We start from the raw sequence: 51,436 nt of genomic DNA on the forward strand, positions 1-51,436 counted from the left end.
AGGCCGTCATCCGAACCGCCCTTTACCGTCATGCTGCCGGTGTAGAGCAGGTTGCCCGCACCGGTGCTGGCCATTTCCACGCCGACGGTGCCGCCGGTAATGCTGCCCGAACCGGTCACCGTGGCATTGCCATCGACCACCTTCGACACCAGACCCTGGAGCGCCTTGCCCGTGATCGTGCCGTTGTTCAGCGTATAGTTGGTGCCTGTGGTCGTCGCCACCTGGCGAACACCGATGTTGTCGCCCTCGATCAAGCCGAAGTTATTGACCGTGTTGGAACCCGATGCCGTCAACTGGTCGACGCCGATCAGCGGATCGATCGACCCGGTCGCACTGACATTGAGGACGTTCGCGCCGCTAATCGAGGTCTGCTTGACGCCTGTGCCGCCCGCCGCGACTAGAACTGCGCCATTGACGTTCACCGTTGCCGTGCCGGTCGATGACGCCAGGTTGGTCAGGATGCCCGTATTGACAGCGTTGATCGTAGTGCCAGCGCGCTGTGTGACATCGATATTAGCTGCACTTGCGCCAACATGGCTCGTGGATGCTTCGATGCCGACGTTGGCGGTGCCGGTCACGTTGGACGCGACGACGGTCGTATTTCCGGTGCCGCTGTTCAGCGCACGGATGCCTGACGCGCCCTTGACGTCCTGCGTGACATCGACGGAGATGTTGCTGGTTGCCGCATTCGAGAGGACACGTGCCCCAACAGCGCTTGCGCTGGTGCTATCGATGGTTCCCGCACCGGTGCCGGTTACAGTTACTGTGCCTGTCTGGGAATCAGCCAGAATCGCGTTCGAAACTGAGAACGAACTGCCGGTCAGGTTGACCGTTGCATTGCCACCGACGGCTTGAGTCTGGATGCCGAAGAAGCGGGCGCGATCGGTTGATGATCCCACATTTCCGTTCACCGTGACGGAGACATTACCGTCATTGCCGAAAGCAAGGGCACCGACACCGTTCGGCATGGTGTTTGGTCCACCCGTCGAACTGGTAACGTTTCCATTCACAGTGACGTTGATATCGCCGCCAAATGCGCCTTGCGTGTTGCCCACGACGCCCCATTGACCGACGTTTGCGCTCGACGCACTGACATCATTTGCCGTGACCGTTACCGTGTTCTGCGCAGACGTGCCCGTGTTGGCGAAAACGCGAGCGAAAATGCCGTTCAATCCGCCATTTACGGTTCCTTGCGCATCAACATTTATTCCGGCTCCACCCTGGAGAACCTGCGCAACCACACCTCCTGTCGAACCGTTGATCGTCGATCCCGAAGTCTGGGTGAAGTCGATCCCGCCGCTTTTCGACTGCATCAGCACGCCATCGCCTGCAGCAGTGATGTTGCCACCAACGTTGACCGTCGTCAGCCCGGTCGAATTCGTCATGTTGGTAACGATACCACTGCCGCCGCTGCCGATTGCGTTGCCCGCAAGGAAGGAAACGTCGATCGTTCCGGCGTTGGCCGTTGCATTGGTGTTGGTGGCACTGATGCCATTGCCGGTTGTATTGGTGATGTTGCCATCAGCCTTGACCGTAATGTCGCCACTACCGGCAGTAGCCGCGCTGATGCCGGTAGTGCCGGACTTGATATCCTGCTGGACATCGATACCTATATTGCCAGTGTTCGACCCAGCCGTGATGGCTGCAAGAACGCCCTCGGTGCCCGAGGTGATGGTGCCTGCGCCGGTGCCGGTGATGTCCACGCCGCCATTCGCGCCGTTAACCGTGCCGGAAATGCCGCGACCGGCCGTGCCGGTTACGTTGCCAGCAGCATCAATGTCGATCGCGCCGCCCGACGTAGCGGCGAGAATGCCGTTGGTTCCGCCGGAAACCCCGCCCTTGCTGTTGACCGTCAGGTTGCCGAACACAGTCGTGGCATTAATGCCATTGGCGCCGCCCGATACTGTGCCGACGTTCGCTATCGAAATCGTGCCAGTGCTGTTGGTGTTTGCAACAATGCCATCGCCGGTTCCGCCCGAAACTGTCGAGGCTGGATTGATCGTGATATTGCCGGTGCCCGACGTGGCGCTGATGCCGTCGATTCCGCCCTTGACCGCGCCAACACCGAGGATGTCAATGTTGCTCGTGCCCGAGTTGGCAATTATACCGGTGCCAGCGGTGCCTTCAAACGTGCCCGCGCCGGTGACGGTCACCGTTGCCGTATTTGACTGCGCATAAACGCCATGCACGGCACCGGTGATGCTGCCGTTGCTGGTTACAGTCACCGCTCCGTCAATTGCCTGAGCGTCGACGCCGATGCCGCCGCCATAAATCTTGCCGCTGGCCGTCACATCGACCGTGCCGGCGCCCTTGTTGTGAGCATAGACGCCATAGCTGGCCGTGCCCGAGGCGTCTGCGGCTGTAACGTTGATCGCGCCGCCGCTGGAAGTGGCGTTGATGCCGGTAGTTCCGCCGCTGACACTGCCCTTGGCATCAACAGTCAGGTCGCCAAAGACAGTGCTGGCGTTGATACCATTGGTGCCGCCCGAAATGGCCGTAGTGGTGGTGATAGCAATCTTGCCATTGCTGTTGGTCACCGCGGCGATGCCATTACCCGTGCCGCCCGAAGCGGTCGAGGCTGGATTGATCGTGATATTGCCGGTGCCCGACGTGGCGCTGATGCCGTCGATCCCGCCCTTGACCGCGCCAACACCGAGGATGTCAATGTTGCTCGTGCCCGAGTTGGCAATTATACCGGTGCCAGCGGTGCCTTCAAACGTGCCCGCGCCGGTTACGGTCACCGTTGCCGTATTTGACTGCGCATAAACGCCATGCACGGCACCGGTGATGCTGCCGTTGCTGGTTACAGTCACTGCGCCATCAATTGCCTGAGCGTCGACGCCGATGCCGCCGCCAAAGACCTTGCCGTCAGCGGTGACATCGACAGTGCCTGTGCCCTTGTTGTGCGCAAAGATGCCATAGCTGGCTGTGCCCGATGCATCAGCTGCCGTAACGTCAATCGCGCCACCATTGGATGTGGCGTTGATGCCAGTAGTTCCGCCGATCACGCTACCCTTGGCATCAATAGTGAGGTCGCCATTGACAGTGCTGGCGCTGATGCCACTGGTCCCGCCCGAAATGGCCGTAGTAGTGGTGATCTGCGTCGTGCCATTGCCGTTCGTGGACGCAGCAATGCCGTTGCCGGTTGCCCCTGAAACAGTCGACCCCGGATTGACCGTGATGTTGCCCGAACCGGAAGTGGCACTGATGCCATCAATGGCGCCCTTGACCGTCCCAACACCGAGAATGTCGATGTTGCTTGTGCCCGAGTTGGCGATGATGCCAGTGCCGGCGGTGCCTTCGAACGAGCCTGCGCCGGTGACGGTCACGGTTCCCTTATTCGACTGGGCATAAACGCCGTGCACACCGCCGGTGATGCTGCCGTTGCTGGTTACGGTGACAGCACCGTCAATTGCCTGCGCGTCGACGCCGATGCCGCCGCCCGACAGCGAACCATTGGCGGTGACACCGACCGAACCCGCGCCATTCGTATGGGCAAAGACGCCATAAGAGCTCGCGCCGCTGACGTCGTTAACGGCGATATCAATTGCACCGCCGTTCGATGTGGCATGAACTGCGGAGCCTGCGCTGCTGTTGATCGTGCCGGTAGAATCGACGTCGAGAATCCCAGCTCCGCTGGCTGCCAACCGCACGCCGAAGTTGTCGCCTTCGATGAGACCTGCATTGGTTACAGCAAGGGTGCCGCTTACGGTGGCAAGGTCGACGCCGATCAACGGATCAATTTTGCCAGCCGATGCCACGTTAACGGTGATATTGCCCACCGTCGACGTACCTTTGACGCCCGTACCGACGGCGACAATCGCACCGTTGACGTTAATCGTGGTTGCACCGGTTGAAGACCCACTATCAGTTACGATACCGTCAGCAGCGGAATTCAAGGTTGTGAGCGGGTTATGGTTGACATTGATCGTGCCGGCATTTGCTCCGGCGGTGGTGTTTGTTACCGTGATGCCATCGCCACTGCTTGACGTGAGATTACCACTGTAAACGCTGACATCTGCACCATTGCCAGCTTCGATATGGATGCCTTCAGAGCCGGTTGTTGTACCGCTGAGGTTGATTGAAACATCGTCACCGGAAGAGATATTAACGCCGACACCCAAACCGCCGGAAATCGACGCCAATGTGCTGACAGAAATCTTGCCGGTGCTGCTCGTCAGACTAATACCGCCATTGCTGCTGCTGAAGGCAGATGCAAAGTTGGCATTGGTGATCGAGATTTCCCCGCTGGTGCTCGTGGCGGTGATAGCCGGGCCCGTACCGCCAAGAACCTGACCCTCAAGCGCGAGATGCGTCGACCCAGCGCCCGCAACCTTCGAGATGATCCCGGAAGTGGCCCCGGAAATAGTCGACGTGCTACCTTGCGTGATGTCGATGCTGCCCGCACCGGTCACGTTCAAAACCAACCCAGCGGCAAGCGATGATTTGAGATTGCCGTTAATTCCGCTGCCGAAGGGAGTAACCGAAACAATGTTGCCGGTATTGATGACGAACAGCGCGGTGCCGTTATTCAGTCCGCCGTTGCCACCAGCAACAGAGGACGTAATCGATGACGTCGAATCGATAGCGACGCCGAAAGTGGGGGAGTCGATGTTGGTATGGAGACCCGTCGCTGCAAAGCGAGTCTCGCCGTCGACGTAGGTGTTGCTGCTCCATCCGCCGCTAAGGCCGTTGGTCGTGGATGGTCCCGTTGTCCCACTGCAGAGGAGGTCCAGGCCAGTTACCGGATCCGGCTCACGTACGCAATTTGCCAAAGCTGGTGCCGTCAGGACGAACAGGCCGGTGGTTGCAGCAAAGGCGCCCATGGTCACGCGCAAGGCGCGATGGCTGGCTCCGCTTTCGAACAGTCGACGTGCCTTTGCGGCAAAGGTGGACGAATTTTGACGATCGATTCGCGCGCGCAGCATCAGTTCTGCTCCCATAAGGCAGGCTAAAAACAGTGTGCGACCAGTATCTTATAGTTAAAATCGCCCAGCTTCCCCAGCCGGTACGACCCAGATTTGCTAGAAGCTTCCCCCAAGCGAGTCAACGAGACGCTTTATTCGAGCAGGAGCGCCGCTCCGGTTATCCCCAAAATCGAATTGGGCAGATGTTCAGCCACCAAGGCCTTGAGCGCATTCGCTTCTGTCACCGCAGCGCCGTCGCGCGCAAAATTCAAAATACCATCCTGGGCAGCTTCGAGCAGCGCTTCTTCGAGGTCCTTGGTGTCATGTGCGCCATCCATCAGCGGCAAAAGAACCAGCGCCCCCGCATCGAGCGCCACGGATTCATGGCGAGCATTCGTGGTATACGCCGTTCCGGCTTCGGCATCGGCGCGTGCGACCGGGCTTGCGACCGGTTTGTCGCCCGGCTTGGTCGAACAGCCCACGGGCTCGCTTTGCAGAAACAGCATGCCAGACATTGCCATGCGGTAAAGGGCGTCGCGCATTTCGGCGCGGGCCTGATCGTCGGCGCCGTCCGTCAGCGAATCCAGCGAGCTTGAACCCGGATGGTTGGCGGTCATCTTCTCGAACATCATTCCGACATTGGTGAAGGTCGAAGTAATCGAGCGGCCATCGGCCAGCGAGAAAGTCGTGATATCGCCATCGCGCTTCAGCACGCCGTTGGATGGCAGGACGAAGTGCAGGCGCTCGATCGATTCCGGCGTCAGCGCGCGGTTGACCCCGCCCATGCGTTCGCCGGCAATCAGCAGCGATTGGCGGAACGTCCGTCCGGTCAGGATGTCGAGCCACTGCTCGGATGCCACCAGATCAGTGCCGCCGCGCGCACGCAGGCCCTCGGCAAGTTCGCTGCCGTAGTTTTCAGCGATCATCGATGAGAATTCGCACTCGCCCAGATAGCCAAGGCCATGAACGCCTGCCGCATTGGCAAAATCGCGGACGAGGCAGGGATCGTTGCATTCCTCAAGGAATTCGTGGGCAATGTAGTCGTTCGGAAGGTTCGCAAGCCGCTGCGACCAGTTGCGGATCGTTTCACCGTAAGGTCCCTTGTCCGGCGAGGACTTGGCCATGAACGTCAGCATCTCGCGTGCCATCGCAACGCGGCCGAGGCTGTCCACGCCATCGGGAACGGCCAGCATGAAGGCATCGCGCAGCGGCTGCATCATGCGCCATCCAGGCAAGACGTTGTAGCTGACGCAGGCGATGCCGACGGGCGAAAGCCGCGCCCGGATCACTTTCATGATTGCGTCCTGCACCTGCGGCGGAACCCACGAATAGACGCCGTGGCAGATGATATAGTCGAACGCGCCAAGCTCTTCGCCGATCTCGGTAAAGCTCTTGCACAGAATCTCGATATTCTCGAGGCCCATGGCCTTGATCCGCGAACGGCCGGCAGCGACCTGCGTGCGGGCAAGGTCGACGCCAACGAATTCCGCCTTGGGATAACGCGCGGCGTGGGGGATGATGTTGCCGCCAGCGGCGCAGCCCAGTTCGAGCACGCGCGCGGTTTCCAGCGGCGCGGCTTCCAGGCCGAACAGCTGCGCCATGGCGCCCAGCCGGGCAGGCTGGCTCATCGGAAAGGGTTTTGATTCATAGGGAAGCAGGTCGTACTTCAGAGCAGTACGAGCAATGATTGCTTCAAGATCGCCCGCGTCCTTGGTCTTCGTCGCCATTTCAAATGCCCCCGGTAAAATCGCTCAAAGCGCGTTACCTAGTGTTACTTGCGGGGGATCGTCAAACACTGGTTTTATGACAGGACTATCGAACCGGCCTTCTTGCTGGCTGGATACCGTGACCCATCGACGAAGCTGTGTGCGGTTTTGAAGAAGTGGTGCCGGGGACGGAATCGAATTCGACAATTAATGTATTGAAACCATCAATTAAATTTTGCAGAAATCGAAATGATACCCTCAAAAATACCCTCAGATTTCGATTGTTCGGGGGTTCGATGCCAATTTGCGATGAGCCGTGCAAATCTGTCGATGAGGTGAGGATTTTTTGACCATTTCGAGATTGCTCAATTGGGCGGACGAAAGCTCGATTAGCAGGCCATAGTCGCTCATCTCGCGGTCGTCGAGTAGGGCCATTTCTAAGTGTCTTGGCTACGTCAGCGAGCCGTCATCTGACAGAGCGCCGATCCAGTCGATGCGCAGGCGATCGAAGCCGGAAACTACACCTTCCGCGATGACCTTGCTCCCGACAAGGTCATCTCCGCTTTCGTCGCGCTCGAGGATCCAAACTTCATCCTCGTTTGTGGTCAGGATCAAGCCGCGTTGGCCGTGGCTCAAAATACCGACCACGCGTTTGCGTGAGCTACTCAAATCAGACCTCTTCATTGTCAGAATCGCCAACGGTTGAGCACATCCCGGACGTAGCCAGGAGTTTCGCCGTTGAGCGGGATGCCTCCGGAGCGTTCTACGGCGCCGGGGCCAGCGTTGTAGGCGGCCACCGCGAGGTGAACCACCCCAAACTTGTCGAGCATCTGCCGCAGGTAGCGCGCGGCTCCCAGGAGGTTTTCCTTGGGGTCGAAGCGATTGGAGACTCCGAGGTCACGCGCGGTTCCAGGCATTAATTGACCAAGCCCAGCCGCTCCGGCTCGGCTGACGGCGACAGGATTGTACCGCGATTCGGTCCAGATGAGCGCGTCGAGCAGCCCCGAAGGCAGAGAAAACTGTGCCTCAGCGGCATAGACGTGCGGAAGGTACACTGCCCTCCTGAAGCTTGTCCCTCCTTTGCTGGCACTTGGGTTCGGCCTACGGGCGTAGAACGAGTTAGACCGGGGAGGAGGCAGCACAGCAATGGCTGGTTCGGGCGTCGAAGCTTGCCACACACCGTGCGTCACCAATTGGAACCCATCGGTCTGCTCTTCGACGCGAAACCCAATGGTTCGAGGTTCCTGGCTTTCGGGCGGTGTGGCTACTTGCTCTTGGGCAAATGCAGGGGGGCAGTTGCAAAAGCTTGCTGCCACTAAGGCCAAGCCAACGAATTTCAGTCTCATCGTCGATTCCTTCTCTAGCCGAATCGCGTGAGAACATATAAAGAACATAGACTGTAGGAAAACGCATTGTAATGGGCGCAGAGCGGAGGCTGCGCGGTGGAGGCATGTTGGACTGGAGATAGCCCATGCCCCGTACCCGAGTGCCGGAACGCCTGGAAAAGCGTGCCCGAGAAATTGTCGAAGCCCTTGATGGCACCTGGTCGCGTTCGCGCGGCATGTGCTGCTGCCCTGCGCATGACGATCGGACGCCGTCGCTGAGCGTCACCATCGGCGTCCGCGCGATCCTGTTCCACTGCTTTGCCGGGTGCTCGAATGAGGCGGTCCTGGCGAGCCTGGGCCGGATCGGTGTCAAAGCTGCCGAACTCTTCGACGGAAGAGGGGAGCCGATCCCTCCGCGGACCCGGGACGAAGTGGCTAACCATAACGCCCTCAGGCTGTGGCGGGCAGCCTCGGCCCTGACGGATGGCCCGGCACAAGCCTATCTTGCGGGCCGCCAGATCAGGATATCGTCGCCCGACCTGCGCTACCACGCTCGTACACCGCTTGGCCCTAAGGGATCGGTTCGGTTTCTGCCTGCCATGCTCGCCGCTGTTCGCAACGACGAGGGCATACTGGCACTTCACCGGACATTCCTTGAGCCGAAAACTTCCAGCCTGGCGCGTTTCGATGGCCCCAAGCGCGCGCTGGGCAGCCTTGGCTCGGGCACGGTGCGGTTGGCCATGCCGCGCGGCGGCAGGCTCGGCCTTGCTGAGGGCATTGAAAGTGCACTTTCAGCCCAGCAGCTCTTTGGGATCCCGTGTTGGGCGACACTCGGCAATGAGCGGTTTGGCCTGGTGACCATTCCTGAAAGCGTGCGCGAACTCCACCTGTTCATCGATCACGATGCCGGCGGCAACCTCGCCGAAGAGCGCGCCCGCGAGGCTTATCAATGTGAGGGTCGCCGGATCGTGCCGAGGCGCCCCGGGGAGGAAGGCGATGACTGGAACGATGTTCTGACGGCGCGAGCCATGGCGGGCGCCTGAGCAGGTCCAGAGGAGAGTGGGCTTTGGGGCTTTTGAGGCCTGCAAACGGATTGGGTCTCGTCAGGAGGTCCCATGTCCAATTTGTCACCCGCGTTTGCCTTTCCAAACTCACCCGAGCCTTTGGTCCTTACGGTAGCAAGATCGCTCGCAGCCCGCCTTGATGTCGGCGAGGTCATCACGCGTCCCATCCTCAACTCCGTTCTGACTGAGCAGTTCGGCGGCAGCGATGCTGATGCCCGCTGGTCGGTCCGCGATGCCCATGCCGCGCTCGAACTCGCGCAAGTCCTCTGGTTGCAGGATAGCTCGAAGCTCAGTCCTTCATCACCGCCCGAAACAGCCAGGGACGTGTTTGACCGGCTCGAAGCCCAGTTGCCGAGCCAGACTGTGCGAAGCGAAGAGCAAATCGAACTGCAACAGTTCGCCACACCGCCACACCTCGCCTGGCTTGCCGCACGCGCTTGCGCCTTCGGCGCCTCCGAGGTGGCGCTCGAGCCATCGGCTGGCACGGGGATGCTGGCTGTGTGGGCCGAGTCTGGTGGCGCGCGGCTTGCCTTGAACGAAATCTCGCCGCTCCGCCGTGAATGCCTTGCCAACCTGTTTCCGCAAGCCACGCTTTCCGGCCATGATGGCGAGCTGATCGACGAATTGCTCGATCCCAATCTTGCCCCCAGCGTCGTCCTGATGAACCCGCCCTATTCGCATGGGGTGGAGCGCGGGGCTGATGGGCGAACGGGCGGTTGGCACCTGCGCTCGGCCTGGAAGCGGCTAACGGCAGGCGGCAGGCTCGTTGCTGTGATGCCCGAGTGGTTCGATCTGCATCGCTTTGTTTCAGGCGCAGCCGCCCCTATCGCTGTGCGCCTCAATGCCCGGATCGAACGCGCTTTCGTGCGCTCGGGCACCTCGATCACGACCAGGCTTATCGTCCTCGACAAGACCCTGCCGAGCAATGATCCCGTTGCGGCGACCACATTCACGCTTTCCGAGCTGTGTGATCTCATCGACACCCTTCCGCTAAGGGAGACTGCCCAATTCCCGGCGGCGATGCCTACGAGGCCGCAGGGAGCTCTGCTGAGCCTTGTAACTGCGGGGAGCAGGCTGCGTCCTGTGCCACCTGCTCGCGCAGGCGCCTCGACGGGCTTTGTCCCGTGCACCTTCGAGGCGTTGGCCGAACCAGCGCCGATCGCCGAGCAGGTCGGGCATTATCTGCCCTATCGGCCAAGCCGCATTTTGATCCCGGATGCCGCCGATCATCCAACGCCCTTGGTCGAGTCCGTAGCCATGGGTTCGATCACCGCGCCAATCCCGACACAAGTGCCCTGGCTGCCTTCTGGCCTTATCGCCAAGGGACTGCTCTCTTCGGCGCAGGCGGAAACACTGATCTATGCGGCCAATGCTCATGCGCGCGATCTTCCGGGCAGGTTCGCGCCGGAAGACAAAGGCTGCATCCTCAAACCCAGCGCCGAAGGTCATGCCTATCGTATGGGATACTTCCTCGGCGACGGTACCGGGGCTGGGAAGGGGCGCCAGGTCGCCAGCGTCATTCTCGACCGATGGGTGCGCGGTGAGAAACGCCACATCTGGATATCCAAGAATGAAGCCCTGCTGGAGGATGCACGGCGCGACTGGTTGGCCCTGGGAGGCCTGCCCATCGACATTCAGCCGCTCGGTCAATGGAAGCTCGGCACGAAGGTTTCGATGCGCGAAGGTATTCTCTTCGTCACCTATCCGACCCTGCGCTCCGGCAGGAGCGATGCGACGCGTCTCGACCAGATCATCGAATGGGCGGGCGAACATTTCGACGGGCTGATCGTCTTCGATGAAGCGCACGCCATGGCCAATGCCGCTGGGGGTGAGGGTTCGCGTGGCCGTGTCAAAGGTTCGGAACAGGGCATCGCCGGCGTTCGCCTGCAGAACCTGCTGCCCCGCGCCCGGGTGCTCTACGCCTCAGCGACCGGTGCGTCGGACGTCAACAACCTCGCCTATGCAACGCGCCTGGGACTCTGGGGGCCGGAGACCGCCTTTGCCAACCGCGAAACTTTCGTGGCCGATATCCGTGATGGCGGTATCGCTGCAATGGAACTGGTCGCGCGCGATCTCAAATCACTCGGCCTCTACACGGCGCGCGCCTTGTCTTTCGCGGGCGTCGAATACGACATTCTCGAGCATTGCCTCACAGAGGACCAGATCGCGGTCTACGATGCCTACGCCGAGGCCTGGGCGGTTATCCATACCAATCTGCGCGAGGCGCTCGAGGAAACCCGCATCGTCGATCAGGACAGCGGCAACACGCTCAACAGCGGTGCCAAGTCGGCCGCGCTGTCGATTTTCGAGGGAACCAAGCAGCGCTTCTTTGCCCAGCTCCTCCTCTCGATGAAGTTGCCGAGCCTGATACCGGCAATCGACGCGGCGCTAGCGGATGGACATGCCGCGGTCGTCCAGCTGGTTTCGACCGCTGAGGCCATGCTCGATCGCCGCCTTGCTGATCTTTCCGATGAGGAACGCGAAGACCTGGAAATCGATCTCAGTCCCCGCGACTACGTGATCGATTATCTCGCCAAGAGCTTCCCCGTGCGGCTTATGGCGGTGTTCACCGACGAGAATGGCAATCCCCGTTCCGAACCCATGGTCGACGAGCAGGGGCAGCCGGTCCTGTGCCGCTCGGCACTTGCCGCGCGCGACCGGATGATCGAGCAGCTGTGCGCTCTCCCGCCGATAGCAACTGCGCTCGATGCGATCATTGAGCGCTTCGGGGTCGATGCGGTCGCCGAAGTGACCGGTCGCAGCCGGCGCCTTATCATTGGACGTGATGGTCGGCAGAAGCTCCAGTCGCGCAGTCCGCGCGCCAACATCGCCGAGACCCAGGCCTTCATGGATGGCAGCAAGCGCATCCTGGTCTTTTCCGATGCCGGTGGCACGGGGCGCAGCTACCATGCTGACCTTTCCGTCCGGAACCAGGCAAGGCGCGTCCATTTCCTTCTGGAGCCTGGCTGGAGGGCGGATGCCGCCATCCAGGGGCTTGGTCGCACCAACCGCACAAATCAGGCTTCTGCGCCCTTGTTCCGGCCGGTCACGACCGACGTTCGCGGCGAACGCCGGTTCATCTCGACGATTGCCCGGCGGCTTGACAGCCTCGGTGCGCTGACCCGTGGCCAACGCCAGACTGGCGGTCAAAACCTCTTCGATCCCTCGGACAACCTCGAAAGCTCTTATGCCAGGGAAGCGCTGAACCGCTGGTTCGGGCTTCTGTTCATGGGCAAACTCGAGGCTGTCGGCCTGTCCAGGTTTCAGGACCTGACCGGGCTAAGGATTGAGGGTGCTGACGGGAGTTTGGTAGACGATCTGCCGTCGATCCAGCGCTGGCTCAATCGCATCCTGGCGCTGCCGATCGCGCTGCAAAACGCGATCTTCGACGAGTTCATCTCCCTGGTTGAGGCACGGGTCGATGCCGCACGGCAAGCTGGAACCCTCGATCTTGGCGTTGAGACGATCGCGGTCGAAAGCTTCGAAGTCATCTCCGATACGCTGCTGCGAACCGATGCCACGTCCGGAGCGACCACGCATCTGCTGGAGCTGGAGATTGCCCGGGCTCTGAAGCCGCTGACGCTCAAACGGCTCGGCGAACACTTTGGTCTCGACATCGCGCGGCATCGCCTGATGCATAACGCCCGGTCCGGCCGTGTCGCTCTGCTGGTCCCGGCGCGCAGCCTGCTCTCTGACGAGGGCACACGCATCGCTCGTTTTGAGATGATCCGCCCGCTCAAGCGCACGCATATTCCCGCAGAGCAACTCGCCGAGGGCAGCTGGGAGGTGATCGAACAGCCGGAGTTCGAACGCCTGTGGCAGGCCGAGGTCGATGAGGCGACGTCAAGCTGCAAGCGTGAACGGCTTCACTTGGCTACCGGGCTGCTCCTGCCTGTCTGGGACAAGCTGCCTTCGGACTACGTCCGGATCAGCCGGATCGCGGCAAAGGATGGGAGTTCGCTCCTTGGCCGAGAAGTACCGGTCCATAGTGTGCCCGACCTGTGCCGTACGCTTGGCCTTGAGGAGGCCAGCGTCTTGTCTGCCGAAGATATCGTGCAGGCTGTCATGCGATCGGGTCGCCCGATGGAAGTGCGGGGCAGGGAGGCGCTGACCCTCAAGCGAAGCCTCGTCAACGGCGCGCAGCGACTTGAGCTTGCTGGTTGGTCGGCCGCTCGGCTCGACTGGTACAAGGCTCAGGGCTGCTTCACGGAAATCATCCGGTATCAGACGCGCCTGTTTGTGCCCACGGACCAGGCGAACGCGATCTTGGCCCGTCTTACCCGGTAGATCCGCTGCGATGACGGATCAGGCGGCGATCTTTTCGACCTTGATGTCCTTTTCGTGGCGGCGAGCCTCGGCAAGGTCGTGCGCCGCCTGCATCCGCAGCAGACTGTCTGCCCTGAGGCCGAAAGCCTTTTCAAACCGGATCGCCATCTCGGCCGAGATGCCGGCCCGGCCATTGAGCAGGCTGCTCATCGCCTGGCGCGAGACACCGAGCTTCTCGGCTGCGGCCGAAACCGTCAGGCCATGCGGCTCGACGATCTCAGTGCGCAGCCAGACACCGGCATGAACCGCAAAGCTGGGGTGAAGCTTGATAGCCATCAGTGATAATCCTCCAGATCCAGATCCTCGATGGCGTTCGCCGCGTTGATCCGGAATGTCATTCGCCAGTTGCGCGTCACGGTCAGGGAGCAGGTGCCAGCCCTGTCCCCGCTCAGCAGATGCGCGCCGAAATTTGGCGGCACCAGAAGTTCGTCAGCCACCTCGATTACTGACAGCCAGGCGAGCATATTGCGAAGGCGCGCCACCAGATTTCCTGGCAATCCCTTGGCCTTGCCGGTTTCGGCAAAGTTCCGCAGCGCCTTGTGCGAGATGCTCTCGATTTCCACGCCGTTTGATACGCAAATTTCTGCCAAGCGTCAAGTGTCGCTTGTCAGATTGAATTTCCCTGAAACTTCGCGATTCGGTGCGATTTGACCCCATTGGGCATGGCCGACTCCAGATTTCGGAGCGTTCGGCCTGTCCAATTACAATTCTGTAATCGCCTCTCTCAAGCGGCATTGCGACCGAAACAGGCAGCGGCCCTGGACCGGTCATTGGCAGGTGATCCCGATACGCAAGAAGAGAGGGGAGGGGGCTTTGCCTTGATGAGCCGATTGGGCGCCGATGGTCGGTCTGCCGGGCTCACAATCAGGAGTGTGTGCCATGATCAGAACGATTCCGTTGAACAAGCTCGTCCGGTCCCCCCGCAATGTTCGCAAGCATTCCGACGCCGCAGCCGATGCTGAACTCGCAGCGAGCATTGCTGCGCTCGGTCTCTTGCAGAACCTCATTGTCCGGCCTGCGGCCAAGGGCAAGTTCGAGGTCGAAGCCGGCGAGCGCCGCCGCCGCGCGATGCTTGCGCTCGCCGACGACAAGGTGCTGCCGCGCGATCATCAGGTGACCTGCCTGGTCCTTGAAGACACGGCGGAAGCTGCGGTCGAGACCAGCCTTGCCGAAAACTTCCATCGCCTCGCGATGAACCCGGCCGACGAAGCCGTTGCCTTTGCCTCGCTGATCGAGGGCGGCACCTCCATCGAAGACGTCGCTCGCCGCTTCGGGCTCACCGTTCGCTTCGTCGAGGGACGCCTGCGCCTGGCCACGCTTGCTCCGGTTGTCTTCGAGGCGCTCGCCGCTGGCGAGATCACGCTCGATCTGGCCAAGGCCTATGGTGCGACCTCGGATCAGGCGATCCAGACGCAGGTCTTCGAGCAGGTATCGTCGGCCTACTACGTCCCCAACCCGGACAGCATCCGGCGCATGGTGCTCGCGGGCACGGTCCGCGGCAACGATCCCAGGGCCCGGCTGGTCGGGCGCGACGCCTATCTCACGGCCGGTGGACGTATCGAGCGGGAACTCTTCGATGACGATGACAGCGAGGCCTGGGCCGACGTTGCTTTGCTTGAAAATCTCGCTTCGGCGAAGATGGATGAACAGGCCAAGGCGCTCGCTGCCGAGCAGGGGCTCGCTTGGGTCAAGCCGACGCTGGATCCATATGCCAGCCACGATCTGGTCGACGGTCTGGTTCGTCTTCCGGCCGAACCCGCGCCGCTGACCGAAGCCGAACTCGCACGGCTCGATGAACTCGACGTGTCCTATGACGAGTATGCCGCGATCCTCGAAGATGAGGACAGCGCCGAAGAAGCCGTGGCTGCTGCCGAGGCAGCGATCGAGGCAATCGAGCGCGAATGCCAGGATATCCGCAGCCGGCCGCCCGTACTGGCGCCTGAACTGAAGGGCGACGCCGGCATGATCCTCACTTTGTCACGCGACGGGACGCCGGTGCTTCAGCCGGTCTTCTACGGCGAGCGCCAGTCCGACGGACCGGATGACCATGATGGTATCGAGGTTATTGCTGGTGGCGGCGATAACGGTCCGCGCCGCGCGGCCCTGTCCAAACGCCTCGTTGATGAACTGGCGATGCAACGCCGTGACGTCCTAGCCCTCCACGTCGCTTCCGATCCCGGCCTTGCGCTGGACCTGCTGGTCTTCACGCTGGCCGATGGCGATACGCTCGACTGGCGTTCGCGCTCGGCGACCACAATCCGCGGCAGCGTGCCAGCGGGACCAATCGTCGGGTTCGAAGCGAAGGATGCGCCCGCAAGCGCGGCGCTCGCTGACTTCAAGAGTGGCCTCGATGAAAGCTGGCGCGCAGGTGAAGACGTCGCCACCCGTTTCGATCGGTTCCGGAGCCTCGGCGACGACACTCGTGCAGCCTGGCTTGGGTTCGTTGTCGGTCGGACGTTCGAGGCCAGTCTCAACATGGCGGGTGACCGGCACATTGCTCTGCAGGATCGCTTGGGCCGCCAGATCGGCATCGACATGGCCCAATGGTGGCGCCCGACGGCGGCGAACTACTTCGACCGCGTGTCGAAGCAGGTCATTCTTGATGCGCTCGCTGACGTCGGCGGACCGGAACTCTCGGCAAGGTTCGCATCGGTCAAGAAGACTGACCTGGCGATGAGCGCCGAGCGAGTGTTCGCCGGGACCTACATTACCGAAGCCGAGGTGCGGGACCGCGCGATAGCCTGGGTTCCGGAGGTGATGCGCTTCGCCGATCCTGCGGAGTCCTTGTCGACAGAACAAGACGAACTCGAGGGCGAAGGTCTGACGCCCATTAGCAGTGCCAACGACGATTCCCCGGCCCCCCGCGAGATGGCTGCCTGACCTCCTCCTGACAGGTCAGTCGTCTCGACCCCTGAAGCGGTCCCTCCCATCTAGGGAGGGGCCGCTTCTTCTTTGAGAGGGGAGGAAGCGTGCTGGGCTTCGCACCGGAGGCAGGCGGATTTGCCTGTCGGCTAGATCAGGAGAACCCACATGACCAGACAGAGATTTCGCGGTGATGCTCAATCGCCGGCAACCCGCATCACGCAGGAGATCATCGCGCGCCTAGAGGCAGGCACGAAGCCTTGGATCAAACCATGGCGCGGCGTCCCTGTTTCGCGCCCCTTGCGTGCTTGCGGAACGCCCTATCGCGGCATGAACGTGTTCTGGCTGTGGATGGTCGCCGACATGTGCGGCTATGCGTCTTCTTACTGGATGACCTACAACCAGGCCCAGAAGCTCGGTGCGCAGGTCCGCAAGGGCGAGAAATCGACCATCGCCATCTTCTACAAGAGCTATACCAAGGAGGTCGAAGCCCCCGATACGGGACAAACCAGCGAGGAAGCCCGCCGCGTCCTGAAGGCCTATCCGGTCTTCAACGCTGACCAGGTCGAGAATCTTCCGGAGCGCTTCCACCCTGCCGCAACGCTTGACCTGGTAGAGCCCGAAGGCCGCGAGCTGGAACTCGACGCTTTCTTTGGAGCGCTCCCGGCAGTGCTCCGTCATCAGGGGGATGAGGCTTACTACGAGCCGACTGCCGACCGCATCACCATGCCGCCTGCGCACCTGTTTTCCGGCTTCGATCATTACTATGCGACGCTTGCGCACGAGCTCTCGCACTGGACCGGCCATGCCAGCCGATTGGACCGGGATCTCAAGAACCGTTTCGGCACCGCTGCCTATGCGGCCGAGGAACTGATCGCCGAGCTTTCCAGCGCGATGCTGGGTGCTGAACTTGGTCTTCCGGTTGCACATCTCGACAGCCACGCCAGCTATATTGGCCATTGGCTCAAGCTGCTGAAGGAGGACGACCGCGCCATCCTCACGGCTGCCGCCAAGGCCGAGGAGGCCTCAAGTCTGCTGCTCAAGCTTGGCGGTCGCGGCATCGCCGACATCGACGAGGCCAGCGCCGCCGCGCTGGCTGCCTGAGGGAGGGCGCTATGGGCCGCTCGGTCAGCTACCCTTCGGGCAGCATAGTCGCGTTCACCGTGCTTGAGGTCGAGGATTCCGATGACTGGGAATTCGAGTACGAGTGGTTGCGGGACGATCTCAGGCAACGCGTAGCCGGTGCCTTTCCGTCGCTGGTGGCGCACGATGGATGGCGCGGACGAGAGGATCGCATCCTCATGCGCAACGCCTATGCCGATTTCGGTGTCTCGATCTACGGAAGCCTTGTTGCCGTCTGGATCGCCGAACGGGACGATGGATCCTATTGGGATGCCGAATGGCGCACCACCCGTTCGCCCCGGGCGCAGCGCTGGCTCCAGCAGATTGCACCCCGCTTCGATGCGCTATTCGGCGCCTATGACTGCCTCGGGCACATGTCGAATGGTGAAGGCGTCTACCGCAAACGGGCTGCCTGATCTGCCCAGAGACGGTCAGCACGACATGGTCAGCAGTCGTTCCTGACGCGAGTGATCCGAATGGTGCCGCTCATGGCCTGCTCCATGCGAGAGAGGCCCTGGGCCAGCCGGCGGTCCCCGCAACCCGGCTTTGGCAGGCCCGTGTTGGCTTGGCTTTGGGCCAAGCCTGCCCGCGCCGGCCTGCCAAAGCGGGTTCCCCTGCGGTGCGGGGCTCCACCTGAATGCTGGCCCTGACGGGCTCTCGCTGGCGCAGCCATGGATGGCGGCGTCGGCGTCACACCAGTCAGGAGGACATCCCATGCACACGTCATTTTTCGACCAACTCGCAGGTCTCGATCTTGCCGGTTTTTCGATCGGTCCAGCCCCCGTCACCAGCACAGATTTTCCAGTCCGCGAAGCCGTCATTCAGACGCTCGAAGGCGTCTGGTCCGATCTGTTCGCGCTGTTCTCTGGCACCGCGCTCGAAGTCGATGCCGAGGATCTCGGTTGGGCCTTCGTCAATCTGTTCCACCGTTCCGCGCAGCGCAAGTCGACGTCCCTTGATCGTGCCACCGACGAGGTCCGTGCACTCGTCGCCACCGCAGACGGATCGGAAATCCACACGCATGAACTCGAAACCCAGGTCGAACGCGCCCAGTGCGCTGAGAGCGCCATGCTGGCACTTGAAGAGATGCGCGAGGTCGCCGCGGCCCTCTACCTCAACGAATTCGGTTCGTCCTGGAAGCCCGTTTCCAGCTCGCGGTTCAACCATGGTGCCATGCTCACTTCCGCGCTGGTCGAAGGGCGTGATTTCATGCGCGCCCGGGCCGAGGCCAAGCGTCGTGCGGCCATGCCCGAGGGCATGCCGGTCGTCTTCGCTGGTGGCCGTATCCGCCACGCGACCGAGGACGAGGCACTGACCTTTGCCAACAACGTCTGGGCAACCCTCGACAAGGTTCGCGAGCGCGTCGCGGACATGGTGCTGGTCCATGGCGGCGACACGAAGGGCGTCGATCGCCTGGCATCGTCGTGGGCTGAGCGCCGACAGGTCCCTCAGGTCACGTTCTCGCTCGATATGCGGCTAGGTGCCCGTGCGGGCTTCAAGCGCAACGAGCGCATGCTTTCGCTCGACCCGCGTTACGTCATCGCATTCCCGGGCAATGGTGTCCTTGAACGACTGGTAATCGAGGCCAAGACGCGCCGGATCACTGTCGTCGACCGCCGCGGGCCGCTGGGCACCAGCCCCAAGGCTGTTCCCCCAAGCAGCGAATGAGGCCGCAAGCCCATCCGCGCCAGCGCCTCATCGGCGCTGGCGTTGCTGCTGAAGAGGGGAGGCAAGCGCCTTTGTCAGCGGGTCATGCGGATTGATCGCATGGCTGCACAGCACAGGAGGATTATCCATGACCGACTTCAAAGTAGCCTTGGCTGAATTTTCAGCGCGCCAGGCCGAGCGCGAAGCGAAGGCTCAGATCGAGTTACAGCACCTCAAGCTGGCGGTCATTCCAGCCCTACGACAGGCTGCGATCGTGAAAGTCGAGATACGGTTCGACGGGTCCGGAGACAGCGGCGCGGTCGAGGAGATCGTCTGCCTTGATGCTACCGACGCCACGCTCGCTTGTCCCGAAATGGTGCTCGATCCGATCCCGAATGACCGACCGGATGAAGCGGATCTCGCCGATCCCGTGCTGCTGCCAGCGGCTCTGGAATCGCTCGCCTATCTTGCCCTCGAACGCCACCATCCAGGATGGGAAAACAACGATGGTGCGGGTGGACAGCTCGAAATCGATGTTGAGGAAGCGAGCTTCGTGCTCGAATGCAACGTGCGCTTCACCGACTACAACCAGCACTACACTGAGCTGTGAGGGAGGGCGTCATGGCACATTGCTACTATCACGCCCTGTCGTCAGTCCGGAAATGGGGCGGCACGCCCGACGACTATCTGCCTCTGCACCAGTGGTTCGACCAGTCCAAGGCCATCCTCGCAGACCCCCGGCACCGCGCGCTCCGGCACCATGCCGAGGGCATCTTCATGCTGGAAGCCCTGTTCGGGGCGACGATCGTCAATGCCGACGGCCGGACTGTTCCGGTCCGCCTCATCGGCGAGCAGCACGTTCGTGAGGATCTTGGCTCTATCCCCTCCTTTGCCGATTGGGCGCGCCTCATTGCACCGCAGGCCTGGATGCTGAGGGGTCACCATTTGGACGATCCCTTGGCAGAGCTGGCGGACCAGTCTGGCCTCGGCAGTGTGTCGCCGGTTGCCAGGTCTCACCCTGCTGCGGGAAGGTCGGTCAGGGTCGAAATCTGATCGTCGGTTTGCCGGGGCGGTAAGGGACAGCGACGCAGGGCCGAAGCCACAGACTTGAGCATGGTGTCTGCCCATTCATCCAGGCGCCATACCGGCTCTTCGCGAACCTTCCTTGAATCAACCCCCTGTCGTTCGCAACCCGGATCAGGTCCGGCCGTGTTACCGGGCTTTGCCCGGCTGCCCGCACCACCCGAACCGGATCCGGGTTCCCCTTCGGTGCGATCGCCCGGTGGCCGCTTCTTCTGTCAGTTCGCAGCCGGGATGGACCCGGATTGCTCGATCAGGAGGAAACCCATGACCAATCTCGTTATCCTCGTCGGCCGTATCGCCCGCGATCCCGAAACCCGCACCACCACTGGCGGCACCACCATCACCTCGATTTCGGTTGTGACCGACCGTCCCGCCCGCAAGGATGGCAAGACCTACAAGGACGAGAACGGCTACACCGCCAAGGACAGCGAATTCCACCGCGTCACCTGCTTCAACGGCCTCGGCCAGAACGTCGCCAAGTATTGCGGCAAAGGCCAGATGGTGACGGTCGAGGGGCGCATCCACTACACCCAGTGGGAGGACAAGGACGGCGCCAAGCGCTACGGCTGCGAGATTATCGCCGACAAGGTCGACTTCCTCTCGAAGCCGCGCTCAGGCAACAACGAAGATGCGCCGCCGATCGACGAAGACTGAACCCGGCGCCCCCCTGCAAGATGGCCCCGATGGCGCGAGCCACCGGGGCCATTTTTGTGTTGGCTGGCGAAAGCGGCGGCACGCGGGATCGAGCCCCGTGCCGCCGCCTGGTATCACTTGCCCGCTGATACTCGTTCAAGCGCAGCATCGATCCCGATCGCCATCGTCGCCCGCACGAGCTGGCGTAACTTGCCCGGATCGAGCGTTTCCGCGCTGCATTCAATCAGAAGCTTGCCGAGTTCGCCTGCGGCATCCTCGCGCAGCTTGATTTCACGCTGGGCAAGTTCCTCGCGCTGTTCGCGCAGTCGTTTGAGTGTATCGAGCGCACTCGGTTTGGACCTGGCCATAGGGGTTCCTTTTCGTGGCCGTTGGTCCCCTCCGAGGTGACATTTGCCAGCCCGAAGTCCTGTAGGAAAACGGTTTGTGGGGCAGGTCCTGGTGGCACCCGCAAGCGTTGGGAGAGGTCTCTCTCGCAGAAGTCCAATGGTGATGCGGGCTTTGGGGCCGCGTCAAGGACGACGGGGCCCCACCATTTTTACCGGGCAAGCCCGGAAAAAATCGTTGCCCCCATCGCCGCTTCGCGGCCGCGTGTGCCACGCGGTCCCTGACCCGGCCCGTCGCCCACATCCTCACACTTCCTGATGCGAAGCATCAACCATCAGGAGGTTTGACATGAACGCTAACGCTGCCCTTTCGTATTCCGGTTTCCGCGCTGACCAGTCGGCCTATGTTGCCGCACTGGATCAGGCCCATGCCCGGGCCTTTCACAGTTACTTCACACAGTATATCCTGACCGATGACGAGGCGGGTTATGTCGCTATCGACGAGGGAGATTACGGGGCATTGCCGCAGGGCATGATGGACCGGGTGATCGACACGGTTCCGGGCAAACTCAACGATGAATTCTGAAGCTACCGGGAGGAGGAAGTCCAGGCATGGGCTTCCTCCTTTCTTTTTGCTCGGCTCCCTTGGCTAGCCCGTAGCCAGCGTTCAGGTGAGCACGTGATGGCAGCATCAAATGTCCGCGCCGGCAGCATCGAACGCTTCGAGACGCTCGGGCATGTCGAGCAGCTTGATGGCCGCCGCCGAAATGGCTTCGGCTTTCGTTGGGTAGGACTCGGCTGAACTGATCCCGACACCGTTCGCGTAGGTGATGGTTGCCTGGAAGCCATTGCCTTTGGGCGTTGCCGACAGTGTTACGCTGGACATTCGCTGCACCCCCATTCGGGATAAATCGCTGGTCTGTAATACCATCGGATGTGAGCGCGGACCAGCGCGTCAGCCGCTGTGAATTCGCGGCCAAATGCGGCCAGGCCATCCCGCCGGAATGGCACGTCTTGTCTTCCATCCATTATCTGGAACCTAACCTGGATCAGCTATCGGGAAGGGGGAAATTCAAGCACACCGTACGCGACATGTCGCCGGTCATTTAGTCCCTGATACCAATGAATTATGCCTAGAAAATAGGTTCGGTCACTTCTCAATCACATTGATATAATGTCATTTATGCAATTTGAAGTGATTGGCGGGGAGGCGGAAAGGGGCGGAATTGCTGAGTCCGTTCGTTCTTGACATGTTCTTCATTGTGATTTAACCGGGAAAGCACTTTCGCAGTGCGGCCAGGCTCCTCGTTTGAAGGAGTCGGTCAATGTCACGACCAATATCTCTGCAAGTCTACGTCACCTCCGAACTCGCCGGGCGGGTTCGGATTGCTGCTGCCGCCGACGGTCTGGCGGTCAGCGAATGGCTGCGTTCGGTCATCTTCCGGGCGTGCGAAGATGAAATCTCCGTAACGAGCGATCGCGGTCTCCTGCGCCGGCTCTATCGCCAGTCCCTGTTCTCCATGGTTGGGGTCGATGCCCTCCTGGCCGGGCACAAGGATCACGCTTTGCGCGAACGGGTCCACCAGGCCTTTGCCGCCAAGTGCAAGCAGGCCGGCCTCACTGCCAGCACCGACGAGGGAGGCTCCCATGAAGCGTAACCTCGTCAACTTCACGCGCGGCAGCCAGCTGCTCGGCCACTTCGGTTTCATGTTCGCTGCCGGGCTGAAGGGGCCCCTGATCATCGCCCTTGCCGTCATCTCCTCGATGTCTTGGTGGATGCTTTCGAGCGGGCTGACCGACCACGAAACCTACCTCGTCTGGATGCGGCTCTATGCCTCTGCCTACGGTTTCATGGAGTTCGATCCCGCCAAGCAGGTGGCGCTCGAAACAGGCTTTGGCGGGACCGTCCAATTCCCCATCGCGATGGTCCAAAATTTCCCGCCGGTGGTACGTGCATGGGGCCACATGGTGGACATTCTCCAAGGCGTCTTGTGGCGCTCGGCGCTCGCCCTCCTGCCAGCCTTCGCCCTGTTCTACTGGTTCGCCGCCCGCTTTGGCCGCAAGTCCAAAGAGCGCAAGCACGAGCGCGGCGCCATGCTGGCGACCTTGCCCGAACTGGTCGAGGAAATCCGTGTCCACAACCTCGCCGAACGGGCGAATGATCTGACCCAGGCGATGGGATGGCGCTGGCGGCTCTGCATGCCGGGCGAACTCGCTACGGTCTTTCCCTACCGTCCGTCGAAGCTGGCCAAGGTCAGCTATCCCTGGCGGCTCGAGCAGAGCCATGCGATGCTTATCGGCACGACCGGCATGGGCAAGACGGTCGCCCTGTCGGACATGATCGAGGCAGCGCGCGGCCGCAGCCAGCGCGCTGTCATCTTCGACCTGACCGGCACTTTCATCGAGCATTTCTACGACAGCAGCCGGGATGTCATCCTCAACCCGCTTGATGCGCGCTGTCCGCGGTGGAGCGTTTTCGACGAGTGCCGCGACGAGGCCGAGTTTACCGCGGCCGCCGAAGCGCTCGTGCCGCACGATGGTGGTGGGTCAGAGCAGTTCTGGGTGCTCGCCGCGCGCCTGCTGTTCGTCGAAATGTGCCTGAAGCTGCGCGCGCGCGGGCAGGGGACAAACGAGGCGTTGGCGTCAGAACTGATGACGGCGGACCTGGCATCAGTGCACCGGCTTATGCGCGGTACGATCGCTGACCCGCTCACGGCCCCCGAGGCCGCGCGCATGGCGGAATCGATCCGCGCCGTGTTCAATGCCAACGCCAAGGCGCTGAAGCTTTTGCCGCAAAGCGGGCGACGCTTCTCGCTCAGGCAATGGGTCGAGCAGGACGATGGTTCGGGCTCGATGGTGTTTATCTCGGCTCGCTACGTTGACATGAGCGTGTGTTCGCAGCTGCTCACTGTCTGGCTCGATCTGGCGATGAACACGCTGATGACGCTCGATCGGACCAGGGATTTGCGCATCTGGTTCTTCGTCGATGAGCTCGGAGCATTGCACCGCCTGCCGGCACTCGAGAAGGGCCTTCAGACCGCGCGCAACTTCGGCGGCGCCATCGTCACCGGCATCCACGCCTATGCCAAGCTCAAGGAGGTCTACGGCGAGAACATGGCGATGACGCTGTCATCGCTTGCCAGGACCAAGCTGATCCTCGGCACCGCCGACCGCGAGACCGCTACATGGTGTTCCGATTTCATCGGCCACACCCAGGTGCGCGACATGGAGGAGGGTTACACCTACGGTTACAACAACGCACGCGATGCGGTCAGCCTGACCTCGCGCAAACACATCGAGCCGCTGCTGCTGCCCGACCAGTTGATGAACCTCGCGCGTCTTTCGGGCTACATCAAGTTCCCCGACGGGTTCCCGGCGGCACCGGTAAAGTTGACGCCCGTCACACGGCGCAGACGAGCCGAGCCTTTCATTCGCAGGGCCGGCGACGATGGCGGACCGGAAGGCGGCGGGACACCCGTGATCCCGCCGAAGCCATGGCTCCCCGAGGATGGAAATTCCGCCTCCGAGCACCCTTCGTCGAACGACGACGGGGCGGGCAAACGGGTCGTCCCCAAGCAGGGTGAACTGGCGCTTGAACGATCTGCCAAAGCAAAGCACGTCCAGGACGAGACACCGGCATTGCCAGAACAGGCGACCGCACCGGGCAGCGTGGTCGATCGCGAGGTGCGGACCGGAACCGGTGTGCCTGATGCCCCCGAAGCGCCACCGCAGGCGGAGCAGCCGGACACGGCAAAAGTTCGGGAAAACGCCCCTGCCATGCCCAAGGACAGCGTGCTCAAGGCCGGGGCAGCCGATGGGCAGGAGCCGGCCAAGGGCGATGGCGTGCGCAGCGACGCGCCTCGCCCTGTGGGGACGCGGTCCGGGCTGGCTCCCGAGGAGCGACAGCGAGCACCCAATGCGGCGACGGAAGCGCGCAAGCTGATGCTTGAAGATGGCCTCGCCGAGCCTGATCCGTCTGCCAAAGATGATCGCGGCTTCGGCGATGTCGACATGGATATCTGACCACTGACGGCGGCGCTTTAGGAGAGGCCCACATCATGCTTTCCGCAGCCAATGTGCGCACCGCCGGTGGCGCCGCCAATTATTTTGCCTCGGACAACTACTATACCCGGGCCGATGCCGACCGGTCCGGCGAATGGTTCGGCAAGGGAGCGGAGCGCCAGGGCCTTGAGGGGCGGGTCGATGCGCGCCTATTCGAAGCTGTGCTCAAAGGAATGCTGCCCGACGGCAGCCGGGTTGGCAGCGACGGGCGCGAGCATCGTTCCGGGACCGATCTCACGTTTTCCATGCCCAAGAGCTGGTCGCTTCTCGCGCTTGTCGGCGGCGACAAGCGGATCATCGATGCCTATGCCGCAGCCGTGAAGGAGACGCTCGCCTGGGCCGAAAAGAACCTTGCTGAAACCCGCATGGAAGTGCGAGGGCGCGAGAAGATCGCCCAGACCGGCAACCTGCTCGTCGCGCTTTTCCAGCACGACACCAACCGCAACCAGGAGCCGGGCGCCCATATCCATGCCGTTGTCGCCAACGTGACCCAGGGGCCTGATGGCAAGTGGCGGGCGCTTCGCAATGACAAGCTCTGGGAGCACAATACGCTCCTCAATGCGATGACAATGGCGCGCTTCCGGCTCTCGGTTGAAAAGCTCGGCTACGAAATCGGCGAGACCGGCAAGCATGGCAATTTTGAAGCGGCGGGGGTGCCCCGGTACGTACGCGATGCCTTCAGTTCCCGCCGCGCCGAAATCGTCGCCGCGCTTGAAGGGATGAACGGCAAGGGGCTGGCCGCGCGCAATGCCGCCAACCTCATGACGCGCGCGGCAAAGCAGACGATCGAGGATCGCGGCGCACTCGGCCAGCAGTGGCGTGACCAGGCGGCACGGATCGGATTTGACCCCGCCGAGGTTATCGCTAGGGCCAATGGCCGGGCTTCCATCGACATCGGCGGGGTGCCAACGCTCGGCGGGTTTGTCCGCGACGTGGTCGAGCACGGTCGCGGCATCGCTCAGGCCCTTGCCGAGCGATTGGGGCTGCGCGCCGGCGATCCGCTCGTCCCGCGCGATCTTGCCAGAAAATCGCCGCAGGAGATTGCCGCTGTCCATGCTGTTGCTTCGGCTGTGCGCCACCTTTCCGAACGCGAAGCGGCCTTTGCCCGCACCGACATTTACAAGGCCGCCCTGGGGTTCGGATTGCCGGTGGCCATGCCGGAGATCGAGCGCAGGGTCGCGCAACTGCTGCGCCAGGGCGAACTCGCGCGCGGCAAAGGGGCGGACCGGGGACTTGTCACAACGGCGGGCGCTATTGCTGCCGAGCAGCGGATCGTTGCGGCCGTTGAAGCAGGGCGCGGAATGGCTCCGCCGATCGTCGATCCTGCCGAGGCAGGCGCACGCCTACAGGCGCTTTCCCAGCTCAACTACGGGATGACCCTCAACCAGGGGCAGGAAGCCGCAGGAAGGCTTCTCCTTGGCTCCAGTAACCGGATAGTTGCCATCCAGGGGGTGGCCGGGGCAGGCAAGAGCACTGTCCTCCAGCCCGTGGCTGACATCTTGCGCGAGGAAGGCAAGACCGTCCTAGGGCTCGCCGTCCAGAACACACTCGTCCAGATGTTGGAGCGCGACACCGGGATCCCTTCTATGACCGTGGCCCGATTCCTGAAGCGCCATGCCGCACTGCTGGAAGGCGGAGACAAAGCGGCCATAGCGTCGGCGCGCAGCGAACTGCGCGGCACCGTGGTCCTTCTCGACGAGGCCTCGATGGTCGGCAATACCGACAAGGAAAAGCTGGTTCAGCTGGCGAACCTCCTCGAATTTTCGCGCTTCGCCAGTATCGGGGACAGGAAGCAATTGGGTGCGGTCGATGCCGGCAAACCCTTTGAGGTCATGCAAAAGGCAGGCGTCGAGACGGCGACCATGAATATCAACTTGCGCGGGCGAGACCGGGTACTGCGGGCTGCCCAGCATGCCGCGCAAGGCGGGCAGATCGAAGAAGCCTTGCGCCACCTGGGATCCAATGTCGTCGAGGTCGGGGAAGGGGCGGCCATCGAGGCCGCCGCCGCCTGGCTGGCGCTTGCACCCGCCGAGCGCGAGCGGACCGCTATCTATGCGTCGGGGCGCACACTGCGTAGCGAGGTCAACGAGGCTGTGCAGACAGGTCTCAAGGCCAATGGCGAACTGGGGCAGCCTGCACTCAAGCTCGACGTGCTTGCGCGCGTCAATACGACGCGCGAGGAACTGCGGTATGCGGGCACCTATGTTCAGGGCATGGTTGTTGAAGTCGACCGCGACAAACGCGCCCAGGGCCTCACGCGCGGAACCTACCGGGTAATTGAAAGCGACACGAAGCGCGAGCGCGTCACCCTCGAAAACGGGCGGGGCAAGCAATTCGAATTCAGACCTGGGAAGCTCCGGCCGCAAGGCGAACACGACCCCTTGCGGCTCTACGAAGTGAAGCCCCTGGAACTCCATGCCGGCGACCGCATCCGTTGGACCGACACGGACCACAAGCGGGGCCTGATCAATGCCGATCAAGCCCGGATTACCGGGATCGACAGCAAGTCCGTTAAACTGACCACATCCATGGGCATCGCGCATGAGCTGGCGAGGGATGACCCCATGTTGCGGCGGTTCGACCTCGCCTACGCGCTCAATGCTCACATGTCGCAGGGACTGACCTCCGATCGGGGCATCGCGGTCATGGACAGCCGGGAGCGCAATCTGTCGAACCAGCAGACGTTCCTGGTGACAATCACCCGATTGCGTGACGGGCTCACGCTCTTCGTTGACAATGCGTCGCGGCTCGAAGCCGCGGTCGGACGCAACACTGGCATGAAGCGCTCGGCGCTCGAAACCGTCGATCTGCTCCGCAATGCGGCAGCCCAAGGGCAGGCCAAGGGTGCAAAGATGGATAAGGTACAGGCACCCGGGCGCGAGCCACCCGAGCGTGACCGTTCGATCGTCAAACCCTTCGAAATCGGTATCTGACAGCAGTGGCAAGAGGGCTGGTCGGCTGAGTTCAAAGGTAGGCCGATTGACTTTAAGTTCTCAATTTGTTCTCAATGCGGCCATGCCCCGAATCGCTGACGATATTCTGTTCACCCATCTGGAAGTGGCGCTTGCACTAGCGCCCGAGCCAGTTCTCTGCGGCCTCAACGCCGATGACCCGCGCCAGCAGCGCAACGTCCGGGTCGATCTCGCGCAGCATATGGTCGAGCGCATGCGCGGGTTCGTGATCGAAGGCGAAGGGGGCATGCGCGGCGAAGGGCAGGCCTGTCTCTTCCCGGGCGATCTTTCGCCGATTGGTTGATTAGTGCGTCAGGGGCTGTCGACCGCTTGAAGACGTATCGGTCAGTGCCGGGACCCCGGCGCATCCTTGAGGTCTGCTAGGCCCGCAATTCGTCTTGCGATCTCTTGCCAGGTGCGGACACCTTCCTGATCACCGGCGCGGGCAAGAGCGCCGATCTGCTCGGCCACATGGCGCGGGGCATTATGCCCATGGGTTGTGACAACCTGGTTGGCGCAGGCCCAGAGCTCCCAGTCGCTCAGCGGCAACGGTGGTTCTTCCAGTAGCGGTCCCACCGCAGCACCGTTCCGGTGCGGACCATCGCACAGGATAGATCGGCGCCCGAGGCAAGGGTGCACCAGGCCGCCGTCCGCGAGCCGCCGGCCGAACCTTCAGAGCGGCAGTGCATGGCCGGGGCAGAAACGATCACATGCCCTGTCGGTATTGTCCCGCGTGGGCCGCCGAACAGCGAAACGAGGCGGTCGCGCGCCTCGAGCGCAGTGGCGGGTGGGCAGGGCTGGTTGGTCCGGCAGGTGCCGTCCATCTCTCGCGCTGCAATACCCGAAATGCGGATATGCGGGCCCTCCGCGCACCAGATCGGACCATCGCCGTCCCAGACATGGGTCGGTGTACAGGTGAAGCTTTGTCCTGCCGCGACGACGGCGGCTGCAAGTGTCAGGAACATCTCGGTGCTTTACTGGAGTTTGCGGCCGAACCAGAGCACCCGGCCGACAATGTTGATGGCACGGCGCTCGAGCCCGCGCCAGCTTGGATAGGCCGCGTTGTCGCTCACCACCGAAATCCGTCGACCTTGCGGCTCGATTGCGATCCGCTTGACGCTGAGCGCGTCATCCATGCGCAGGACATAGATCCCGTCGCGCAGCCGTCCCTGGCCATCGCCAAGATCGACCATCACTTCGTCCCCATCGTTGAGCGTCGGCTCCATGGAGTCCCCGATGACGTGGATGATCGACAAGCTCGCTGCCTTGCTCTGGGTCAGCTTGCGCAGCCATCCTTCATCAAAGCCAAACTGCGCGCTCTTGTTCTCCATTTCCGCAAGTGCGCCGTGACCGGCAGATGCTTCGACATCCAGAACCGGGATCTGCACCAGTTCGACCACGGGGGAGCTGCGATGGGGCGGTGCGCCCAAAATGCGCTCATCCACGCCGAAGAATCGCGCAAGGATATTGCGATCGCTCTCGTCGAGATAGCGCGGGCTGCCCTTGCGAATGTATTGCTGAATATAGGATACATTGCGGCCGAGCAGCCGCGAAATCCCTGAGTATGTGCAGCCCTTTCTGGCCAGGATGAGCTCGTCCAGAGCCCTTCGTGCTTCGTCCATCATTCGCTGTCCTGCCGCGATCGCTAGGAAAAGTCATCCTAGACTCTAGGACGCCTTCCTAATATAAACAAAACAAGAACACAATGGCAAAGCGAGTTGGATGGCGATGGAGCTACTGGAGCAGATCGAGACCTATTTGGTGCGGACCAAGACGCCGCCGAGCAAGTTCGGGCGCACGGTAGTGGGGGATCCTCGGTTCGTGGAAGATTTGCGGTCAGGCCGACGGCCACGACGTCGGACGCAAGAGCGGGTGAGGCTCTACATCGCTAGAAGTGATGCCAATTGGTGAAGCCGTTTGAACTGGCAACACAGTTGCGGCAGGCGCTCGTGTCCCGTTAGACGCCGTATCGTTTGTTGCCGCCAGAAGTGATGCAATAGCGACCGCCTCGGGGGCCGACGCAGACACGCGCACCGCTGCACGGACAGGATCCATCGATAAAGTTTCCTCGTCGCGGCTTCGAGCGTTTGCTCGATCCCTGATTTCCGGAGACCGGTCCTAGCAACGACTGCGGGGCTCGTGCTCTGATCGGCTGAGCGCTTGAAACATGCGAACTTGCGATCCAGAACAGAGCTGCACCTTGGGCGACCTTGAGCCAATCCCCCTCGGTGTCGACCACCTTGAGTTCATCGCCGCTGTGAAGCTTGCCGACGATCCGGCCCGAAGTCGACGGGGTCGCACGCGCATTCAGAGTGTTGGAGCTGACATATACTGTCTCGTCAGGTCCGTAGACCATTCCTGAGCCGCCATTGGGTGACAGGATGGCTGCCTCTGAAGACGATTGGCTAGAAAGCGACGCCGGATCAGTCGACAATCCTCCCGGTTTTTGAGAGCACATGGAAATTGCGAAGAGAAATACCCCGACTAAAGCAAGGCAACCACAGCCCTTGTTGCGGGTGCCTGCTTGGGTGTTGCCTGGTGGCGGATTGGAGCTGGATTGATGGCTCGAAAACGTGCTGTATGACATTCCAGAGCCTGGCAGCCCGACAGTATTCCTTGTTCCTCTTGGGCTAATGTTGATCGATGCCCCAGGCCCACCAAGCGACGTGCTGATGCCGGACTTGCTGAGGTTAAGCCGGATGCCAGGGAGAATTTTGATCGATTTTCGAAAGCGAAATCCCACTGCTATCTTCCCCCAGACCAGCTAAATCAGCACTGCAATTCGCCGTATTTCAACGCAAGTGACCTTCGACATTGCCAACCGTTTCTGACATTCGGACTAATCATCTGTCGTTGCAAATCAGATCAGGTGTATCGACCCTATCTCAAAATTCGAAGAAAGCCGATGCTGTGCTATCAAATATGCGCTTAAGCACGTACCAAGAGCTGGAGCCCACAGCTCGGGTCGGCAGAGGCCTATCGTGCACCAACTATTGCATCATATTCGCGGTTTTATTTGGTGCACTGCTGGCAATTTTGGAGACCGAACCGACACTCTATGATCCGTTCAGAGGTTTGTTTGAAGTCGCTGAAGGCGTTCTGACGATCCTTTTCTCGGTCGAATACGCTGCTCGACTTTGGTCCGCTGCGGATGCCCCAGGTGATGCGTCCAGTCTGGCGAAGCGGGGCAGGTTTTTCATCAGTCTCGCTGGGCTCTTGGATCTTGTCGTGCTGCTCGCTGCCTGGGCACCCTTCTTCACCGCCAACCTCGCCTTGCTACGCATCGTTCGTCTCGCGAGGATTGCTCGGCTCGCGAAGCTTGGGCGCTTTAGCCGCGCCGCTGAACACCTGCATTACGCAGTTACTACCCGAGCATATGAGCTCCTGCTTGCAGTTTCATTGGCTTTGATCCTGCTCGTGGCTGGCGCGACGGCCCTGTATTGGGCGGAAGGCACCGTTCAGCCCGATAAATTTGGCAGCATTCCCCGAGCACTATGGTGGTCAGCTGTGACACTGACAACGATTGGCTATGGTGACGTTTCGCCGGTTACGCCGCTCGGCAAATTCATCGCGGTCTTGGTTGCAGTGGCGGGCATTGGACTGGTTGCACTTCCGACTGGTATTCTCGCGTCTGGCTTCAGCGAGGCGGTTCAGCGGGATAGAAAGGCCGATAACCAATAATGGGGCGCTATCATGTCTGGACGGCGCCTTGCGATTAAGGGTCACGACCGATGGTGCGACGGTTTCAGGTGCGCTCCTGTCACCGTCCTATGAGCGTAAAACTATCTACTGGCCTTGAAGGGCATCCGCTGATCTGCTGGCTCCTCTCAGCCAACTGCGCTTTGCTGTCCAAACAATACTCAGCCTTGGCAGATTTTGTCGGAATGTGTCGCTTCACCTCATGATCTTCCGAGAGTTTTGAGCGTTGGCGTTACGTTTGCCCTGGGGCTTCAGGCGATCGCATCGCGATAGGATAGCCATAATAAAGTCAGCGCAGTGTGCGTTCTTGGCGTACCGGGGCTTTGATGCCCGGGTTTTGCGCTGTGCCTGCCGTGGCCACGCGCTTGAGCGGCACGGCTCCCACCGGGAGGGCTTTCTCGATCTTCAGGGCGTCACCGTGCCGGGCGAGGTTCTGCTGAAGACGGGTGACGTCGCCGCACCAGATCGTCTCGGCATCGATGTCGCGGGCAGGATCAGGACCGACGGCACCGGCATCGAAAGCTACTGGGCGCATCTGAATGCGCTCGGCGCCGCTGACCTCGACGCCGTAATCGGGACGCGCGGCGCTGCGCAGCACGAGCCGACCTTCGCTAGCCCATGCAGTCGCCATCCCTTCGGTCACCTCGTAGCCAAGCCCGCCTAGCGCTTCGAGCAGGGCATTGCGGCGGGCATTGGCCGCGCCCGTTAAACGGTGCGCTTCGATTGCTGCGGAAGTCGCGCTGCTTCGCGCCTCTAGAACTTCGACCTTGATCGTATCGAAATCTGTCCGCCAGATGGCAGTGTCGAAACCGGCGGCATCTGCCTCGGCGAGGATCGCCTCAAGCTCCCTCAGCGCTTCGGCCCGGTGCCTTGCTGCGGTGAGGGCGCGTCCAGTTTCCACTTCGAGAGAGTCGAGAATGAGATTGCGCAGGTCGGTCGGAGCATTAGTCGCTTCGACGAGACGTGCGCGCCAATCGTGTTCATGTGGAACATCGCCAATTTGTCCAATCTGCACGATCCGCATCTCGATGCGCTCAATGGCAGAATCTATTAGTTCAAGCCTCCCACGCTTCCAGTCTGCAAGCGTGGGAATAGCCTCGCCGCCCCGCAGCTTGCTCGCGAGCAACGCGTCAATGGAGGTTTCGACCTTACCGCCGAGCATCATGAGCGCGCGGCTTGTTGCTTGTGCATCGCCGCGTTTGAGGCCGGCTTCGAGCTGCGGATCAATAGAAGCACCGGCCTTGCCTAGAGCAGCCAGGATGGCGCTGGCCGCCTCGCGTTCGCGCCGTTCTCTGGATCTTGTCGCAGCATGCTGGGCTGCGATCCCGTCAAGGCGCTGTTCCAGATCGCGGCGCAGGAAAGCCTCTTCGACCGGTGCCTGCTTCTGAAGGTCCATGAAGCGGTTGGCCACGATCAGGCCTGCCAAGTTATCGCGGCGCTTGCAGGCCTCGGCGATCGCCTCATCATCGATGCAGTCGTTCCGCTTGCCGATCCGGATCCAGCTTTCAAGCGCCGCATCGACACGTGCAAGATGGCCTGCACAAATTTCGACCAGTTCCTCGCGCGTAACGATTCGCACTACTTTGGGACCGCTCATGATTTTGCTCCCATGGCTCTCGTGATCGCGGTCCTTAGCCGCTCCTGCTCGAAAGCTGGCTCATGGAACCAGCGATGCGAGGAGACCCGGTGAATGACCGGGATCGAACGCCGCAGCACAGCAGGTCGCCAGATTTCGCGGGCACGGGCCGTGGTAAGCAGCCCATGTCGCGGCGCGTCGCACTCGATGCCTATGCCGTAGAGACCGGTTCGAGGATCCTCGATCGCGAAGTCCAGCCCGAAGGCACCGTCGTCGCTCACTGGTGAAGGCTCCCAGCCCATAGCGCGGATCTCGTCGGCTACGGCTCCCTCGAGTCCGTCACCAAGGCCATCGTGGCGCGCTCCTGCACGGCGCTGCTCAGGCGTGAGGCGCGACAGTAGGGCAGCAGCTGCATCGAGTTCTCCTTCGGAAACGCACCGGGCGTACTCGAAATAGGCTTGTAGGAAGTCACGCGGACTTGCCGCCTGGCGGCGTGTCGACAGCAGATCAGAAATCAGCGCGACCGGTATTGAGGTCACTAGGATCACCTTCTGGCGTGCCCGCGTGACCGCAACGTTGAGGCGCCGCTCGCCGCCCGCCTGACCAAGCACGCCGAAGACGCGGCGGAAGGTCCCTTGAGCGTTGCGGCCAAAGGTCGAAGAGAACACGATCACGTCTCGCTCGTCGCCCTGCACGTTCTCGACGTTTTTGACGAAGAAACCCATGTCTTCGCTGGCCTCGACGCGGTCACGCTCTCGGGCAAGAGCCGTTCGGAAGGCTCCGTCTAATTCTGCCCGGTCCTCGAGCACTTCCTCGATCAGGTCGGCCTGCGTGCGGTTGAAGGTGACGACGCCGACCGTCGGCGGGGCACCGGGCTTGTCGAGCCAGAGCCTGCGCAGAACATCGACAACATGTTCTGCCTCGGTGCGGTTGGTTTGGTCCTCGTAGATGCCGTCGGCTCGGATCACCTCGATCGGTCGCACCCGGCGAATCTCGTCGGCCGGATGCCGCGCCGGCACGCTTAGGCGATTGACATAGAACGAAGCGTTCGAGAACTCGATCAGTTCGCGGTAAACCGAGCGATAATGGATTTGCAGCGTTGTTGAAGGCAGCACGGTTTTGGCAAGCTGCAACAGGTCCGGGCAATCCTTGATCTCACGGCGGTTCCAGGTTTCCGTCACTTGTGCGCGCTCTTCCTCGCCAAGCTCGTCTTCGGATTCCTGGCCTTCATAGACTTGGGCTTCATCGCTCTCGATCCGACTCGTGAAGAAGGCGGTCGGCGGCATCTGTTTCTCATCGCCTGAGACGATCATGTTGCGACTGCGGTAGAGCGTGGGCAGGGCATATTCGATAGGCATCTGCGAGGCTTCGTCGAATATCACTGTGTCGAAGAGTGCCTTGCGCAATGGCAGCAAGCGGCTCGCGACATCGGGATTGACCAGCCAGACCGGGCGCAGTTGCATGAGGCCGAGGTCCGCGCCCCGATCCACGAACTCTCGCAGGCGCCGCGCGCGGACGCCGCGAAGACGCGTGATGTCCTCCCACTCGCGCATCGGACTAAGGCGGCTTGCATCGACTCCTTCGGCAAGGTGGCGCCTGTTGAGCGCGCGCATTTCGCGATCGGCATTGCCAAGGGAAGCTGCTTTCGCTTCAAGTTCAGCCGCCTCGAGCAGCAGGGTCGGATCGTCGACCTCAAGCCGCGTCTTCCAGGCAAGGCGGGCCTCTGTCGCAATGATCCGCCGCACGACGGGTTCGAGTTCGGTCGCGGGCAGGGACTCGAGCCGCCCCCGGATGCGGGCGAGCTCGGCGAAGACTGCCATAACTTCTTCGCCTAGCTGCGCGACACGCGGTCGAAATCGCTGGTAGGCGGCGATGTTGGGCAGGCCGAGCTCAACGGGGTCGATGCGGGTATGATTGGAGATGTCATCAGCAATCGCTTTAGTGCACTCGGCGATCCAACTCTCGGCCATCCAGAGCTCGAGACGCTTGAGCTGGCCAAGGCAAGTAATCCTTGCAGCATGGCGTGCAAGGCCCTGGTCTATCCCTTCTATTAGGTCCCGGACCGCCTGCCGGGTCCTAGCGCGTGCCATAGCGAAAGCTGTGTCGCGCTCCGGATAGGCTTCGAGTCTCACGACATGCGCTTCTGCGGCGGTAAGTTCGCCGCTTATGGAGCGTGCAGCATCGATAAGCTCTGATTGGCGTAGAGCAGGCAGGTCACCGGCAGGCTCACCAAGCACGCTCATCGCCTCGATAAGACGTTCGCGGATAGGGCGCAGCTGTTCCTCGCGGTGCAGCGCTTCACCGAACGCCGCCGCATCGGCGAGGCCTTCGCGCCGCATGAGCTGGCTGCGCCGCCGCGAAGCGAACCAACGAGACGGCGACAGGCGCTGCATGAATGTCGGACGCTGGAGAAGTCGGTTGGACAACGCGCCCCAATCCTCGAGCTCACTGTCGGACATCGCAAGTGCGACCGCGATCGCGTCGGCCTCTGCTTCATCAGGCGGTAGACGAAGGAGATCCTGTTCGATTGCAAGCAGCGCAGTTTGGATCGGCGTGGTGCCTGGGGTCCGCACCGAGGCACCGACTAGTCGGTCGAGCCAGCGCGCGAGTCGCTCGCGGGCTTCGTCGGCAAGGCCGATGAGCGCAGCACCGTAGTTTGTGCTCCACAGCCGATAAGGTTCGGGATCCTCGATATCCAGCGCATTGGGCGTGCGCTCGATCACCGACAGGCGTTCGCGCTCCAGAATTGCGAACTGCATGAAGTCACCGGCGAAAGAATCGATTGTTCCGGGATCCACCGAGAACGAGCGCGTGTCGGACAGGGCACCGCCTTCGTGGTGAGCGGGTAGCCATAGGCGCGCAACTGGCGCGCACGTCTCCTGAAAGACCGATAGACGCCCCGGATCAAAGGAACCGAGTAGTTGGCGGAGCGAAGGAACCGAAGGCGTCTCGCCTTCGCGGGCAAGACGGATGAGGTCGCCCAGGATCAAGCGGTAGGACAGTCCGGTTTGGCTGTCTTCGGCATGGAGTGCGCGGTGCTGGCCGTCGAGTTCGTACTCGAGCACTTCGATGCGCCCCGCCGTCTGGTGGCGATGTTGGCGCAGGGCCGACGCACCGGTGGGCCTTCTGAAGAGGTCCTCGAGCTGCTCGCGCACCGTGCGGATCACACTCTCTCGGTCTTTGTTGACGTCGTTGACCATGATCACGCGCTCGCCGAGCCCCGCAGCCTCTAGCCGCTTATGCACGACTTCGAGCGCGGCCTGCTTTTGGCAGACCACGAGCAGGCTGCGGCCCGTGCCGATAGCATCGGCCACCATGTTGACGATGGTTTGGCTCTTGCCGGTGCCAGGCGGGCCTTCGATCAGGAGACCCCGCCCGTTGCGGGCCTCCAGCACGGCCGCTTCCTGGGAAGGGTCGCTGTCGGCGGTAAAGAAGCGCTCGATCTCGGGCACCGACTTCAACTCGGGGCGCTCAATTTCCTCGCCTGCCCGAAATGCCGTCTCGAGGCTTGTGCCAGCCGGCGGCTTGGCCTTTAATTGCCGCAAGTCCTCCATGACCGCTTGGCCGAAGAAGCCAAGGTGAAAGAGCGCGGCCGAACAGACAATTTGGTCGTCGCCGGTCTTCACTTTCAGGTCCTTGGACGGCAGCGGCACGAGTGCACGACCTTGGACTGCGGCGAGGTCGCGGAATGCATCGACAACTTCGGCGGAATTGACCGAGGCTCGCGAAAGAATCTCGTTGGCCGACTCGCGCCAGCGTCCCGCCTCCTCGATGCCAAGCAGCGTCTCGAAGGCAGGGTTGAGCCTTACTTCCTCGCGGTCGCGGTCGAATGCGAGCGTGACACGCCCACGAGACCCGACTTCGGGAATGGCGCGAACCGGCCAGAGCAGCACGGGCGCGATTCGCGGGCGCGTTGTCGTCCTTGCTTCCTGCATGACAAGAAAGGGGAAGCCGAGATAGAGCCCGTCGATGCCGGTGTCGCGGCGGTAGAGCGTCGCGTGGGTATGAAGTGTGCGCAGGCGCCGTTCGAGACGCGCATCCTCGGTCAGCGGGCCGGGATCGACGTCAATTGCCTGATCGTTGCGCAGCAGCAGGTGGTCCAGGAGGGCACTCGCCGGACGGCGGGCGCTGTCAAGTTCGACGAGGTCGATGCGGGCGGTCGTCTTGCCGATGACCATGCGGGTAAGGGGGCCGCGCATGATCGAGCCGGTGATGCGCCGCGCGAAGAATTCGAGGAGCGTTGCGACATAGGCTTGGCGCGGCGGCTGCCGCCAGTCCGCTTCCGGGATGGCAAGCACCGCGAGCGAGCGCGCAATTGGCAGGCGGCGCTCCAACCGGAACTGGTCGGCCCATTCGTCGATCCGCTCGATCCCGCAGCGGGCAAAGCCCTGGAGCCTCGCTTCGATCGCGGCATGGACCTCGCGACGCGGGCCGACAAGGCGCTCATGAGCGGCTTCGCAGTCGAATGCCTCGACGCCTGCTTGCTTCGCCGCCGTCTCCGCTTCGCCAACGATCACATCGGCACTACGAAACTGCGACGCTGCAGCCCCGAGGAGGAGGATGAGGTCCTCTTCCTCTGTGATTTTCCGTTCGATTATCGCGAGCAGGCCCGGGTGATCGGTGTCGGGCAAGATACGGCGCTGTTCTTCCCAGAGAGCTGTGAGACGGCTCTTCGAGGTCGAGAGCGCAAGGGCGCGCAGCTTCGCCTCGTCAAGTTCAACTTCAAGATGGCGCGCGCGTTCGCGCACACGCGCTTCGCGTCGCTGGAGGCGGGCGAGCCAGACTTCGTCATCGTCGCGTTCGAGGCGCTCGGGAACCGGTCCCGTAATCAAGGCATAGCCCTCCTCGGCATGCTCGATGAGCCAGCCTGGCGTCACTATCTCGCCGCGAACCACAAGCGGCATGGCTGGGTTCAAGGCCTTGAGCGCAAGCGCCAGGCGAAAATCGCCTGAAACATCCTGGAGGCTAGCGATCTGCCGCACTTCAGCACGAAGCTCTGGATGAAGGCCCGCCTCCTCCATCCAGGTCACGAGATCCCCTCGAAGGAGCAGATCGCGCGCCTCGTCCCAATGGGTGGCTTCGGCTGCGGCCAATGCGAGCTGCGCCCCGCCTGCAAAACGGCGTCCGCCCAACGCGATCGAGCGGCGGGCAGGATCGTCTTCGTTGGGGCCTTTGCACGCCGGGACTTCGGGCATGTCGCCGTCGAGCCAGCGCCGCACCTCGGGCCAGCACCAGCGCACACGGCGGTCAGGCGCGAGCAGGCCACGCAGCAGCGTGTCGACCTCGGGGGCGAGGCCCTCGGGGATCGGCGCGCCGTTGGTGAGGACGCTAATCAGGAAGGATTGGTCGTCGGCGCTGGCAAAGCAGGCACCACTCGTGACCTGTTCGAGAATGAGCATGCCAAGGCTCCACCAGTCGCTGGCGGCGGCAACACCACCAGCAACAGCCTCGGGCGCGGTGTAGCGGGTGATCTCGAGCGGCGAGACGATATCGAGGTCGTAATCGGAAAGGCGTGCGGAGCCGAACCCGGTGACCACGAGATCGAGTGGGTCGCGCGTGCGCACCATGATCGCGTCGGGCTTGAGGTCGCGGTGGCGCAGCCCGCACTCGGCGAGCGCGGCCAGCGCGCCGCCCACTTCCTCAACGATGCGCGAGAGCCCGGCAAGATCGTCAGCCACGAGTCCGAGGTCGGCAAGGCTGCCGACCTTGAGATCCTCCGACACCTCGTAAACCTGCTCCGCGAAGCGGCCGATGTCGAGCACTTCGGGAACATGGTCGCGATCGAGCGTGCGCAAGACCTCGTAGACCTCGGGGTCGGGTTCGCTGCCCTCGGCATATAGCGTCAGTATGGCCTGGCGCCCGTCACTGCCGCGCATGGCTTCGTAGGATTCTTGGATGTGGCCGGTCGAGGCAAGGCGCCGCACCAGAGTCCAGTCGCCGATCACGGTCGGAGCGATCGCGGAGGACTCTTCGGATGTACCCGGCACGGGTTCGGCGGGAGATGCCGCTGCCGGTTCGTGCACGGCCGCGGGATCGCCGTCTTCGACGAGGTCAGCGCCGCAGTTCGGGCAGAGGAGGTCTCCCCACCCGAGTGCATGGCCGTTCGTGCACCGGGGAGCTGCTGGGACGGGAGTGGGCGCTGCAGGAGCGGCTTCAGGGCGCCAGCCGGACTGGCGCAGGGCCACGCCCGAGAGCGGCCAGTCGCAAGGCTTGCCCTCGATGGTGCCTTCGCAAAACATCTCGTCTGCGCCGCGTTCGGTGTGGCAGTTCGGGCAGTAACGGATCACGCGGCGAAAACTCCTGCCATGTCAGAGGTGATGGCGTGATGGCCGGCGGCGGCAAGCGCCCGGCGCATCTTTGCAAAATCCCCGCGAGCAGGGATGCCTGCGAACCAGGCTTGGCCTTCTTCATCGAACATAACGTCCAGCCTGCGGTCTGCGGAGGTGGCGTGGCGCTCGAAGGCCTTCAACGCCTCTCCGGCAGGGCTGAAGATGTGAAGTTCTTGGTTGTCGCTGCCGCGAAGCGCCATGGTCTGGGGTAGGTCCGAACGAAAGGGGCCGGTGACCAGTGCATCGACAAGGCCGGAGTTGGCTGTAAGCCACTCGTCGACCTCGGCGCGCTCACGCCCGGTGAAGACGAGCACGGGGCGTTTCGACATTTGCCTCCATGCGGCAAGAACTAGTGTCAGGGCCTGGGGCTGGTCGAAGGGTTCGCCGCCTGAAACGGTGAGACCATCAGCTTCACCGGCGAAGCGCCCAAGCTCGGCAATGACTTCGGCCACCTCGACCTCTCCTTCACCCGTTTCCCAGGTGTCGCGCGATATGCAGCCCGCGCAGCGGATCGAGCAGCCCTGGAACCACAGGCCGATCCGGCGTCCGGGCCCGAGCGTCGTCACCGGGAAATGCAGGCGCGAGAGGATCATGCGCATCAGACGTCCTCCAGAACGAGCACCGTGCTTGTCCCCCGCTCGATCGAACGGATCCGGACGGGGCCAGCGTTCTCACGCTCGAAGAGGGCGCGGGCGAGGGGATTGATGAGATGCGCCTCGATCTTGTTACGGATGCCGCGACCACCATTGGCAAGATCCGCAGTGCACAGCTCCCGCAAGGAATTAAGGGCGTCTGGCATCATCTCCACGCGCTGGCCCGAAGCAGCGGCATCGTTGAGGACTGACTTCACCATGGAGTCAAAGATTTGGACGCCGACCTCCGGCCTGATGAAATCGAAGACAATCACATTTTCGCCAAAGCGGTTGAGAATTTCCGGGCGGTTCAGCACGAGCTTGAAATGATCGCCGATGCCCTCACGTACGCGCGTCTGGACTTCCTCGAATGGCTGGTCTGGCGTGACCGCAGCGCGACGCTCACCGTCAGGGCCGGTCGTGTAGATTCCGAGGTTCGAGGTGAAGACGATCAGCGTCTCGGAAAAATAGACACGGTCGCCCCGGCCCGACGTCAGAACTCCGTCGTCGAGGATCTGCAGGAACTTGTCGAGAATGCGCGGGTGTGCCTTCTCGATCTCGTCGAACAACACGACGCTAAATGGCTTCTCGCGCACGGCATTTGTGAGCTCGCCACCGACGTCGTAGCCGACATAGCCCGGCGGTGCGCCGATCAGTCGCTGGTCGGCATGCTCGGCGCTGAACTCGGACATGTCGAAACGGATATAAGCGCTCTCGTCACCGAACAGGAGCTCGGTGATTGATTTTGCTAGTTCAGTCTTGCCGACGCCTGTGGGTCCGGCAAGGAAGGCAATACCGCGCGGGCGGTTGCCTCGGCGGCCGCCTATACCGGTCGCTGCGCGCTTGATTATATCGAGCATGTGGGTGATCGCATGGTCCTGTCCCACCACCCGGTTGCGGATCGTATCTGCACCCTCGAGGATGCGTCGGCGCTCGATCTTGCGCCAGGCGTCCTCGGTCACCCCGACCTTATAGCGACGGACTGCTTCGCCAATGTTCTCGATCCGAACGCCTTCAGCGCGGGCGAGCTGCGTCACCGCGTTGAGGTCCATCAACAGCATTCCCTCGGTTGAATCCACGAGATCCTCACGGGCCTCTTGCAGCACTTCCGGCGCGGCCTCGCGCCCGCCGGGCATCGAGCGCACGAGGGATGGGGCAATCGCATTGCGGGCCGCTCGGTCTGGTGCGGCAATGGGGATGTGGCGCAGGCGAGGATTGTCAATCATCAGCCAGTCGGGAAGGTCGCCTTCCTTTTCTACTACCCAGATCACGCAGTTGAAGCGTGGTGCACGCTCGGGTCCCACCGGGCGGGGTTGTACGCTTTGACCCAGCACGAGGGCGCGCGTGAACAGCTGCTGCTCAGAGGGCGAAAGTGCATCGTTGCGCACGATCAGCCGCGATGCGAAATCGACTATGAGCGCGAGCGACGGTCCGTCGAGTTCGGCCTGACGCTGGAGAGTTGTGGCAAGAACGTCGGAACCGCCCGCTGCACGTCCCTGCGCAGGCGTGAGGCCGAGTCTTGCCAGAGGGGCATCGGCATCGCTTGTGCTGACCATGGGATCTGTGATGGTTGCGAAACCCTGGACTGGATCGTAGCGCACGATCTCGCCGTAGCCTGCTTCAGCGAGCGATGCCGCGAGGACATCGGTCAGCGAGGCGGCATAGGCTTGGCCTCCACTTGCCCTGATCTGGAGATCGCGGACATTGCCGGTCAGGACGAACTGGGACTTGAGGGGCAGGAAGCGCAAGAGGTCGCGCGCCCAGCGCGGTCGCAGATTCTCAGCCGTCACAGTTCAAATACCCCTTTCGACGCGCTTTGCCTGAATCCTGCGCGCATCAAACCATTGCGGCTCGTGAGCCTGCACACTTCTGCTCGCCTGATCTTCATGCAATTTGAGTGGCGGTCAAGTCGGAGGAAGGTAAAGGCGAGGCCCTTTTCATCCGCGGTTCAAGCGGCTCAGGCGCGTGCGAGCCAAGTCTTCTCGGTGCTTATAAGCGATGTCGCAATCGAGAGAAGGTGGCCCTCCCCTGACGGGAGGCCAAATGGTTAGGACTCCATGCGCGGACATTGCCGCCATTCAACCGCCAAAAATGCCCAATGATAGCTGTCTTCCATTCAACTTTTTTAATTATGGGGCCGGAAGGTCCCTCTGAAGCGCGCCGATCATCCATTCGCACAAGTAAGAGCGATGAAGCAGTGCAGGGTGAACTGTAACTCATCCAAAGGCCTACAGTTCAGCGGCGATCCGCACAAATCTTGAATCCCTTCGATGATAGCCTGGCCTTGGACCCGAGAATGTTTCGTCCAACACTGAAAGCGCGGTAATCTCGCGTGTCAGATAGAGGCGGAAAGCGTGACCGCTGCCGCCTGCCGTTTGCCATGCGCAGAGAGCTTCATGGCCATTTTCCAGCTGGCCATAAGTATGTGGTTCCACTTCGCGGACTTTCCCTTTGTACAAGAAGGTCAGAGGCCTAACCTCAATAATTGCCTTTAAAATCTCTGCGTTCATGCTCTAAAGTTCCTTCGCACAGGCGGGTGGGCATCAGATGCAGCTTAGACAGGTCACAGTAAGGCATTTCCGTTCTCTTCGCGATAATACCGTGCAGATCGGTGCCCATACCGCCCTCATAGGAGGCAATGGTGCTGGCAAGTCCAGCCTACTGAAGGCTATCGAAAAGTTTTACTCGACAACCAAGTCCCTCGACCCTGATGACTTTTACGGGCGCGACCAGACAATCCCGGTCGAAATTGAACTGACATTCGACAATCTCAGCGCAGCCGCACTGGAAACGTTTGAAAGCCGAGTCCGCGAAGGCCGTTTGGTGATCACCAGAATCTTCGATCAGTCATCTTCTAGCGGACGATATTATGGCTCAGTACTTCAAAATCCAGATTTTACGACGATACGCACGCAGACAGCCGCAACAGCCAAGCGCGATGCGTACAAACAACTGAAGGCCGATAACGTTGATTATGCGGGACTGCCCGCTGCAGCTAGCGCTGTCGCGGTAGACGAAGCCCTGCTCATCTGGGAGGCGGAACATCCCCAGATGCTGACACTCTGCCGGGATGATGGCCAGTTTTTCGGTTTTCAGAATGCCAGTCGTGGGGCGCTCCAGAAATTTACCACCTTCGTTTTCATTCCCGCAGTTCGTGAGGCTGCGAGCGATGCCGCTGATGGCAAGGGGAGCCCAATTGCGCGCCTTCTTGAGCTGGTCGTCAAGGGGGCCATCCTCCAGCGAAAAGACATCCAGGATTTCAAGCAGGAGATGGGCGCACGATACCAGGCGCTTGTCTCTCCTGACAATATGCCGGAGCTGGGCCAGCTTGCCGCACGCCTTACGACAGATATCAAAGGTCTATACCGTGATGCGGCGGTCGATCTGGCGTGGCGCGCTATGGAAGAGTTTCCAGTACCGTTACCGTTGGCTGATGTGTCGCTCAGTGACGATGGCTTTGGTGGGCCAGTAGATCGTCAGGGCCACGGACTCCAGCGGGCGTTCATCATAACCCTTCTTCAGTATCTCGCTCGTACCGCAACAGTTCAGCCATCGGCACAAGACGGAGAGGCAACGCCGGATGGAGAAGATGCAATGGCTGCGGCTCCAGAAGTTCCGAACCTCATTCTGGCAATCGAAGAGCCAGAGCTTTACCAACACCCTACCAAGCAGCGGCATTTTGCCGATGTTCTGCGTGGCCTGAGTTCGGGTAGCCTTCCGGGTCAGGAAGGACCGACCCAGGTGGTTTTCGCATCACATTCGCCAATGTTTGTTTCCCTTTCAAAGGCCGATGAAATCAGGCTAGCTCGCAGGGTTGCGTGCGAGGGAAGCGACTACAAACAATGCGAACTGCGCGCGCTCGATCTGGGTGCCGTCGCGGACAAACTCGGAACCGGCTGGGGCAAACCCGCCGGTACATACACAGCAGAAACGCTGGTCCCACGCCTGCACATTCTGGGCATCGAACTGGCGGAGGGTTTTTTCGCAAACGGCGTCGTCATCGTTGAAGGACGAAGCGACAAGGCCGCACTTACGGCCGCCGCGCGGATTCTTGGTGTCAGCTTCGAGTCAGCGGGTGTCGCAATCCTCTCGGCGGAAGGCAAAAGCAACATCGACCGTCCTCTGCTAATTTTCAGGGAGCTTGGCATTCCAACCTATGTCCTTTGGGATTGTGACCTTGGAACCAAGGATCATTCAGAGCACAAAGACCTCGCCATTCTCCGTCTCTGTCAACCAGAAGCGGAAGGTTTGACGGCCCCTACGCAGACGGTGCTAGGTGACGGATTCGCCCACTTCGAGGTCAATCTTGAGGCAACAGTCAGGACTGATCTTGGCAAGGAACTGATGGATGCCTGCCTTGCAGCCGCCTGCGAACCGTTTGGAATCCTGCCCAGCAGCGATGCTCAGAAAATTCCCGAGGTCATGTACCAGACACTTGCAGCCGCTCAGGCCAATGGCACCTCAGCGAAGACATTACTACAGATCGTAAGACAGATCTGGCTTTACCTGACGGGCGCACCCATCCCCGACAACACTATGAATGCGCCTGCAGAACCGGACAACATGCCATCGGCAGCGTAGCCAATTCGCCTAACTGGAGTAATTCGTGCCCACGCTAAACATCATCCACTCCGCCGACTGGCAACTCGGAAAGCCGTTCGTGCGCTTTTCGAGCGATGTTCGCAGCGCCCTCGCCGAAGCGCGCTTCGACGCCATTGATCGTCTCGGAAGTGTAGCGGTCTTGCAGGGGGCTGCACACGTTGTGGTGGCGGGCGACGTGTTCGATAACGTCGACCCGGGCGACCGCATCGTGATGCAAGCACTTACTCGGATGGAGCGCGCGCCGGTCACCTGGTGGCTGATGCCCGGCAACCACGATCACGCGAGGGCCGGAGGCCTTTGGACCCGGGTCCGGCAGCACGCCCCAGCGTCGGTCCGGGTGGTGGACACGCCGGAGGCCGTCGAAATGGAAGAGGGGATCTGGCTACTGCCCGCACCGCTCGAACACCGAAAGTCAGCTTTCGATCCGACGGCAGCGATGATGGACATGACCACACCACCAGGCGTGCTGCGCATCGGTCTCGCTCACGGCTCTATCACGGAGTTTGGCGCGGTGGGGGAAAGCTCCAACCTAATCCCGCCGGACCGGGCGCAGAAGGCGGGGCTCGACTATCTCGCTCTAGGGGATTGGCACGGTTTCCTAACGGTCGGTGACCGAACCGCCTACAGCGGCACCCCCGAGATTGACCGCTTTGGCCGCGACGAGCCCGGGGCCTGTATTTCTGTACAGCTGCGCTCAGGAGAGTTGCCCGCCATCGTCCGTTTGGAGACCGGTAGATATCGGTGGCTCTCCCGCCGATGGGACGTCAACAGCATCGGGGATCTTGAACGGGAAATGAGTGCGCTGCGCGACGAGGTGCGTCTCTCCGACGTTCTGCTTGCGCTCGAGATGATCGGAGTTGTGAGCCTCTCGGACCGGATAGCGATGACGAGCGCGATCGGCGACCGACTCGCACACGAACTCCGGCACCTCGACGTTGACGCGGTCGCGCTGAGCGCACTACCGACGTCCGACGACGTCGCCCAGATCGACGTTCAGGGCGCACTTTCAGCAGCCACCGTATCCCTGCAGACCCGAGCGGAGGCTGGAGGGCCGGAATCCCACTTCGCCGCCGCTGCCCTTGAGCGCCTGTACGTTGAGGCGATGCGGTTCGACGCGGAGGCTGCGCGATGATCCTCAAGTCCCTTGAGCTCGCGAATTTCCGCAAGTTCCGAGATCCGCTCCGCATCGACGGCTTCACTGCCGGTTTCAACATCGTTGTTGAGCCCAACGAGACAGGGAAGTCTACGCTTTTGGAAGCGCTCCGCGCGGCGTTCTTTATCCGCCATTCGGCCAAGACCGAGCTCGTGCGCTCCTACGTTCCGATAGGAGACGACGTCGCGCCACGCGTTGCAATTCAATTCGAGCTGAATGGGCAGTCTTGGACGCTCGAGAAGCAGTTCATGAAGGCGCACTTCGTCAGACTCACGGGCAACGGCGGGCGACGAGAAAGTGATGCCGCGGAGGAGGCGCTTCAGGAACTCCTAGGCTTCGAGCGAGGTAATAACCGCGGCAGCGATCCAGAAAACCGTGGTCCCCTCGGAATGCTGTGGGTTGAACAGGCAAGCGCGCTCGCGGTTGAGAGCCCGAACCGTATCGTTCGGGACTCAGTACGTGGCGTGATCGAGGCTGAGGTTGGGGCTGTCACCGGCGGACGCCGTTTCGACGCAATCCGTGCTAAAATTGAGACTGCCTACTCCGCGCTCCGCACGCCGGCGACTGGGAAATCGCGTGGCGATCTCACCACTGCTGAAAAGAGAGTGGCAGATGCTAGTGAAGCACGGAAACACGCGGAGAGCACCTTTCGCGATTACGAACAGGCGCTTAACGACCTCGAAACTGCAAAGGCGCGACTGAAGATCGTCGAGCGCGACATCGCTGACCCTGAAACAGTCGACGAACGGCAGAAGCTCGTCGAAGATCAAAAGACCGCCGAAACGGTAGCGCTGCGATTGACCGCCGCCGAGGCCGAATATGGCCGGGCCGAGGAGGTTGCCAAGACGGCAGCGACGCGGATGGAGAGGCTTGATGGGGTCGATAGGCGCGCAAAGTTGGCGGCTAGCGAGCTGGAAACAAAGCAGGCCGTGCGCGATGAGGCGAAGTCTGCTGCAAATGCCGCAGGCGAAGAGGAAAAGACCCGGCGCAGGGAGGTCAAGACCGCCCATGCCGAGCGCGAGAAACACGAATCCGCTCTGAACACGGCGCGAGAAAAGGCGAAAGCCTTTTCGCAGGCAGCAGGTGAACGCCGTGCCATTGACCGCCGCAACGCTCTGTCCGACATGGAAGTTCGTGAACGGGCCTTGGCAGAGGAGGCGGGCGCATCTATCGACACCGATGAGCTCGCCGAACTTGCACAGCTCGAGCGTACCGCGATCGAGGCACGGGCCCGCTTCGAGGCTGGCACTGTTAAGGTCGATCTCGAATTGGCGGGCGACGTGGAGTTGCGCATTGACGGTAAGGCCAGTGCCTCCGCAAGTGTCGATGTCCTGACGACCACGCAGTTCGAAATCGGCGGCGTTGGTCGCCTTACCGTGCACCCGCCGCAGGGAACTGGTAGGTCAATCGGGGCCGACCTCGCCGCAGCTAACGACCAACATAGGGCAAAGCTTCGTTCGCTCGGACTAGAATCGCATACTGCAGGCATCGCCCAGAACGAGCGAGCGGGTGCTGCCGAGCGGGAGCTGAAGACACTCCGCGTCCAGATTTCAGCTGCGTGCCCCGCTGACCCCATCATCGGGCTCACTGCGGGTGTCGACGCACTCCGCACCTTCGTCGCTGCGTTAAGCGAGGCCGTGACCGAGGTCGCGGCACCTGCCGACGACCTTCACGCCCTCGAAAAAGCGCTCTCGGAAGCCAAACTCGCCGAAGCGGCGGCCATTGGCGTGCACGAGGAGAGCCGCAACGCCCTCTCCACGTTGGAGAAAGCCCTCGCGACGGCCATGGCAGAGTTCGTCGGAGCATCGCGAGAGGTGGAGACCGCCGCCGATGCTCTAACAAACGTCCTTCAGGATGGCGACCTCACCAAACTGGAAGAGGCGCTCGGTGATGTTCAGCGCGACCGTGCGTCTAAATTCGAGTCCCTTGAAAAGGCACGTGAGGGTGCCAAGGCGTTCGATCTGGTCGCGATTCGTCGGCGGCTCGAGAACATGGACCGCGCGGCAAGCCGCGCCGGCAACGAGCGGCTCGACTTGACCGCGAGGATCGCGTCACTTGAGGCCAACGTCGTCCGCGAAGGGACGACCGGCCCGGCGGGCCGCGTCGCCGAGACGCGCGAGGAGGAGCATGCGGCTAGTGCGGCGTGCAGTCGGATTCGAGCAGAGGCCGACATGTTGGCGCTGCTTCGCGACACGCTCACCGAGGCTGCCAATGCAGCGTCGCGGACGTTCCTTGCTCCCGTTACACAGCGCGCAGGCCGTTACATCCAGCAGTTACTGCCGGGGTGCGAACTGTCTTTCGATGACGAGCTGGGGCTAACATCAGTCATCCGAGGAGGCATCGACGAATCTTGCGGAGACCTTAGCCGGGGGACACAGGAGCAACTGGCTATCCTCACTCGCTTGGCTTTTGCGGACCTCTTACTCGAGGACGGCGCCCCGATTTCGCTGATTCTGGACGATCCACTTGTCTATTCCGACGACGCCCGCCTAGAGACGATGACCGACATTCTGCAGGAGGCCTCGAAGCGCATGCAGGTAATCTTGCTCACTTGTCGCTCTAAGGCGTTCCGTCACGTAGACGCCAACCGTATCGTGATCGCTTGAAGTTATAGGCGACAATCAAGAAGGGCATCCTTCGATGCGCACAATCGGCCGGAACGAACGACCGATTCATCAGATGCGCCGCCAATACCCGTCATTCCCGATCGTCCGACATTACCGCCATTGTTTCGCGTAGGTTCTATTGAAGGAGAGGACGCGTATGACCTTGTGGCCTGCGATTCGAAAATTTCAATTTTCCTCGCCGATGTATCTGCTATGTTCCGAGGAGAAGCGAGATGAACGCCATCATGACAAACTTCGATTTTGAGCCGGCAGAGCAGCACCGTTCCCAGAGGTGGGAGGGTTTTTCCGAAATCGATCAGGCGATCCGCGAGAACCGCCTGATGGAGTACCGGATCAAGAAGTCGTGGGCGGACCCCTGGGGGCGGAAACTCACCGTTTTGGGCATCGTCGTGATTGTCGGTGTTTTCGCCTTCTTGGCTGGCACGTCGCTCGGCCTTTGGTGATCTGCTTCTGCAGATCACCATTCCTTCACATCGTCGGCAGCTTCGGAGCTTGCTCCTTGCGCCCCCTTGGTGACCGCATCGAGGCGCCCTCTTGATCCCCCGATCCGCTGCCTTCCGGCACCTTGCGCGCGATGAACTTCGTCACGAATGCCCTGAGTATCGACCTGCGGGACAGTTGAGGAGACTTTACCACCGACTGAGGGCCGCCCACGAACAGAGCCCGCATCGGAAATGCCAGGGCGCGACACCGGTTGTCCCGGAATTAGTACGAGACGCTCCTCAATCCCATCGCGAAGCTGGTCTGCGTAGCTCTCGATAAACTTGGCCTGAAGCGATTGTCCTTCGGGGCTGAGCTGGAATGCGACATCGTCGAACCTTACGTTACCATAGAAGTCGCGATTGTGCTCAATCTCGGCGATGCCCCATTCGCGGTAGGCCTGAGATAGGTTCAGGCTTCCGGCAGCACTGTTGCCCTCGAAGAACGCAGCCTGGCTCTCCAGTCTGTTGGCAAGCTCCTCGGCGCGTCGAGCCTCGCGGCTGTAGCTTTGCGATTCGGTCAGCGACGCGTTCATGCCGTTGGCTGTGGTTGATACCTCAGAACTGGAAGAGGTGCTGACCGAACGAACAAACCCGTCGCGTGTGCTCGACCAGTTTCGGCTGTCCGACATCTGGGCAAGGCTACCGAAAATACGCGAGCGGTCCTCCGATGCGATGCCGATGTCGCTATCGGTCCAGGTTCGGGTGCCGCCGCCTTTGGCACCGACGTTTGCGGAGAGGACGCCGTTTGTAACTCCTGCGCTTGCGCCGGCCTCACCGCCGAGGAACCACGCGGTTGTAATGTCGTCGGCGGCGCGGCGTGACAGCCCGAATTGGCGCTGCAAGTTGGTGGAAGCCTGATCGACCTCGCTGAAGGCTGTCTGGATGCTGTCGGAGTTGGATGTGCCAGTTGCGCTCTCGAACGCACTACCGCGGCTGAACTGATTCCGCAGTTCGCGGAACTGAGAGACGGCGCTTGCGGTCGATTCCGTGGCGACGTTTGCATAGGTCTCGCTGTTCGAGCGGGCCTGCGAGGCCATGGTGGACAGGCGCGAAGTGAACTCCTGACCAAGCGTCGGCGTAAACGGATAGCTCGAATTCGGGAGCTGATCGTAGCTGGCTTCGGGAAAGCTCGTTGTGGTTGTGCCCGTTTCGCTGAGCGTGCGGGTCTGCGCCGCACCATAGGTGAAGCTCGGCGCAATCGTGCCTTGCGCGAACTGCCGGGTCATTACGCTTGAATTCTCTAGGCTCGTGTTGCCCAGCGCCACATTGCCCGTACTGGCCTCGCGGGCGGCCTCCTCGGCGGCATTCTGGCTGGGGTTGAGGTAGCTGGTCGCATGGTGCGAGATCGCCATCGCGCCTTTGGCGACGCCGCCCGCCAGGAACGGCACAGAGGCGATGAGGTAGCCAGCGAGCAGGCCGATATCGCTGTTGACGTCGGCCATGCCGGTGAAGCTGGCGAGGCTGAGGCCGTTGGCGCCAGCAACCGCAGTCATGTCGGCCGCGCCCTTGAACATCAGCATCATGTGCAGGATCACGAACAGCGGTCCCCAGGCAGCGAGGTAGAAGAACCCGGTGACATAACCCTTGAGTGCCAGCGGGCCGGTCTTGGGCAGCAGGAACAGCGGAAACAGCACCGGGAAGAGGGCGTAGAACAGGACCGTCAGCACGACATTGAGGAGCGGCACCCACTTCATCGCGTTGCTGGCGATCGAGCCGTAGGTGCGCTCGGTCTGGATGTCGGCGCGGGTCTGGGCATAGACATCGATGCTTGAGGCCCCGCTGTTACCCGCGAACCCGTGCATGGCCTGCGCCATGGCATTAATCGTCAGCGTTTGCTTGAAGATCTGCGAGGCGATGGCCGAGACGCCGGACAGGTACTGAAAGGCGACGGGCAGGTCCGCGAGCAGCTTGGCCTTGGCGAGCGCTGCGGTCTGGTTCGGATAGAGCTGCCGGCCAAACGCCGTGGTCATGGCAGTGATGAGGCCAGCCCACTGATTGTTCAGCGCCGTATAGGCCTCGCGGCAGGTCATGATTGTCGCAGTGACTTTGCCGGTGGCATCGCGGGTCAGGAACCGCTGCGCGCGCGCCGGGCTGCCGGGCGCGATGGTGGCCCAGACATCGGTGCTGCCCGCTAGCGTCTGCATCGACACGCGGCCCAGAAGTACGTCGTAGAACACGCATTGCCGGAAATGCTCGTCAAGATTCGAGGCAAATTCGGGGTCGGAAATGCGCAAGCTCCGGGTCGCATCATAGAGCCGCGCGCCGTAGATCATTCCGTTCTTCGAGTAATTGAGATCGCCTGGG

General features: G+C 61.7%; 37 protein-coding genes. 19 read left to right on the forward strand and 18 right to left on the reverse strand.

Annotated features, from left to right (window positions below; genetic code table 11):
• The 4 genes from RMO89_RS01970 to RMO89_RS01985 all read right to left on the reverse strand — a co-directional run.
• Positions 1 to 4,928, reverse strand: a 4,928-nt coding sequence (locus RMO89_RS01970; protein WP_310530898.1) for a hypothetical protein, incomplete at its 3' end; no start/stop codon positions are given.
• A 131-nt stretch (positions 4,929 to 5,059) separates the two neighbouring features.
• On the reverse strand, positions 5,060 to 6,634 hold the full coding sequence (locus RMO89_RS01975) for a class I SAM-dependent methyltransferase (RefSeq protein WP_310530900.1): 1,575 nt from the start codon (positions 6,632 to 6,634) through the stop codon (positions 5,060 to 5,062).
• Positions 6,635 to 7,063: 429 nt separating this feature from the next.
• On the reverse strand, positions 7,064 to 7,312 hold the full coding sequence (locus RMO89_RS01980; RefSeq protein WP_310530902.1) for a DUF5818 domain-containing protein: 249 nt from the start codon (positions 7,310 to 7,312) through the stop codon (positions 7,064 to 7,066).
• On the reverse strand, positions 7,300 to 7,959 hold the full coding sequence (locus tag RMO89_RS01985; protein ID WP_310530903.1) for a lytic transglycosylase domain-containing protein: 660 nt from the start codon (positions 7,957 to 7,959) through the stop codon (positions 7,300 to 7,302). Before RMO89_RS01985 ends, RMO89_RS01980 begins: the two co-directional genes overlap by 13 nt.
• Positions 7,960 to 8,084: 125 nt before the next feature.
• Between RMO89_RS01985 and RMO89_RS01990 the strand changes: the two genes are divergently transcribed.
• Positions 8,085 to 8,981, forward strand: coding sequence for a toprim domain-containing protein (locus tag RMO89_RS01990; RefSeq protein WP_310530904.1), 897 nt, complete (start codon positions 8,085 to 8,087; stop codon positions 8,979 to 8,981).
• 72 nt (positions 8,982 to 9,053) lie between these two features.
• Positions 9,054 to 13,289 carry a strawberry notch-like NTP hydrolase domain-containing protein gene (locus RMO89_RS01995; protein WP_310530905.1) on the forward strand — a complete coding sequence of 1,412 codons (4,236 nt, stop codon included), beginning with the start codon at positions 9,054 to 9,056 and terminating at the stop codon, positions 13,287 to 13,289.
• A gap of 18 nt (positions 13,290 to 13,307) precedes the next feature.
• On the opposite strand, the gene RMO89_RS02000 is transcribed toward RMO89_RS01995, so the two are convergent.
• Both RMO89_RS02000 and RMO89_RS02005 read right to left on the reverse strand, forming a co-directional pair.
• Entirely contained in the window at positions 13,308 to 13,604 is a 297-nt protein-coding gene (locus RMO89_RS02000) for a HigA family addiction module antitoxin (RefSeq protein ID WP_096061549.1), read from the reverse strand.
• Positions 13,604 to 13,891 (reverse strand): type II toxin-antitoxin system RelE/ParE family toxin, encoded by a 288-nt coding sequence (locus RMO89_RS02005; protein ID WP_310530906.1) that lies wholly within the window; start codon positions 13,889 to 13,891, stop codon positions 13,604 to 13,606. Before RMO89_RS02005 ends, RMO89_RS02000 begins: the two co-directional genes overlap by 1 nt.
• A gap of 316 nt (positions 13,892 to 14,207) precedes the next feature.
• On the opposite strand from RMO89_RS02005, the gene RMO89_RS02010 reads away from it, so the two are divergent.
• The 7 genes from RMO89_RS02010 to RMO89_RS02040 all read left to right on the forward strand — a co-directional run bounded on the left by RMO89_RS02010 (position 14,208) and on the right by RMO89_RS02040 (position 20,696).
• Positions 14,208 to 16,208 carry a ParB/RepB/Spo0J family partition protein gene (locus RMO89_RS02010; protein ID WP_310530907.1) on the forward strand — a complete coding sequence of 667 codons (2,001 nt, stop codon included), beginning with the start codon at positions 14,208 to 14,210 and terminating at the stop codon, positions 16,206 to 16,208.
• A 150-nt stretch (positions 16,209 to 16,358) separates the two neighbouring features.
• The gene (locus RMO89_RS02015; protein WP_310530908.1) at positions 16,359 to 17,294 is read left to right on the forward strand and encodes a zincin-like metallopeptidase domain-containing protein; all 936 of its coding nucleotides are present in this window, start codon (positions 16,359 to 16,361) and stop codon (positions 17,292 to 17,294) included.
• Positions 17,295 to 17,305: 11 nt separating this feature from the next.
• Entirely contained in the window at positions 17,306 to 17,728 is a 423-nt protein-coding gene (locus RMO89_RS02020; RefSeq protein WP_310530910.1) for a hypothetical protein, read from the forward strand.
• Between the two features lie 298 nt (positions 17,729 to 18,026).
• Positions 18,027 to 18,980: a DUF2493 domain-containing protein gene (locus tag RMO89_RS02025; RefSeq protein ID WP_310530912.1), complete on the forward strand. Its 954-nt coding sequence runs from the start codon at positions 18,027 to 18,029 to the stop codon at positions 18,978 to 18,980.
• Between the two features lie 127 nt (positions 18,981 to 19,107).
• Positions 19,108 to 19,569, forward strand: coding sequence for a DUF6878 family protein (locus RMO89_RS02030; protein WP_310530913.1), 462 nt, complete (start codon positions 19,108 to 19,110; stop codon positions 19,567 to 19,569).
• An 11-nt stretch (positions 19,570 to 19,580) separates the two neighbouring features.
• Positions 19,581 to 20,012 carry a DUF6915 family protein gene (locus tag RMO89_RS02035; RefSeq protein WP_310530914.1) on the forward strand — a complete coding sequence of 144 codons (432 nt, stop codon included), beginning with the start codon at positions 19,581 to 19,583 and terminating at the stop codon, positions 20,010 to 20,012.
• Positions 20,013 to 20,306: 294 nt separating this feature from the next.
• Positions 20,307 to 20,696 (forward strand): single-stranded DNA-binding protein, encoded by a 390-nt coding sequence (locus tag RMO89_RS02040; protein ID WP_310530915.1) that lies wholly within the window; start codon positions 20,307 to 20,309, stop codon positions 20,694 to 20,696.
• Between the two features lie 113 nt (positions 20,697 to 20,809).
• On the opposite strand, the gene RMO89_RS02045 is transcribed toward RMO89_RS02040, so the two are convergent.
• On the reverse strand, positions 20,810 to 21,043 hold the full coding sequence (locus tag RMO89_RS02045; protein WP_310530916.1) for a DUF6437 family protein: 234 nt from the start codon (positions 21,041 to 21,043) through the stop codon (positions 20,810 to 20,812).
• 325 nt (positions 21,044 to 21,368) lie between these two features.
• On the opposite strand from RMO89_RS02045, the gene RMO89_RS02050 reads away from it, so the two are divergent.
• A complete protein-coding gene (locus RMO89_RS02050; protein ID WP_096061564.1) occupies positions 21,369 to 21,605 on the forward strand; it encodes a hypothetical protein in 237 nt (78 codons plus the stop codon).
• A gap of 105 nt (positions 21,606 to 21,710) precedes the next feature.
• Here RMO89_RS02050 and RMO89_RS02055 read toward each other — a convergent pair whose 3' ends face one another.
• Positions 21,711 to 21,905, reverse strand: coding sequence for a hypothetical protein (locus RMO89_RS02055; protein ID WP_310530917.1), 195 nt, complete (start codon positions 21,903 to 21,905; stop codon positions 21,711 to 21,713).
• A gap of 439 nt (positions 21,906 to 22,344) precedes the next feature.
• Between RMO89_RS02055 and RMO89_RS02060 the strand changes: the two genes are divergently transcribed.
• From RMO89_RS02060 to RMO89_RS02075, 4 genes are all read left to right on the forward strand, one after another.
• Positions 22,345 to 22,677, forward strand: coding sequence for a hypothetical protein (locus RMO89_RS02060; RefSeq protein ID WP_310530918.1), 333 nt, complete (start codon positions 22,345 to 22,347; stop codon positions 22,675 to 22,677).
• Positions 22,667 to 25,042, forward strand: a complete 2,376-nt coding sequence (locus RMO89_RS02065; protein WP_310530919.1) for a type IV secretion system DNA-binding domain-containing protein — start codon at positions 22,667 to 22,669, stop codon at positions 25,040 to 25,042. The genes RMO89_RS02060 and RMO89_RS02065 overlap by 11 nt, the downstream gene beginning before the upstream one ends.
• Before the next feature lie 35 nt (positions 25,043 to 25,077).
• The gene (gene mobF / locus RMO89_RS02070) at positions 25,078 to 28,014 is read left to right on the forward strand and encodes a MobF family relaxase (RefSeq protein ID WP_310530920.1); all 2,937 of its coding nucleotides are present in this window, start codon (positions 25,078 to 25,080) and stop codon (positions 28,012 to 28,014) included.
• Positions 28,015 to 28,096: 82 nt separating this feature from the next.
• Complete coding sequence (locus RMO89_RS02075; RefSeq protein WP_310530921.1) at positions 28,097 to 28,336, forward strand: hypothetical protein; 240 nt, start codon at positions 28,097 to 28,099, stop codon at positions 28,334 to 28,336.
• A 41-nt stretch (positions 28,337 to 28,377) separates the two neighbouring features.
• On the opposite strand, the gene RMO89_RS02080 is transcribed toward RMO89_RS02075, so the two are convergent.
• The 4 genes from RMO89_RS02080 to RMO89_RS20455 form a co-directional block, all read right to left on the reverse strand.
• Positions 28,378 to 28,671, reverse strand: a complete 294-nt coding sequence (locus RMO89_RS02080) for a DUF6961 family protein (RefSeq protein WP_409035500.1) — start codon at positions 28,669 to 28,671, stop codon at positions 28,378 to 28,380.
• Positions 28,572 to 28,997, reverse strand: coding sequence for a hypothetical protein (locus RMO89_RS02085; protein WP_310530923.1), 426 nt, complete (start codon positions 28,995 to 28,997; stop codon positions 28,572 to 28,574). Before RMO89_RS02085 ends, RMO89_RS02080 begins: the two co-directional genes overlap by 100 nt.
• A gap of 9 nt (positions 28,998 to 29,006) precedes the next feature.
• Complete coding sequence (locus RMO89_RS02090; protein ID WP_310530924.1) at positions 29,007 to 29,654, reverse strand: S24 family peptidase; 648 nt, start codon at positions 29,652 to 29,654, stop codon at positions 29,007 to 29,009.
• A gap of 335 nt (positions 29,655 to 29,989) precedes the next feature.
• Complete coding sequence (locus RMO89_RS20455; RefSeq protein ID WP_409035501.1) at positions 29,990 to 30,775, reverse strand: DUF4236 domain-containing protein; 786 nt, start codon at positions 30,773 to 30,775, stop codon at positions 29,990 to 29,992.
• A gap of 71 nt (positions 30,776 to 30,846) precedes the next feature.
• Between RMO89_RS20455 and RMO89_RS02095 the strand changes: the two genes are divergently transcribed.
• Positions 30,847 to 31,713 (forward strand): ion transporter, encoded by an 867-nt coding sequence (locus RMO89_RS02095; RefSeq protein ID WP_310530925.1) that lies wholly within the window; start codon positions 30,847 to 30,849, stop codon positions 31,711 to 31,713.
• Positions 31,714 to 32,020: 307 nt separating this feature from the next.
• On the opposite strand, the gene RMO89_RS02100 is transcribed toward RMO89_RS02095, so the two are convergent.
• The 5 genes from RMO89_RS02100 to RMO89_RS02120 form a co-directional block, all read right to left on the reverse strand.
• Positions 32,021 to 33,157 carry a hypothetical protein gene (locus RMO89_RS02100; RefSeq protein WP_310530926.1) on the reverse strand — a complete coding sequence of 379 codons (1,137 nt, stop codon included), beginning with the start codon at positions 33,155 to 33,157 and terminating at the stop codon, positions 32,021 to 32,023.
• A gap of 167 nt (positions 33,158 to 33,324) precedes the next feature.
• A complete protein-coding gene (locus RMO89_RS02105; protein ID WP_310530927.1) occupies positions 33,325 to 39,594 on the reverse strand; it encodes an AAA domain-containing protein in 6,270 nt (2,089 codons plus the stop codon).
• Complete coding sequence (locus tag RMO89_RS02110; protein ID WP_310530928.1) at positions 39,591 to 40,235, reverse strand: 4Fe-4S cluster-binding domain-containing protein; 645 nt, start codon at positions 40,233 to 40,235, stop codon at positions 39,591 to 39,593. The genes RMO89_RS02105 and RMO89_RS02110 overlap by 4 nt, the downstream gene beginning before the upstream one ends.
• On the reverse strand, positions 40,235 to 42,058 hold the full coding sequence (locus tag RMO89_RS02115; protein ID WP_310530930.1) for an AAA family ATPase: 1,824 nt from the start codon (positions 42,056 to 42,058) through the stop codon (positions 40,235 to 40,237). The genes RMO89_RS02110 and RMO89_RS02115 overlap by 1 nt, the downstream gene beginning before the upstream one ends.
• 438 nt (positions 42,059 to 42,496) lie before the next feature.
• Positions 42,497 to 42,778, reverse strand: coding sequence for a hypothetical protein (locus tag RMO89_RS02120; RefSeq protein ID WP_310530933.1), 282 nt, complete (start codon positions 42,776 to 42,778; stop codon positions 42,497 to 42,499).
• 37 nt (positions 42,779 to 42,815) lie between these two features.
• Here RMO89_RS02120 and RMO89_RS02125 point away from each other — a divergent pair, with 37 nt between their 5' ends.
• The 4 genes from RMO89_RS02125 to RMO89_RS02140 all read left to right on the forward strand — a co-directional run bounded on the left by RMO89_RS02125 (position 42,816) and on the right by RMO89_RS02140 (position 49,093).
• Positions 42,816 to 44,849 (forward strand): AAA family ATPase, encoded by a 2,034-nt coding sequence (locus tag RMO89_RS02125; RefSeq protein WP_310530934.1) that lies wholly within the window; start codon positions 42,816 to 42,818, stop codon positions 44,847 to 44,849.
• Between the two features lie 25 nt (positions 44,850 to 44,874).
• Positions 44,875 to 46,002: a DNA repair exonuclease gene (locus RMO89_RS02130; protein WP_310530936.1), complete on the forward strand. Its 1,128-nt coding sequence runs from the start codon at positions 44,875 to 44,877 to the stop codon at positions 46,000 to 46,002.
• A complete protein-coding gene (locus RMO89_RS02135) occupies positions 45,999 to 48,629 on the forward strand; it encodes an AAA family ATPase (protein ID WP_310530937.1) in 2,631 nt (876 codons plus the stop codon). Before RMO89_RS02130 ends, RMO89_RS02135 begins: the two co-directional genes overlap by 4 nt.
• Positions 48,630 to 48,862: 233 nt before the next feature.
• Positions 48,863 to 49,093, forward strand: a complete 231-nt coding sequence (locus RMO89_RS02140) for a hypothetical protein (protein ID WP_310530938.1) — start codon at positions 48,863 to 48,865, stop codon at positions 49,091 to 49,093.
• A gap of 14 nt (positions 49,094 to 49,107) precedes the next feature.
• Here RMO89_RS02140 and RMO89_RS02145 read toward each other — a convergent pair.
• The coding region (locus tag RMO89_RS02145; protein WP_310530939.1) for a conjugal transfer protein TraG N-terminal domain-containing protein at positions 49,108 to 51,436 on the reverse strand (2,329 nt) is incomplete at its 5' end.

The organism is Novosphingobium sp. (assembly GCF_031424035.1).
GTDB lineage: Bacteria > Pseudomonadota > Alphaproteobacteria > Sphingomonadales > Sphingomonadaceae > Novosphingobium.

Excerpts from the sequence above, each read along its gene's own strand:
- RMO89_RS01975 (WP_310530900.1), bottom strand. The coding sequence starts at position 6,634 with ATGGCGACGAAGACCAAGGACGCGGGCGATCTTGAAGCAATCATTGCT.
- RMO89_RS01985 (WP_310530903.1), bottom strand. The coding sequence starts at position 7,959 with ATGAGACTGAAATTCGTTGGCTTGGCCTTAGTGGCAGCAAGCTTTTGC.
- RMO89_RS01990 (WP_310530904.1), top strand. The coding sequence starts at position 8,085 with ATGCCCCGTACCCGAGTGCCGGAACGCCTGGAAAAGCGTGCCCGAGAA.
- RMO89_RS01995 (WP_310530905.1), top strand. The coding sequence starts at position 9,054 with ATGTCCAATTTGTCACCCGCGTTTGCCTTTCCAAACTCACCCGAGCCT.
- RMO89_RS02000 (WP_096061549.1), bottom strand. The coding sequence starts at position 13,604 with ATGGCTATCAAGCTTCACCCCAGCTTTGCGGTTCATGCCGGTGTCTGG.
- RMO89_RS02010 (WP_310530907.1), top strand. The coding sequence starts at position 14,208 with ATGATCAGAACGATTCCGTTGAACAAGCTCGTCCGGTCCCCCCGCAAT.
- RMO89_RS02015 (WP_310530908.1), top strand. The coding sequence starts at position 16,359 with ATGACCAGACAGAGATTTCGCGGTGATGCTCAATCGCCGGCAACCCGC.
- RMO89_RS02020 (WP_310530910.1), top strand. The coding sequence starts at position 17,306 with ATGGGCCGCTCGGTCAGCTACCCTTCGGGCAGCATAGTCGCGTTCACC.
- RMO89_RS02025 (WP_310530912.1), top strand. The coding sequence starts at position 18,027 with ATGCACACGTCATTTTTCGACCAACTCGCAGGTCTCGATCTTGCCGGT.
- RMO89_RS02030 (WP_310530913.1), top strand. The coding sequence starts at position 19,108 with ATGACCGACTTCAAAGTAGCCTTGGCTGAATTTTCAGCGCGCCAGGCC.
- RMO89_RS02035 (WP_310530914.1), top strand. The coding sequence starts at position 19,581 with ATGGCACATTGCTACTATCACGCCCTGTCGTCAGTCCGGAAATGGGGC.
- RMO89_RS02040 (WP_310530915.1), top strand. The coding sequence starts at position 20,307 with ATGACCAATCTCGTTATCCTCGTCGGCCGTATCGCCCGCGATCCCGAA.
- RMO89_RS02045 (WP_310530916.1), bottom strand. The coding sequence starts at position 21,043 with ATGGCCAGGTCCAAACCGAGTGCGCTCGATACACTCAAACGACTGCGC.
- RMO89_RS02050 (WP_096061564.1), top strand. The coding sequence starts at position 21,369 with ATGAACGCTAACGCTGCCCTTTCGTATTCCGGTTTCCGCGCTGACCAG.
- RMO89_RS02055 (WP_310530917.1), bottom strand. The coding sequence starts at position 21,905 with ATGTCCAGCGTAACACTGTCGGCAACGCCCAAAGGCAATGGCTTCCAG.
- RMO89_RS02060 (WP_310530918.1), top strand. The coding sequence starts at position 22,345 with ATGTCACGACCAATATCTCTGCAAGTCTACGTCACCTCCGAACTCGCC.
- RMO89_RS02065 (WP_310530919.1), top strand. The coding sequence starts at position 22,667 with ATGAAGCGTAACCTCGTCAACTTCACGCGCGGCAGCCAGCTGCTCGGC.
- mobF (WP_310530920.1), top strand. The coding sequence starts at position 25,078 with ATGCTTTCCGCAGCCAATGTGCGCACCGCCGGTGGCGCCGCCAATTAT.
- RMO89_RS02075 (WP_310530921.1), top strand. The coding sequence starts at position 28,097 with ATGCCCCGAATCGCTGACGATATTCTGTTCACCCATCTGGAAGTGGCG.
- RMO89_RS02085 (WP_310530923.1), bottom strand. The coding sequence starts at position 28,997 with ATGTTCCTGACACTTGCAGCCGCCGTCGTCGCGGCAGGACAAAGCTTC.
- RMO89_RS02090 (WP_310530924.1), bottom strand. The coding sequence starts at position 29,654 with ATGGACGAAGCACGAAGGGCTCTGGACGAGCTCATCCTGGCCAGAAAG.
- RMO89_RS02110 (WP_310530928.1), bottom strand. The coding sequence starts at position 40,235 with ATGCGCATGATCCTCTCGCGCCTGCATTTCCCGGTGACGACGCTCGGG.
- RMO89_RS02120 (WP_310530933.1), bottom strand. The coding sequence starts at position 42,778 with ATGAACGCAGAGATTTTAAAGGCAATTATTGAGGTTAGGCCTCTGACC.
- RMO89_RS02125 (WP_310530934.1), top strand. The coding sequence starts at position 42,816 with ATGCAGCTTAGACAGGTCACAGTAAGGCATTTCCGTTCTCTTCGCGAT.
- RMO89_RS02135 (WP_310530937.1), top strand. The coding sequence starts at position 45,999 with ATGATCCTCAAGTCCCTTGAGCTCGCGAATTTCCGCAAGTTCCGAGAT.
- RMO89_RS02140 (WP_310530938.1), top strand. The coding sequence starts at position 48,863 with ATGAACGCCATCATGACAAACTTCGATTTTGAGCCGGCAGAGCAGCAC.